At 66.3% G+C, this 55676-nt stretch carries 52 protein-coding genes, 2 tRNA genes and 2 pseudogenes (1 of these 56 running past the window's edge); 16 read left to right on the forward strand and 40 right to left on the reverse strand.

Annotated features, from left to right (window positions below):
• Positions 1 to 112 precede the first annotated feature (112 nt).
• The 5 genes from ACFPMG_RS01980 to ACFPMG_RS02000 form a co-directional block, all read right to left on the reverse strand.
• On the reverse strand, positions 113 to 1261 hold the full coding sequence (locus ACFPMG_RS01980; protein WP_376993572.1) for a hypothetical protein: 1149 nt from the start codon (positions 1259 to 1261) through the stop codon (positions 113 to 115).
• 2 nt (positions 1262 to 1263) lie between these two features.
• Positions 1264 to 1776 (reverse strand): DUF4365 domain-containing protein, encoded by a 513-nt coding sequence (locus tag ACFPMG_RS01985; RefSeq protein WP_376993573.1) that lies wholly within the window; start codon positions 1774 to 1776, stop codon positions 1264 to 1266.
• Between the two features lie 213 nt (positions 1777 to 1989).
• Positions 1990 to 2652: a hypothetical protein gene (locus ACFPMG_RS01990; RefSeq protein ID WP_376993574.1), complete on the reverse strand. Its 663-nt coding sequence runs from the start codon at positions 2650 to 2652 to the stop codon at positions 1990 to 1992.
• A gap of 1091 nt (positions 2653 to 3743) precedes the next feature.
• Positions 3744 to 4430: a DCL family protein gene (locus ACFPMG_RS01995; protein ID WP_376993575.1), complete on the reverse strand. Its 687-nt coding sequence runs from the start codon at positions 4428 to 4430 to the stop codon at positions 3744 to 3746.
• A gap of 5 nt (positions 4431 to 4435) precedes the next feature.
• Positions 4436 to 5932 carry a hypothetical protein gene (locus ACFPMG_RS02000; RefSeq protein WP_376993576.1) on the reverse strand — a complete coding sequence of 499 codons (1497 nt, stop codon included), beginning with the start codon at positions 5930 to 5932 and terminating at the stop codon, positions 4436 to 4438.
• 445 nt (positions 5933 to 6377) lie between these two features.
• Between ACFPMG_RS02000 and ACFPMG_RS02005 the strand changes: the two genes are divergently transcribed.
• From ACFPMG_RS02005 to ACFPMG_RS02015, 3 genes are read left to right on the forward strand one after another with little or no spacing between them, the layout of a single operon-like run.
• Complete coding sequence (locus ACFPMG_RS02005) at positions 6378 to 7394, forward strand: hypothetical protein (protein WP_376993577.1); 1017 nt, start codon at positions 6378 to 6380, stop codon at positions 7392 to 7394.
• Positions 7395 to 7426: 32 nt separating this feature from the next.
• Positions 7427 to 7945, forward strand: coding sequence for a phospholipase D-like domain-containing protein (locus tag ACFPMG_RS02010; protein ID WP_376993578.1), 519 nt, complete (start codon positions 7427 to 7429; stop codon positions 7943 to 7945).
• A 54-nt stretch (positions 7946 to 7999) separates the two neighbouring features.
• The gene (locus tag ACFPMG_RS02015; protein WP_376993579.1) at positions 8000 to 8602 is read left to right on the forward strand and encodes a hypothetical protein; all 603 of its coding nucleotides are present in this window, start codon (positions 8000 to 8002) and stop codon (positions 8600 to 8602) included.
• Positions 8603 to 8610: 8 nt separating this feature from the next.
• Here the strand turns inward: ACFPMG_RS02015 and ACFPMG_RS02020 are convergent, their stop codons facing one another.
• A complete protein-coding gene (locus ACFPMG_RS02020) occupies positions 8611 to 9615 on the reverse strand; it encodes an MYG1 family protein (RefSeq protein WP_376993580.1) in 1005 nt (334 codons plus the stop codon).
• An 88-nt stretch (positions 9616 to 9703) separates the two neighbouring features.
• Here ACFPMG_RS02020 and ACFPMG_RS02025 point away from each other — a divergent pair, with 88 nt between their 5' ends.
• The gene (locus tag ACFPMG_RS02025) at positions 9704 to 10213 is read left to right on the forward strand and encodes an isocitrate lyase/phosphoenolpyruvate mutase family protein (protein ID WP_376993822.1); all 510 of its coding nucleotides are present in this window, start codon (positions 9704 to 9706) and stop codon (positions 10211 to 10213) included.
• Positions 10214 to 10406: 193 nt separating this feature from the next.
• The gene (locus tag ACFPMG_RS02030) at positions 10407 to 11540 is read left to right on the forward strand and encodes a hypothetical protein (protein WP_376993581.1); all 1134 of its coding nucleotides are present in this window, start codon (positions 10407 to 10409) and stop codon (positions 11538 to 11540) included.
• Between the two features lie 369 nt (positions 11541 to 11909).
• Here ACFPMG_RS02030 and ACFPMG_RS02035 read toward each other — a convergent pair whose 3' ends face one another.
• From ACFPMG_RS02035 to ACFPMG_RS02070, 8 genes are all read right to left on the reverse strand, one after another.
• Positions 11910 to 12200, reverse strand: a complete 291-nt coding sequence (locus ACFPMG_RS02035; RefSeq protein ID WP_376993582.1) for a hypothetical protein — start codon at positions 12198 to 12200, stop codon at positions 11910 to 11912.
• A gap of 618 nt (positions 12201 to 12818) precedes the next feature.
• Positions 12819 to 13427 (reverse strand): hypothetical protein, encoded by a 609-nt coding sequence (locus tag ACFPMG_RS02040; RefSeq protein WP_376993583.1) that lies wholly within the window; start codon positions 13425 to 13427, stop codon positions 12819 to 12821.
• A 429-nt stretch (positions 13428 to 13856) separates the two neighbouring features.
• Positions 13857 to 14210: a hypothetical protein gene (locus tag ACFPMG_RS02045; RefSeq protein ID WP_376993584.1), complete on the reverse strand. Its 354-nt coding sequence runs from the start codon at positions 14208 to 14210 to the stop codon at positions 13857 to 13859.
• 139 nt (positions 14211 to 14349) lie between these two features.
• The gene (locus ACFPMG_RS02050) at positions 14350 to 16083 is read right to left on the reverse strand and encodes a DEAD/DEAH box helicase (protein WP_376993585.1); all 1734 of its coding nucleotides are present in this window, start codon (positions 16081 to 16083) and stop codon (positions 14350 to 14352) included.
• A 75-nt stretch (positions 16084 to 16158) separates the two neighbouring features.
• Complete coding sequence (locus ACFPMG_RS02055; RefSeq protein ID WP_376993586.1) at positions 16159 to 16389, reverse strand: hypothetical protein; 231 nt, start codon at positions 16387 to 16389, stop codon at positions 16159 to 16161.
• A complete protein-coding gene (locus tag ACFPMG_RS02060; RefSeq protein WP_376993587.1) occupies positions 16386 to 16904 on the reverse strand; it encodes a hypothetical protein in 519 nt (172 codons plus the stop codon). The genes ACFPMG_RS02055 and ACFPMG_RS02060 overlap by 4 nt, the downstream gene beginning before the upstream one ends.
• Before the next feature lie 242 nt (positions 16905 to 17146).
• Complete coding sequence (locus ACFPMG_RS02065; protein ID WP_376993588.1) at positions 17147 to 17479, reverse strand: hypothetical protein; 333 nt, start codon at positions 17477 to 17479, stop codon at positions 17147 to 17149.
• A complete protein-coding gene (locus ACFPMG_RS02070) occupies positions 17479 to 17805 on the reverse strand; it encodes a hypothetical protein (protein WP_376993589.1) in 327 nt (108 codons plus the stop codon). Before ACFPMG_RS02070 ends, ACFPMG_RS02065 begins: the two co-directional genes overlap by 1 nt.
• A 611-nt stretch (positions 17806 to 18416) precedes the next feature.
• On the opposite strand from ACFPMG_RS02070, the gene ACFPMG_RS02075 reads away from it, so the two are divergent.
• Both ACFPMG_RS02075 and ACFPMG_RS02080 read left to right on the forward strand, forming a co-directional pair.
• Positions 18417 to 19319, forward strand: a complete 903-nt coding sequence (locus ACFPMG_RS02075; protein WP_376993590.1) for a hypothetical protein — start codon at positions 18417 to 18419, stop codon at positions 19317 to 19319.
• A 69-nt stretch (positions 19320 to 19388) separates the two neighbouring features.
• Positions 19389 to 19931 (forward strand): ribbon-helix-helix domain-containing protein, encoded by a 543-nt coding sequence (locus ACFPMG_RS02080; protein ID WP_376993591.1) that lies wholly within the window; start codon positions 19389 to 19391, stop codon positions 19929 to 19931.
• A 71-nt stretch (positions 19932 to 20002) separates the two neighbouring features.
• Here the strand turns inward: ACFPMG_RS02080 and ACFPMG_RS02085 are convergent, their stop codons facing one another.
• Both ACFPMG_RS02085 and ACFPMG_RS02090 read right to left on the reverse strand, forming a co-directional pair.
• Positions 20003 to 20212, reverse strand: a complete 210-nt coding sequence (locus ACFPMG_RS02085) for a hypothetical protein (protein WP_376993592.1) — start codon at positions 20210 to 20212, stop codon at positions 20003 to 20005.
• Between the two features lie 32 nt (positions 20213 to 20244).
• Positions 20245 to 20790, reverse strand: a complete 546-nt coding sequence (locus tag ACFPMG_RS02090) for a hypothetical protein (protein ID WP_376993593.1) — start codon at positions 20788 to 20790, stop codon at positions 20245 to 20247.
• A gap of 535 nt (positions 20791 to 21325) precedes the next feature.
• On the opposite strand from ACFPMG_RS02090, the gene ACFPMG_RS02095 reads away from it, so the two are divergent.
• Positions 21326 to 21399, forward strand: a tRNA-Gln gene (locus tag ACFPMG_RS02095).
• A 31-nt stretch (positions 21400 to 21430) separates the two neighbouring features.
• Here ACFPMG_RS02095 and ACFPMG_RS02100 read toward each other — a convergent pair.
• Positions 21431 to 22717: an MFS transporter gene (locus ACFPMG_RS02100; RefSeq protein WP_376993594.1), complete on the reverse strand. Its 1287-nt coding sequence runs from the start codon at positions 22715 to 22717 to the stop codon at positions 21431 to 21433.
• A 108-nt stretch (positions 22718 to 22825) separates the two neighbouring features.
• On the opposite strand from ACFPMG_RS02100, the gene ACFPMG_RS02105 reads away from it, so the two are divergent.
• Together ACFPMG_RS02105 and ACFPMG_RS02110 are read left to right on the forward strand one after the other, a co-directional pair.
• A complete protein-coding gene (locus tag ACFPMG_RS02105; protein WP_376993595.1) occupies positions 22826 to 23278 on the forward strand; it encodes a winged helix-turn-helix transcriptional regulator in 453 nt (150 codons plus the stop codon).
• Positions 23279 to 23626: 348 nt separating this feature from the next.
• Entirely contained in the window at positions 23627 to 24493 is an 867-nt protein-coding gene (locus ACFPMG_RS02110; protein ID WP_376993823.1) for a GGDEF domain-containing response regulator, read from the forward strand.
• A gap of 227 nt (positions 24494 to 24720) precedes the next feature.
• Here ACFPMG_RS02110 and ACFPMG_RS35345 read toward each other — a convergent pair.
• The 12 genes and pseudogenes from ACFPMG_RS35345 to urtA (ACFPMG_RS02170) form a co-directional block, all read right to left on the reverse strand.
• A pseudogene (locus ACFPMG_RS35345) lies at positions 24721 to 25284 on the reverse strand (hydantoinase/oxoprolinase family protein); the annotation flags it as partial.
• Between the two features lie 60 nt (positions 25285 to 25344).
• Positions 25345 to 25905 (reverse strand): hydantoinase/oxoprolinase family protein, encoded by a 561-nt coding sequence (locus tag ACFPMG_RS35350; protein WP_417281695.1) that lies wholly within the window; start codon positions 25903 to 25905, stop codon positions 25345 to 25347.
• Positions 25833 to 26354 carry an ABC transporter substrate-binding protein gene (locus ACFPMG_RS35355; RefSeq protein ID WP_417281693.1) on the reverse strand — a complete coding sequence of 174 codons (522 nt, stop codon included), beginning with the start codon at positions 26352 to 26354 and terminating at the stop codon, positions 25833 to 25835. Before ACFPMG_RS35355 ends, ACFPMG_RS35350 begins: the two co-directional genes overlap by 73 nt.
• A 142-nt stretch (positions 26355 to 26496) precedes the next feature.
• Positions 26497 to 27351 (reverse strand): GntR family transcriptional regulator, encoded by an 855-nt coding sequence (locus ACFPMG_RS02125; RefSeq protein WP_376993596.1) that lies wholly within the window; start codon positions 27349 to 27351, stop codon positions 26497 to 26499.
• Positions 27352 to 27559: 208 nt separating this feature from the next.
• On the reverse strand, positions 27560 to 27904 hold the full coding sequence (locus ACFPMG_RS02130) for an FmdB family zinc ribbon protein (protein WP_376993597.1): 345 nt from the start codon (positions 27902 to 27904) through the stop codon (positions 27560 to 27562).
• Between the two features lie 23 nt (positions 27905 to 27927).
• Positions 27928 to 29160, reverse strand: a complete 1233-nt coding sequence (fmdA, locus tag ACFPMG_RS02135) for a formamidase (protein WP_094302374.1) — start codon at positions 29158 to 29160, stop codon at positions 27928 to 27930.
• 54 nt (positions 29161 to 29214) lie between these two features.
• Positions 29215 to 31635: an urea ABC transporter substrate-binding protein gene (urtA, locus tag ACFPMG_RS35360; RefSeq protein WP_417281694.1), complete on the reverse strand. Its 2421-nt coding sequence runs from the start codon at positions 31633 to 31635 to the stop codon at positions 29215 to 29217.
• A 169-nt stretch (positions 31636 to 31804) separates the two neighbouring features.
• The gene (gene urtE / locus ACFPMG_RS02150; RefSeq protein WP_109070143.1) at positions 31805 to 32494 is read right to left on the reverse strand and encodes an urea ABC transporter ATP-binding subunit UrtE; all 690 of its coding nucleotides are present in this window, start codon (positions 32492 to 32494) and stop codon (positions 31805 to 31807) included.
• A gap of 33 nt (positions 32495 to 32527) precedes the next feature.
• A complete protein-coding gene (gene urtD, locus ACFPMG_RS02155; RefSeq protein WP_183178438.1) occupies positions 32528 to 33274 on the reverse strand; it encodes an urea ABC transporter ATP-binding protein UrtD in 747 nt (248 codons plus the stop codon).
• Between the two features lie 13 nt (positions 33275 to 33287).
• Positions 33288 to 34454 carry an urea ABC transporter permease subunit UrtC gene (urtC, locus tag ACFPMG_RS02160; protein WP_376993598.1) on the reverse strand — a complete coding sequence of 389 codons (1167 nt, stop codon included), beginning with the start codon at positions 34452 to 34454 and terminating at the stop codon, positions 33288 to 33290.
• A gap of 13 nt (positions 34455 to 34467) precedes the next feature.
• Positions 34468 to 35394: an urea ABC transporter permease subunit UrtB gene (gene urtB / locus ACFPMG_RS02165; protein ID WP_376993599.1), complete on the reverse strand. Its 927-nt coding sequence runs from the start codon at positions 35392 to 35394 to the stop codon at positions 34468 to 34470.
• A gap of 154 nt (positions 35395 to 35548) precedes the next feature.
• Complete coding sequence (gene urtA / locus ACFPMG_RS02170) at positions 35549 to 36823, reverse strand: urea ABC transporter substrate-binding protein (protein WP_376993600.1); 1275 nt, start codon at positions 36821 to 36823, stop codon at positions 35549 to 35551.
• Between the two features lie 406 nt (positions 36824 to 37229).
• Between urtA (ACFPMG_RS02170) and ACFPMG_RS02175 the strand changes: the two genes are divergently transcribed.
• Positions 37230 to 40682 carry a hybrid sensor histidine kinase/response regulator gene (locus ACFPMG_RS02175; RefSeq protein ID WP_376993601.1) on the forward strand — a complete coding sequence of 1151 codons (3453 nt, stop codon included), beginning with the start codon at positions 37230 to 37232 and terminating at the stop codon, positions 40680 to 40682.
• Positions 40651 to 41589: a response regulator transcription factor gene (locus tag ACFPMG_RS02180; protein WP_376993602.1), complete on the forward strand. Its 939-nt coding sequence runs from the start codon at positions 40651 to 40653 to the stop codon at positions 41587 to 41589. Before ACFPMG_RS02175 ends, ACFPMG_RS02180 begins: the two co-directional genes overlap by 32 nt.
• A 6-nt stretch (positions 41590 to 41595) precedes the next feature.
• Here the strand turns inward: ACFPMG_RS02180 and ACFPMG_RS02185 are convergent, their stop codons facing one another.
• The 9 genes and pseudogenes from ACFPMG_RS02185 to ACFPMG_RS02225 all read right to left on the reverse strand — a co-directional run.
• On the reverse strand, positions 41596 to 43254 hold the full coding sequence (locus ACFPMG_RS02185; protein WP_376993603.1) for a nitric oxide reductase activation protein NorD: 1659 nt from the start codon (positions 43252 to 43254) through the stop codon (positions 41596 to 41598).
• 6 nt (positions 43255 to 43260) lie between these two features.
• Entirely contained in the window at positions 43261 to 44058 is a 798-nt protein-coding gene (locus ACFPMG_RS02190; protein WP_376993604.1) for a CbbQ/NirQ/NorQ/GpvN family protein, read from the reverse strand.
• Positions 44059 to 44091: 33 nt separating this feature from the next.
• Positions 44092 to 45129 (reverse strand): aliphatic amidase, encoded by a 1038-nt coding sequence (locus tag ACFPMG_RS02195; RefSeq protein ID WP_376993605.1) that lies wholly within the window; start codon positions 45127 to 45129, stop codon positions 44092 to 44094.
• Between the two features lie 166 nt (positions 45130 to 45295).
• Positions 45296 to 46327 carry an ABC transporter ATP-binding protein gene (locus ACFPMG_RS02200; RefSeq protein WP_376993825.1) on the reverse strand — a complete coding sequence of 344 codons (1032 nt, stop codon included), beginning with the start codon at positions 46325 to 46327 and terminating at the stop codon, positions 45296 to 45298.
• Positions 46302 to 47309: an ABC transporter ATP-binding protein gene (locus tag ACFPMG_RS02205; RefSeq protein ID WP_376993606.1), complete on the reverse strand. Its 1008-nt coding sequence runs from the start codon at positions 47307 to 47309 to the stop codon at positions 46302 to 46304. The genes ACFPMG_RS02200 and ACFPMG_RS02205 overlap by 26 nt, the downstream gene beginning before the upstream one ends.
• The gene (locus ACFPMG_RS02210; protein WP_376993607.1) at positions 47306 to 48187 is read right to left on the reverse strand and encodes an ABC transporter permease; all 882 of its coding nucleotides are present in this window, start codon (positions 48185 to 48187) and stop codon (positions 47306 to 47308) included. The genes ACFPMG_RS02205 and ACFPMG_RS02210 overlap by 4 nt, the downstream gene beginning before the upstream one ends.
• A gap of 3 nt (positions 48188 to 48190) precedes the next feature.
• Positions 48191 to 49159, reverse strand: coding sequence for an ABC transporter permease (locus ACFPMG_RS02215; protein WP_376993608.1), 969 nt, complete (start codon positions 49157 to 49159; stop codon positions 48191 to 48193).
• Positions 49160 to 49165: 6 nt separating this feature from the next.
• Positions 49166 to 50821 carry an ABC transporter substrate-binding protein gene (locus tag ACFPMG_RS02220; protein WP_376993609.1) on the reverse strand — a complete coding sequence of 552 codons (1656 nt, stop codon included), beginning with the start codon at positions 50819 to 50821 and terminating at the stop codon, positions 49166 to 49168.
• Positions 50822 to 51131: 310 nt separating this feature from the next.
• Positions 51132 to 51596 (reverse strand): annotated as a pseudogene (locus ACFPMG_RS02225) (DDE-type integrase/transposase/recombinase); the annotation flags it as partial.
• A gap of 400 nt (positions 51597 to 51996) precedes the next feature.
• Here ACFPMG_RS02225 and ACFPMG_RS02230 point away from each other — a divergent pair.
• The 3 genes from ACFPMG_RS02230 to ACFPMG_RS02240 all read left to right on the forward strand — a co-directional run bounded on the left by ACFPMG_RS02230 (position 51997) and on the right by ACFPMG_RS02240 (position 53733).
• Positions 51997 to 52746, forward strand: coding sequence for a hypothetical protein (locus tag ACFPMG_RS02230; protein ID WP_376993610.1), 750 nt, complete (start codon positions 51997 to 51999; stop codon positions 52744 to 52746).
• 534 nt (positions 52747 to 53280) lie between these two features.
• Positions 53281 to 53466: a site-specific integrase gene (locus tag ACFPMG_RS02235; RefSeq protein WP_376993611.1), complete on the forward strand. Its 186-nt coding sequence runs from the start codon at positions 53281 to 53283 to the stop codon at positions 53464 to 53466.
• Positions 53467 to 53514: 48 nt separating this feature from the next.
• Positions 53515 to 53733, forward strand: coding sequence for a site-specific integrase (locus ACFPMG_RS02240; protein ID WP_376993612.1), 219 nt, complete (start codon positions 53515 to 53517; stop codon positions 53731 to 53733).
• A gap of 69 nt (positions 53734 to 53802) precedes the next feature.
• Here ACFPMG_RS02240 and ACFPMG_RS02245 read toward each other — a convergent pair.
• Positions 53803 to 53896, reverse strand: a tRNA-Ser gene (locus ACFPMG_RS02245).
• Between the two features lie 198 nt (positions 53897 to 54094).
• On the opposite strand from ACFPMG_RS02245, the gene ACFPMG_RS02250 reads away from it, so the two are divergent.
• Positions 54095 to 54328 carry a hypothetical protein gene (locus ACFPMG_RS02250; RefSeq protein ID WP_376993613.1) on the forward strand — a complete coding sequence of 78 codons (234 nt, stop codon included), beginning with the start codon at positions 54095 to 54097 and terminating at the stop codon, positions 54326 to 54328.
• A gap of 26 nt (positions 54329 to 54354) precedes the next feature.
• Here the strand turns inward: ACFPMG_RS02250 and ACFPMG_RS02255 are convergent, their stop codons facing one another.
• Positions 54355 to 55676: the 3' portion of a PAS domain S-box protein gene (locus tag ACFPMG_RS02255; protein ID WP_376993614.1), read on the reverse strand. It continues 790 nt past the right edge of the window; the window shows 1322 of its 2112 coding nt (coding positions 791-2112); its start codon lies beyond the right edge, outside the window; the stop codon is at positions 54355 to 54357.

The following is a 55676-nucleotide window of genomic DNA, read 5'->3' on the forward strand; positions in this document are numbered from 1 at the left end:
CGAAAAACGCTCCATTCCGACCAAAACGGGCGGCGAAAACGCCTTTTTCAAGCCTTAGCGGAGGCAAAGGCACTGCATCAGCCCGTTTTTCCGCGCCCTGCTAAACAGCTGCTCACTCACCTGGAAGAACTGAGAAATCCATGGGCGCCGCGAGCGTCCAGGTTCGGCCGCGGTGCTCCAGGATACCCCGGACGCTGATGAACCTCCCGGCCTTGTGAGCCTCGACGGCGCTCAGGTAGTCCTCTGGAGCCAGGTAGATGCGGACCCTGATTAGGCCGTGGTCCTGGCTGTCCCAGTTGACGATGATCTCACGGTCCGAGTTGTCCTGAAGGAGGTCCGCGGGATTCCCTTCGGTCTCCAGAGTCCTGATCCGACCCACGACATGGGCGGGGCGCTTAACCTCGTCGGCGCGCAGGGTCCTGGCTGCGGCTCGAAGTAGGTCCACGTGACGGATTTCAATGGAGAACTCCGACCGGTCCTGTAGTCCGTCAGGGGCCTGCCATTCCGGGGAGAGATCGATCCCGATCCTGAGCTTAGCGAGCCCGGTCCGCTCCACCAAGTCAACCAAGTCATCGCACATGTTCGCGCTGAGACCTGCCTGATACTCCTGGGTGATGGGTGACGGATCATCCTGCTTTGCAGCCCGTTGCACTGCGTCAAGGCCGCGCGCGAGCCTCTGCACGACCCGCCTGGCAAAAGGAACCTCCTGCGGGACACCCGCCATCGTCGGTTCGTCGTTCAGGCCTACGGGGGATTCGACGACGAAGCCGAAGCTGCCTCGGAAGGTGTGCCCGAAGCGGCATCGGCTCGCGTAATCGGATGCTTCTTTCCGGGTCCGGCCGAAATACTTGCCGGGAGCTAACTCCGTGGTGGCGGTGCTGCCGAGGAGCGCCCTCATGCTCTCGATGAACTCCGCGGCGAGCTTGAGCTCGATCGTGTCCTGGCGGACATATTCGTCGGGTACTCTGCTCCTGATGATGTCGAACGCGATGGAGCGGATGTCCATCGCAAGGTCGACGAGCGGGCGCTCCTCAAGCTGAGACAGTGTCTCTAGCGCTGCTCTGATGCTCGGCAACGCACGTTCCCGGTCCATCGCCGTGGGCACGACGATCTCGATCTCGTCGTCCCCGCCCTCCGCCGGGAGCGTGAAGAGGACAAGTTTGCGTTCAGTGAAGCTCCGCGCAGTCCAGCCGTGCATGGCCAAGTACCGTCTCAAGACGTCTGCGGATATGTCCCGGATGCCTTCGGTGTCCTGGGTCATCGTCACAACCCCAAGCGCCTGAACCGCTCATGGTCCAGTATGGCGTTCAGACTCTCCACGGTCAGCAGGTTCGTTCGCGGGATCCGAATGCGCTTCGTTTCCACGTTATCCGTAGGCGCTCCCACCAGTCGCTCCCAGTAGCAGCAGCGCCGAAGCTCCAGCCGATCCTCCTGGAATACAAGCCATTCAGCCTCGTCCTTGGGCAGGCAGAGGAGGATGAGAACGGCGCCTATCTCTGCCGGTTCACGCCCGACCAAGTCGTTGTAGGTCTTTGCCTCAAGATCGTAGACGACGAACCCGCCGTCATGTTCCCAGTCGGTCGTTGCCTTCAGCTGGAAATCGAGAGGGAATCCGGAATCGTTCCGGCGCCCGTTGCGGATCTTCACCGGCCGGAACTGCCCGTCGAAGCCGTAGTCGAACGCGCTGCCCAGGTTGAAGTTCACGCCCGCGCGCCCAGCGACGGCGTGGATGAAGGCCCGGCTAAGGCACTCCTGCGTATGCTGCTTCGTGATCACGGGAAATCGTCGAGCAAGGTGACCGTAGGCTTGTCATAACCCACCATGGGTCGCTCGACAAATGGAGAGTTCGCGTCATAGCTGTCCGCGCGTCGGGCCATCGGGATCCACGTCTCCATCACCCCCCGACCCGCCTCACGAGGCCACCGACTGTTTCACCGATCCGGCATCCTTTCCCAAGGCAGCCCAGCCGATCCATGATGGAGGAGTTACCTATGCGGGGACCGGCCGCCGGGCCAGCCTCAGGGCGTCGTAGAGAAGCGCGAAGATCGCGTCGGCCTGGGCGTGCGCGTTCTCGAGCAGAAGCCTCTCCACGTGCCCGGAGAAGGCGGTGACGTCGAATTTCGCCTTCGGCGACGAGGCCGCGTTCGCCCGGATGGCCCCGACGAGCCTGTCTACGAGCTTGCTTTCGTCATCGTCGCAAGCAACCCCGTCGAAGGCGGGGTTCACGGTGATCCAGTCCCAGTCCACGCGGGCATGCTGGCGGCCGGTCCTCACGTAGACGTAGGGAATGCCTCGCCGTTGGCACTCCCCGTGCCAAGCGTCGAGGGCCGGGCGGTCGCCGTCCTTGAACACCGCCCAGATCCGGTCCGGGAGATTGGGCGAGCGGGCGAGAGCATCAAGCGCCGGGAGCGTCGCGACCCGATGGCCGAGGTCGGCCAACCGCGCGGCGAAGGCGGCCTGATCGACGGTGGCGAGGGGTGGCATCTCAGCGCCGTTCTCCCGCGTGCGGGTGGCAAGCGTGATGCCCGTGCGGCTGCCAAGGGCAGCGGCCAGGGCCTCGGAGAGGTGCGAGGAGCCCACAGCGGGAAGGTCCGCCCGCAGGGAGCGCTTGAAAAAGGCGAGGTTGTCGTTCGTGAGGGCAAGCAGGGCCATCTCGGATCCTAACGCTCGGTCGATGTCCGCCGATTACGCATCGACCGCGTGGGGATCGCGGCGGCTCACGAACCGTCCTCTTTAACCCGGCGGCAGGTCTGGTGGGACAACCGTACGCACGGTAGCAACCAGCTCCGGCCCATGCAATCGCAATGGCTGATCGCCAACAACCGTTGCATGAATTCAATGGGCCGCATCATCCGGCGGAGCGCCGTGGACAGCAGGCTTTCACGAAGGCGCCCATAGGGAAGCCACAGACGATAACGCGGTGTCCCCAAAACCCAGGGCTTGTGAAGGACACCGTTCGACCGGGCCAGTTCAGGCGCTTAGAAGCTCCCGCTCTCGGATGTATGCGATGACGGGCAGGAGGCTCTTGGCCTGGGGATTGCCGTGGGGGCCGAGATGGTTGATCGAGAAAATCTCATCAGCCCGCAACCCGCGCCTCCCCACCTGCATCTGATGCTTCGACGGCGGGTGGGCACCGGCGCAGAGCCGGAAGCTCGTTCACCGGGGCGAGAGACGACCGCGCTCGGAAGCATTATTCAACAGCTTTTCATTCAAAACAATGGCTTAACGGACTTTCAAGCGCCAGAATAAAAGAGAGATAACGGAACCCCGGGGCGCCGCACGGGCAGGCTTCGCCTACGCCCATCCCGGTCTGCGATGTTCCCTGCCAAGCCGAGCCAGTGGCTCACTCCCGTTCCCGGCTGATCGCCCTCCGGATTGGCGGAAGCTGGAGTCCCACGTCGGCGCGGGAGGCAGGCACTGCCGAACAGTCTTTTATTCTGGCGCTTTTTTTTCCGGCAATCCATTGATAAATATGGATTCGTCCGAAAATCTATTCCTCCGGCCCAGCCTGAGAGCGGCGGCCTGCCGACCTGCACCAGCAGGCTGCCGGACGCCTCCGGGCGGCCGACCGTCTCGCACGCGGCTTGGCTTCGCGCCTGCCACGGCGGAGACACCGATCCACCGGCCGAGCCGCAGCCCAGCCTGCGGGGGCGCCGACGCGCGAGCATTTCCCTGGCCGAACCGGTTGCGCTTCATGCCGCCGTTCACACCCACCGCGCGCCTGGCAACCGCGTAGCCGCCGGTTACCGTTCCCTCCCGCCCCTCCCCTGGCGCAGGTGGGCGTCCCTCTCGACGACGCGCAGCTTCGCCCTGGCGCGGTGGTACGCCTGCCAATCCGCTGCCAGTGCGGCGTCCACCAGCCTCGGCACGAACTGGTTGTCCGCCGGTGCCGTCACGTGGCTGCCGTCCGGGGAGATCCTGCGCTCGGCCAGGAAGGCCGTCGCCAGTGCCACGAAGGTGTGCGGCGGCGCATGGTCGACATGGCATTCGGAAGGCGACACTGGCACGCCGGTGAGCGCGCACGGCACCCGGCCATCAGTGTCGGCGTGCTCCTCGAAGAAGCGCCTCCTGAACGCCATGGCGTCCCCGTTGATCGCCTCCCTCATCGCCTGGCGCATCTCCATAAGTCTGCTCGGCCCCTTGCCGTCGATGGCCCACCCGAATGAGAAGTCGGTGGCCGACCCATCCACGCGATCAATCCAGAAGCAGGGGTGCTTCCCCTTAGGTGGCTTGTCGACACGGAACCGGGCAACGCCAGCCCCGCGCTTATCCGCGGCTTCGGGATGACGGTCGAGCAGCCAGAGCAGATGGCTGGCGTGCGGTTCCGGGATAACGGCGCCCACCGGGTACGCATGCAGGATGGCGCGGTAGTAAGCCTTCGCGGCCGCATTCGAGCGGAATGCGAGCGGGCCGATGTCGATGGCGGGCATATTCGTTACTCCTCCACGGTTTCGGTTTGCAGGGGAATGTCGACGTCGTCGAAGCAGCCGGTCCTCATCCGATCCGGCCCATCGCGGAAATCCTGGATTGCCTGCTGAGCGCGGTCGTCGGCCATCTCCATCTGGCGCGCCATGAACGCCTTGAAGGTGGCGAGGTGGTGGACGGCGCTGTCCTCGAGCGCACCTCGGACTGTGAACGCCTTCTCCGGTGGATGCGCGTACCCGAACACCAGGCCCGCCTCGACATGTGCGGCGGCCGTGCCCGGCGGGGCTTCGGTGAAGCCCGGCTCCGGGCGGTCGGCCCGATCGCCCCATGCCCCCATGACATGGAAGACCGAGCCGCCCAACGCGCGCTCGATGCCACTCAGGGACAGCCTCTCGACGAACCTGGCATCCTCGAAGCCGAAGGGGTCGTCCTCGGCGAAGCGGCCGTAGGGGCCTGTCGGCAGCGACTTCCCCGCCGGAACGCGAACGGTCACGCGAACCCACGGTCCGCCCTCACTGGCCTGAAAGTCGTCCATGATCTCGTCGTCCAGCACTGACGGGATGCCGTAACGGAGCAGGCATCTGGTGCCGTCGAGCGACCGGCCACGCTCGACGACGCCGTACCAGGGCGCGAGCATGAAGTAGCCGGTCGGCACCTGGTCACCCTTCAGCTTGGCGATGCCGAAATGGACGCGCTCCAGCATCACCAGATCCGCCTCGCGCCAGCCTCCGCTCTCTTCCCTGGCCTCACAGGCCATGCGGCCGATCTCGTTGAACAGCAGCGGCACCGAGGGAGCGTTGTCCAACTGGTCGGCGAAAGGATGCCCGAGGCACCAGCCATCGTCCTCAGGCCCACCGCCGCTCCGGTACGCTTCGCGCCGCCGGGTTTCGTCCAGATACCAGTCGAGCTTTGCCCGCTCCGAGATGGCAGCGACGGTCTCCCGCAACTGCTCGAGGAGGCGATGGTAGCCACCGGCCGTGTTCTCGTCGAATGACGCCATTCCCGCCTGGGACGGGCTCCAGGGCGTGTTCACGACCAGATCCAGAGCAGCCTGGTCGACCGAGAGGCCAGCCATCAGGGCGGCGGTCTCGGCCAGTCCCAGATACTGCTTCGGATCCCGGGCCAGCCGCTTCATCGCCGCCTCGTTGCCGTCCCTCGGCGGGCGGAACCGGCTCAGCCGCTTCTCATCCCCGTCCGCGCTCACCCCGGCCCTTCTGGTGAGGTCCTGGAGCGGCTTGAGTTGGCGCGGCCGCGCTTTCTTCAACGCCTCAATCAACGGCGCCAGATTTCTTGCCAGCTGCATCGCGGCCTTCGGCGCAATCGGTGTCGGCGCGCTCCTCAGCGCAGCCCTCGCCCTTCCCGCCTTCGAAGCCAGCTTTCTTGCCATGCGCTCCGGATCAGAACGGTCGCTTCGCGCTTTCCCGGCTGCATCATGGTCGGGAGCGGGCCGCCCGGTCCTCATGGCGTCTTCTTCGTCGATGCCTTCCGCCATCTCGTCCTCCGTCATGCCGCCACCGTCGGCGACATCGGAAATGCTGCCCGAACATGGACGAGCATACCTGTTGGATGGACAGATTATCGGTAAAAAATTGAACAGGTTACTTGGCTATAGTTGAACAGGTTCAAGGTGCAGGTTCCTTGCTGGCCGCCGCCAGGCAGTGGAAGGGAGGTCCCGCAAGGCCAAGCGGCCATCCTGGCCGGGAAGTTCAGGGACGCAGCCGGGCCAGTCGCTGGGTTCCCGTCACCAATGGATGAGCGCCGGGTACCCGTAGACCTCGAACGCCCCTGCGACGCGCTCTCCCGCCGCAGCCATGTCCAAGGCGGACGGCTTCGCGCTCGCGTCAACCGACTAGGATCTGGCGCCCGACGACCTCGCGCAGCGCCGAGGACGGCAATTCGACGCCCTGGTCGAGGCGCTTCCGATTCTTCAGTCGCTGGGCGACGACGCGGTCATGGCCATCGTCGTGGCGGTGAGGCCCTCGGCGGCCGCACCGCCGCGCTCCGTGCTCGAGGCGGCCGATCGGCGCGAGCTTGCCCCCGACGCGATCGTCGAGGGGTTCGAGAGCCTCGGCTCCATGGGTCCGGCTTCCGACCTCGCCTCCGTCGCGCACGAAATACTCGGCCGCGACCCGTTCAGGGCCGAGCGGCTGGCCCGCGCCGCCCTGGCCATCGACCCGGACTGCATCGACGCTCACGAGCTCCTGGGCCTGGTTGCCGATGCCCCCGCCGACGCGGTCGCGCGCCATCGGCATTCGTCCGGGCGCGCCAAGGTCGTCTACGCCGGGGCCCATCGCAGGTGGTGCGCCCGGAACCCCTCGGACGATCCGAAACTCTTCTGGGAGTTCATCGGAGCCTGGCCCTACATCCGCGCCCACATGAACCTTGGCCGGGCGCTGGTCTGGGCTGCGGATTGCGGCGCGTTGGAGCGCGGGGCGGCGCTGAAGGAGGCCGAGGCCGTGTTCGGGCATCTCCTGAAGGTGCTGCCGCCGAGGATGTCCCAGGACGCCCTCAATCGCCGCATGTTGGTCCGCATGCAGCGCGGGAACACGCCGGGTGCCGCCAGGGATGCCGAAGCGCAGAAGCGCAGCTGCCAGCGCCATGGCGCCGACGTGGATTGCTGGACGGCCTGGACGCTCGCCTGGACGGCACTCGCCGAGCGTAAGCCGGGCACGGTCGCCATCGCCGAGGCGATCGAGGCGTGCCCCTTCGCCCTCCCGCTGCTGCTCGACGGGGGCGAGGAGGTCCATCGGGATGGACACGACAGAACGGGGCCGAGGGCGGCGGCCTGCTATGTGGCGGAGGCCCGGCACGCCTGGCTTGTGCCCCCGGGCGCGCTCACCGCGCTGGAGCCGTTTCGCGCGGTCGCCATCAGCGCGACCATCGAAGCCAAACGCCAGTTCGCCGCGAACTGCGGAGCCGCCCGCCCGCCGGACCAACGGCGGCCAATTCCCCCGGAGTGGCGGATGTAGCCCGAAGCCCCTTGGAAACGGCGACGCCTGACATGATGACGGGCTGGCCGTTGACTGCATGGATGGGGTGCCGGGTGGCGATCTCCTCACCCTACTTGACGGAACGCGCGATTCAGGACGGCCGATGCGACGTCCTGGCCCTCATCCGGCAGGCGATGGCGCGCAGGGTTGAAGTCGTCATCTACGTGTACGTGGCCCCGGAACAGAACATAGAGGACGGCCAGGGTAGGAACCGCCGCCTGAAGGCGACCTGTCTGCGCGCGGCCGACCTGCTGGCCGCCGCCGGGACCGAGGTGGTCCCCGTGATGCGGGTGCACGCCGAGACGCTGTGCGTGGATGACGCGGAGATCGTCGAAGGGTCGTTCAACTGGCTGAGCGCCGCCCGTGACGAGGCCAGCGCCTACCAGCGCTTCGAGGCGTCCTTCCGCTACCCTGGGCAATACGTCGTTAAGGTTTGGAACGAATGGAGGCCCGGCGGAAGCCGAGTGCGGCTTTGGGGAAACTTGCGGCTTGTGCTTCTTGTGGCACCAGTGCGTCTGATCATCGGGTAGGATTAATGGTCATCGGTTCCGAACGCATGTCTTGCTGAGAGCCTGGCAGGTAAAATGAAAATTCGTGTGCTGTCATGGGCGGCCGTCGAGCGCGGGGAGGCTGAAGGCGCCGACGGCATCATCTCGATCAGGCCGTCGGCCGAGCATGATGCCGAAAACCTGGATCTCGCCTTGGCGCAGGCCACCGGCGGCGAGGTGGGCGCCGTGCTGGTGCAGCGGTTCGACGACATTGCCATCCCGGCCTTTGGCCCTTACTGCGGCCCTGTCATCGAGCATGTCGCCGAAGCGCTAGAGTTCGGGCGCAGGATCGCCGTGCAGACTCCGGAAGGTTCGCTGGTGGTCCATTGCCAGATGGGTGTCAGCCGCTCCGCCGCTGTGGCGCTCGCCCTGCTGGCCCAAGAACTCGGACCAGGCGCAGAGGCGGCGGCGGTGGCTGCCCTGCTGAGGGGAGATCCAGAAGGACGCATGCACCCGAATTCCCTGCTCGTCAGCATGGCCGACAGTTGTCTGTTCCGGTATGGGCGACTGGAGGCCGCGCTTGCGGATGCCTGCCCCAGGTACGTCAAATGGCGTGACCATTGGCGGGAGGTGGCATTGGATCCGGAGCGCCACTGGCGACAGGCAAGGCGGATAAGGACGAGGCGGCGATCGGAGTGAGCGACCACTCAATGCTCGCCTCCTTCGCGGCCGGTTCGGTGGGCGAAGCTGAGGGCGATGCGGGCCATTTCCAGCGCGCCCTCGCGCGAGCGGGCGGCGGCGATGAAGCGGTTCAGGTGGCAGAACACGGCGTCCGCCACCCCAGACACGCGGGCGAGCTCGGCATCGCGCAGGCCCGCCCACGCCTCGGGCAGCGGCAGCTTCTGGGCGAAGCTGCCCGGCTCGGGCGGCATGCAGCCAACCATCCAGGCCTCGCCTCCCTTGTCGGGGTAGACGGCGAACAGCACCGGCAGGTGGGCGTCGTGCGCCGGTCCCTGCCACGGCATGCCACGGTCAAGTTCCAGCACGCGCGGGTCGGTCGAGCGGCCGTGCGCCTCCAGGACGGCATCGTAGGCGGCAATGCGAGCTCGTATTTGCTCGATGCGGCCGTCGAGGAAGGTGCCCGCGATCTCGGCTGCGCGGAGGAAGCGCTCGTCCTCGGCCCGCGCTCGGTCCGCGGGGTCAGCATCCCACGGTAGGTTCAGGGCGTCGACGAGGTACGGCAGGGCCATCCCGTCGGCGATCCGCGCCGCCCGGTCGAGGCCCTCGTCGCCGAAGTCGGGGACCGGGCGCTGGCCGTTGTCGGCGAGATCAACGAGGCGGACGACCTGCTCGTCCATATCCGCCCAGACCTGCTCGACGATATCCTCGCCGCCGCGCCCGGCCAGGACGGCGCGCACCGCGTCCCGGCCGTAGGCGGCCCAGAGCAAGCCCGCCGATGAGTAGGGCGTCCCGTCGGGACGCACCGGAGCACCGCGCTGGTGGTGGTCGTAGCGACCCCGCAAGGGATCGAAGACACCGCCGACGTCCCAAACGATGTCGGCGGCCTCCATCGCGCGCGGGTCGCGGGTACGCGCTAGCGTGGAGGCAGCAAGCACACCGGGCGGCAGGGCGCGGCGCAGGATAGCGTAGGCGAACGCCTCATCGCAGTGGAATGAGCCACCGTGGGTGACAAGAAGAAGGCTCTCCGCCATGGTCTTTCCTCGCCATTATATTCTGGGACAGCCATCGGGAATCCGCGTCTTACTGCCCTCTTTTAGGAGATGAACCGTAGCTCGCACCATCGCAGAAAAGCGCAACGCTTTCCGTGCGCTTCATCGGGAGGATTGCTTCATCCTGCCGAACCCCCGGGATGTCGGCAGTGCCCGGATGATGGAGCATATGGGCTCCAGCGCCCTGGCCTCGACGAGTCCAGGCTATTCCTGGTCGCGGGGCGGCCCAGAAAATGGTGTCGGACGCGACGATGTCCTGGCGCATCTCGAGAGCCTCGTCCTCGCCACGGACCTCCCGGTGAACGCCGATTCCGAGTCCGGCTTCGCCCATGATCTCGAGGAGGTGGCTGCAAACGTTCGGCGCGCAGTCAATGTCGGCCTCGCGGGCTTGTCGAGCGAGGACGTCTGGGCCGATAATGGGTCCGGCTTCTACGATACCGCCACCTCCGTCGAACGCATCCGGACCGCGCCGTGCCGCCCACCAACAACGCCTCCAAGCAGGTGCTACGCCCGAGCGTCACCTTCCCTAAGGTGGCGAACGGTTTCCGGTCGCTTTGAGGTGTCGATGTCCGTGCCCTGATCCGCTCCTCCATCGACGCGGGGCACCTCAACGGCCTGTCCGCCCATCAGGCCATCCTACGCGCCCTCGCCGGTCAGCCGATCTGCGCCGTCTGACCAGCCCCCTGAGCAACTCCCCTCCCACGAACCGCTTCCGGAACATGACGCGACGATTCATACGTCAGGAACTCTACAACTTGGTCTGGGACCAGCCCATGAGGGCGCTCGCGGCTGAGGTCGGCGTATCCGACGTAGCCTTGGCAAAGGCCTGCCGGAAGGCCGACATCCCTGTTCCCGAGCGCGGCTATTGGGCCAGGAAGCAGGCGGGCAAGCCGACCAGCAAGCGCCCGCTCCCACCACGGTTCCCAGGAGCCTCCGACACGATCGAGATCGGCGGCGGCTCATACCGCGGCTACTACCGGTCGGAGATCGGCCTCGATACGCCGCTGCCTCCGCCGCCGACCTTCGAAGAGGACATGGCTGCGCTGACCGAGCGCGTCCGGAGGATGGTGGGCAAGGTGACCTGCCCAAAGCTCACGACCAGTCCACATCGGCTGATCGCCACGCTACTGGAGAAGGACGAGGTGCGCCGCCAGGAGTATGCCAGAACCCGCTTCAGCATGTATGCCCCACGCTATGACACGCCTAACGCAAAGCGGCGGCTCCGCATCCTGAACGGCATCTTCCTGGCTGCCGCGCGGGCGGGCTGCAACGCCTCGATCGACACCACAAAGTGGCCGCGGAACCCGAATGACGCAGGCATCCACGTCGGTGATCAGCACATCACCTTCACCCTTGAGCCGGTCCCGACAAAGGGAAAGCCCGCGTCAGCGGTCCGCCAGCAGGAACATCTACGGCTGTCGATTCACTCCCGGTCCCATAATGGCACAGCCCATAAGTCCTGGCAGGACAGCGATGAGGCATCGCTTGAGGATCTCGTCTGCACCATCGTTGTCGAGATAATCGTCGCGGCCGAGACCTTCCACCGCCAGAATGCCGTCTGCCATCATGAGTGGCTAGTGAAACGAAAAGCCGAACTGGTGGAAGCGGAGCACCAACGGAAAATCGAGCAAATAAGGAAGGAACGCGAACAACAGGAGAAGGAGGAGAGGGAACGGATCGAACGTCTCGTTGGGCAGGCAATGTCTCTTCACCAAGCAGAGACGATCCGCACCTATGTTCAGGCCGTCCTGACCCGCGCAGCTGAAATGCCCGTGACGCCTGAGAACCTCGACCGCTGGGCGACATGGGCTATGATGGAGGCTGACCGAATTGATCCGGTGAAGAACGGGAGCGCGGTTGGCGGCATCTTGTCAGTGATCGGTGCCCCGCCCCTGGTCCCCAAATGACATCAACACAACGAAGGGAAGCACGGTCTTCTCAAGGGGGGAGTGGCCCGGGTCCGCACACCTAAAGCACAATCGGGTCCTCGTTTCCGGAGCTCCGGCAGCCGCCGAGGCGACGGCGCGCCGACATGTTGAGGTCACCAGATCGGCGCCTCACCATGCGTTATTCCCGGCAGGTCAGCAGACGGTGACCAGCCGGACTGATGACCTCAACATGATTTGCCGACAAGCTCGAGGTTCATCGGCATCCGCCGCGGTCAGGAAAGCCGTTCAGAGTACGGCGGCGCGGTACGTCTCGCGCAGCAGGTCGGACGGCCGCAGCCCTCGCTTACGCGCCTCGTTGAGCCACAGGTCACGGGCCAGCACCGGCGTCTACAGCGTCCACGCCTCGGCGCGGTCGAGTTCGCCAACAGCCGGATCACGCGCAACCCAGGCGTCCGGCGCCGCCGAAGCGTTCGCGTCGTCGCTGGTGTCCGCATCCACCAGCCGATGGATGAGCTCTTCGACAAGCAGCAGCAAGGCCCTGCGGTGCCCAAGCGACGCGGCGCACCACAGCCAGCCCAGCGCCAACTCGCGGTCACCGCCTTCCTCTTCGGCGTGGGCCACCTGCACGTCGCCGACCTCGAAGGCGGCGAAGCGTTTCCCCGTCGCCGCCTCGGCCAAGTCCTCTGAAGGGGAACCTGGCGCATCCAGGTCATGCAGCGCCCGCAGCGCGGCCAGGACCTCGCCCCGCTCGTCAGCAAGACACTTTCATAGAGCTCGACATCGTCGTTCCCCTCCCCTGTATTCCCCACTTGCGACCAGGACCCGGCGCGACGGCACGGACGTCCGAAATCCCACAGCGCTGACCGCCATTGCCTGAGCTGACCGCCATTGCCTGAAAGGATGCTGGGTCACGGCGGTCAGGATAGTAGGCGGTCAAGCCTCTGCTGCAACCGCTTGCGATCAGCTCTGAAGGCGCGCAGCATTGTGAGGACCCGTAGCGCGTGCCGCGCATACATGGCGAAGGCCGCGCCCGCGACGATGAGCACCGCTCCTGCGACCAAGCGAACAGCATCCGGGGAAAACTCCATCGCACCCTCCGCTCGTGCCCCTGTGGGTTAGGAACAGTCCAATCAGTTGATCGAAACCAGGAGCAGGAGGACCTGACAGCCATCGCTGGAGCGCACTTCAGCCGTGACGACGTTGTCAGCATCCTCGAAACGCCCGACATTGATGGCGTTCACGTCCATGCTGTTCTCCCGCTTGGTACCCGGCCCCCGGCTCCGAACTTCCGCCCTGTCAGACCTCACGCCTCCTTGGCCGCAAACGTACCCGACGCGCTTGCTCCCAATACGCGCAGGGGTCGAGGGCGATATCTCGCCAATGGTCTCGCCACACCACGTACCGTGGGCACGCGGCGGCGAGAGCGGCGTCCACGCGGCCATAGCGGAACAGAGCAGCGTCGGCCAACGAGACGATAAGGAGATTCGGCTGCATCCGGGCATCATCGTCCTGACGAAGGAGTGCGGCGACGGCATCCGCTTCTGCACCTGGCCCAGCCTCGTCGGCGATGATGGCCAACACGACCGCGGCCGACCGGGAGACGCCGTGCTGGCAGTGCACGGCAAGCACGCCCTCAGGAACCCGATCCCGAACAGCCCGCGCAAAGTCCAGGGCGGTCGCCAAGTCGTCCATGGTTGGACCTCGGTAGGGTCCGTAGGCTGGGATGCCAATGTCGTCGAAGCGCTGCACCAGCGCAGCCGCCGCATCACCCATGACGGCCTGCTGGACAGCCAAGTCGAGATCCTTGCACGGTTCCAGCGCCGTCGACCGGATCGAGATGATCGCATCGACACCTTCCGCAGCCCCACCTTCGACCGCCGCCCGCGACAGCACTCGAACTCTCATCGGCTCATCTCCCTAAGCGCCATCTCACCGCGTCCTCCGTGAGGTATCCCCGGCCCAATGAAACCAACCCAGTTATCCCGGCGCACGCCGAGGCGACGGCACGCCGACCTGTTGAGGTCACCATGTGAGCACGTCACCATGCGCTGCCCACGGCGGGTCAACAGGTTATGATCCGCCGTCCCGGTGACCTCAACAACTCTGCTCCCGCTGAGTTGATGACTTCGACGACAGCTATGGGGGCCGAAGGGAAGCCTGCGTTTTTAGGGCTTCCCAACGAACTCAAGGGTCTCAGTCGCCCGCTGGGAACGACATCCGACGACACGATGACTTCAACACGTCGGCGCCTCACCACCCGCCGACACCAGCGAGCCAATGGACGCCGGTGCGCCGACATGGTGAGGTCACCATGTCGGCTGGCGTCGGGATGTGTCAGGAGCGACGGCCCATTACCGAAGCTCCACTGTCCTCGGCCGGGGTGGCAACACCGCTCTCCACCTGCGCCTTCTCCCAGGCGGCTCGGTAGTGCGCCACCAGCGCCTCGGTTTCCTTGGTCTGACCGCGCAACTCGTCACCTACAGACTCGAAGCTGGAGGCCATGATTTCGAGTTCTTCCAGGAACAAACGCCAGCATTCATCGACATCAGAGGGATCGGCGTGATCCGGGTCACGTCCGAACTGCCGCTTGAACTCGCTCTCTGACCGGAAATGAGCGATGTCGATAGTCTCCAGTTGGGATCTCGAGAAGCCGCCGACAGGCTCCGCGACCTGAGTAAAGTGACGCATATTCGGCCCCTTGCACTTGGTTGTGAAGAATTGGCTGAGAGTTCGCGACAATAACCGGCGGCAATCTTGATGAAGGTCTTCGGCAGGCCAGCCAGAAGGGCTGAGGATGGCCTGGGTTGGCCTACCGAAGGGGTACGCGCTACGCCGCGATCGACGGGCACATCCGTTCCGGATCGACATCCATGCCGCCTGAAACGGAAGGGTCGTCCGCGTCATCGGTGACCTCGTCCAAGGCGGCGTCGATGACATCACCCTTCATCGCGACCTTCTTCGTCATCGTGGCGTCGAAGCTGCCGTCCAGGACGAGGTGCTGCACGAGCACGGCGTTGCGCTGCCCGATGCGGTGTGCACGGTCCTCCGCCTGCTTCATGATGCCGGGAGTCCAATCCTGCTCGCCGAAGATGACCGTCGACGCCGCCGTCAACGTGATCGCCACGCCGCAGGCCCGCATGCTGCCAACGAAGACCCGCCTCCGGCCGCCCTGAATGTCGTCTTGGGCGCGCTGCCGTTCGGCGTCCGAAGTAGCGCCGGTGATCACCGCGGGCTCGTATCCCGCCTCGCGCAGACCGGCCACGATCCGCTCGATCACGTCGGCATGGTGGGCGAAGACCAGCACCGCGTCCGGCACCGAACCGAGGACGTCGGCGACGTGCTCGACGACCTGGGGCACCTTCGCCAGGGCGGTGTCGTGACGTAGGCGCGACATCTCGGTGAATGCCGCACTGCGACCGGCTTTCAGGTTGGCCACAGCCGCCCGGTACGCAGCCTCGTTCCCGCCCTTCTTGGCCAGCGTGACAGCGGCGCGCAGGCGCGTCTCCTCCTGCTCAGCGCGCTCGAGCGCCTCACGCTCCGCGGCGACGACGTTGCCGAGAGCCGGGCTGTCGCAGGGAAGCTCGACGACGGAGAATCGCTTCTCCGGCAGATCGGTCAGGACGTCGGCCTTGAGGCGGCGCACCATCACCGACTGACGCAAGACCTCCTGCAATTCATTCAGATTGCTGGCACCGCTGGCGTCGAACCCGAACCTGGTGCGGCGCCCATCGCAGTACCGGCTGGCGAAGCGGAAATAGTTGCTCGCCTCCGGTAGCCCCATCGCGTGCAGCATCGGGTAAAGTTCGATGGGCCGATTCAAAATCGGCGTGCCGGTCAGGAACAACCGACGCTTGGCCGGGATCGGCGACTGCCCCTTGCCGCCCAAGGCGGCTTTGGTCCGAGCCGTTTTTTCGTCCTTGAGCGCGTGCGACTCATCGTAGATAACAATATCCCACTCTACGGCACGAAGCCGCCCAGCGAGCTTGGACAGGATGTCGTAGTTCACGACAACGACATCCGTATCCGGCCACACCTTCGTCGTCGCGATGCCGACGGGGAGTGGCTTGATCAGCCACTTGGTGAGTTCTCCGCGCCAGTTGATCAGCGCGATCTTCGGACCGACAACGAGCGCACGCACCCGGTCACGAGCGGCAAGCTTAGTGTTGATGATGCCGATGGCCTGGATCGTCTTCCCCAAGCCCATCTCATCCGCGATCAGGACGTCCTTGCGCGCCATCGCGTAGGCGATACCAGCCTTCTGGTACGGCAGATAGGACAGCCCGGCCGGAACGGGGATCTCGACGTTGGCATCCGTCGCCCGCGACGCAGCCGCCGAAGCCTGCTGAAGAGCCGTTGCAGCAGCGACCGCCGCTCGCAGTCCGGTGGCCGTCTTCGGGTCAGTATGGTCCGCGAGCTTGACCGCGATCAGCGGATCCGCCGTCCACCAGTGCTTCAGGGGCGCGGGCGCCCAGCGGAAGCCTGCATTCTTCGGCAGGTGGCGCTCGGAAAACTCGGTTTCGCACTCCCAGCGGCCCGTGCCCGCGTTGTAGTTCAGGTTCATGATGTCACCGTGCGATGCAAGGGTTGAGGGGAAGCGGCTGACCTGTGGCGGGATGGCAAAGATGCTCGTGAGGGCTCATTGCACGCCCCCCTCTGTTGCGACCCGTCGCGCAGTGGACTCGCTCCCCGCACAGCCGTTGCGCAGCACGGCGCCATCCGGCAGGGAGCGCACGGTCCAGAGCCAGCAGTACGTAGCCTCTACGAGTTCGACAGCGACCAGACGCGCCCCTGTGCGACCGATGACAATTCCGGTCTCGATGATGATGCGGCGGTTGGTAACCGCGTTCCGGAATTCGCGGCGGTTCATTCGGCTCCTCCCTCGGATTGGACAGCAGCGCGGCCCTTGTCGGTCAGGCTCCATTCGTACATGCGGCTGTTCGCCCCGCTCGGCTTGCCCGTGACCATGCCGATCCGCGACAGCTGATTGAGGCAGTTCCCGATACGGTCCTTGTTCGCCACGGTCGGCGGGATGTGTTCGTGTACGGCCTCCACGACATCAGCCGTGGTCAGCGCGCCGAGGGAGGCGTACTCAGCGAGCACACGGCGGATGGCGGCAGGCAGGTCGCCACGGCGACGGCCGACAGCTCTGACACGAGCCGGTGGCGAAGCAGAAGGCGGAAGTGCCTGGGACACCACAGCGGGCATCGCCGCGCGACTACGCTGCCCACCGATGACCTGCATTGCCTGTTCAAGCGCATCCAGATCGTGGGCGACCGTTTGCTGCGTCCGTTCCAGCCGAGCCAACTGCTCGGCCAACTCATCGCGGCGCTGGCGCAGTCCTGCGATGAGGGTATCGGCCGGGACGTTGATGACATGGCTCACGGGTCACCCCCTCGGCTTCATCGTGGTCGCAGTACGGTCAACGTCCGTCGCATAGGTGTGCGCGGCGCGGTCTAGTACGCCGCGCAGGCGGGTAACGGCACGATGGGAGCCGCTAAGCGGCCCACGGTAGCGCCCCTCACGGCGAATGACCGTGCCGCCAACGTTAGGGCCATACACCCGACTGGCGAATCGCCTGATTAGGCGGTTTCGCCTGCACGCGGGGCAAAGAGGATTTTGGCGGCTCATGCGGCACCTCCCGCATACAGGGCCACAATCTTGTTCGCCTGCGAGCGCAACAGGGCCACTGCAAGTTCATTGGCACCGTTACCGACCGGCATGGGCTGCCCACTCGGTTGGAGGGCGTCGATCGCCTGGAAGATGGCGCGGGCAGCCAGAAGCAGCGTACCGTCAGCCACGTCTTCCGCATCGAGTGCACGGACGGCAACATCAAGGATTCTGTGCGCTTCCAGCAAGATTGGGTCCGGCCCAGGAGGATCCATGCGGGCGGGAAGCGTCTCCAAGATTACAAGGGCCGCATATGCAGCCGTGATCGCGGTTTCGAGCGGGGTATCCATCACAGACCCTCCCCTTCCCGGAACTCGACATGCAAAGGCAGAGGCGGCGCGATGTTCCCGATCTGGGCAGTGATGGCGATACGCTCCTCCTCCGAGATCCACTCGACATCCTCGGCCGAGCAGTAGACCTCCCCGTCCTTGTGTTCGAAGGGGAAGTTAAGCTCCGTGAGGACGTCGCCGTCCGGCTTTACGACAAGCCAGTCTTCGTCTTCGAATTCGTCCAGGTGCCAGAGCACCGCGTAGACCGCCGTGCAAGCATCCAAAGTCGGCAAGCTGTCAGCTCGAAATTTGTCGCGCCAAGTACGTAGCGAATAGCTGCTTTCCATCTCTTTATTTCCTCGACTTAGCTGAATGGTTTATGTGCCTTGGCGCGCATGGACTTGAGTAATGCCTGAATGCCCTCGATTAAATAGATCACCGACGCGGTTGACGGTTACCTAACTGTTCCCGCCAAGCCCGCATCACCGGGGTCTCAGCGAGCGCGGCGATCCGCGCCTTCAGCGTGCGACGGCCGCAACGAGCGTTTGCCCGTCGTGCCCGGCTCCTCAGCAGGTACGGCAACCTGCCGAATGGCTGCCCACCTTGAGAGCATCTGTCAGAGCTGATGTCCGGTGCCTTCACGGTGGGGCCGCCCGCCCCGTTCCCAAGCCATCAGAAACGGCAACGATTAAAAATGTAACCGCTCAACACAACCCGCGCAACTCAGATCGAATTGTAACGTTACATTTCACTTGACAAACAGAACGCATCAAAAAATTAAGTTATTGTATTAGCTCTATGATTGTCCCGCAAAATTTTTTCGGGGCATCATTCATGAACGAAGAGGATTTCCGCCCAACGGAATCATTTCCACAATTGCTGATCCCGGCCATATACTGTGCACTTGACTTTTGTCCGACAAAATTTTGGCACTATGGCGTGATTCCAGGAGGGCGGCATGGAGATGGTCGAGAGCGGGACGCAGGCCGATGCGATCGTGGCAGCCTTGGTGGCGCGCGGCATCACGGAGACCGCGGCGGATCCGTCCTACAACCTCGTGTGGGTCAAGGTAAACGGCGTCGTTGCGGGCATCATCTCCGGGTACGACGGGTGCGAAGCGGACACCTTCGCCATCATCGACCGCTTCGGTGACAACTACGGGGGCGACGACTACGGCTACACGCTCGACGAGGCTATGGTCGCCGTCGCCGCCTACATCCAGGATGGCAAGACGTACGACACCCGAGCTTCGACCAACGTCCTGGTCGACGACGGGAAAACCGAGGACCTGAATTGGAACACCGTCGACCTGAGCGATGGCATCGACGGTGTCCTGGAAGCCGAGGCCGGGGAACTGCGTGACGACGCCTTCCGAGGTGACCTTGACACCATGGATTGGGAGGACGCAGAGCTCTACGTCCGCATCTTCCCTGAGGGCTATAACGTGGAGCTTGCCCGCGTTCCGGTCTTCACAGATGCCGAGGGCCCGGAATCCTACGAGGCCAAGCGTAAGGACGGGCTGGAGGCCGATCTGGAAGCCGAGGTCGTCCTGTCCCCTACCGCCATCCGGACCGACGCTGGCCTTGGTGACGATGAAGACATCGAAGCCTTCGTAGACGCGATCGAGAAGGCCATCGGCACTTGGTCGAACGGCGAGAACTGCCTGGGGCTGAACATCTTCAGCTGTCAGGTCGGAACGGCCGACGAGGACGACGATGGTGAGGTCCAGGTTTCGGTGTCTTGCGACCGCGAGATCTTCCAGGACGACGCGGCCAAGCTCCAGGATGAGTTGGAGGAGTTCGTGCGCGACACCATCGCGGGGGTCATCGCCGACCGGGACTGGGAGAACGAAAGCGAGTAAGGGGGTGGAAGGGTGCACATGGTGCTCAGCTGGCGCACCCGCGATGAACGGATACCGGATAAATAGCGGATGACCGCGCAACAGGTGAAAAAGAAGATGGGTCGTCCTCGCAAGCTGGCGGAGGACCAAGCCAAGCTGGGGGTGCGCCTGGAGCAACGCGACCTGGCCATCATCGACATGCGCAGCCGTGGGCAGAAAGGCCGCTCGGAGGCGCTGCGTGACCTACTGCGCCGCTACTCGGCTATCATCGAGAGCGCGACACCGCACCTGTCGAGCCGCGCTTGGTCGTTCGCCATCTATGCCTTGCAAGGGATGCTGGACGAGGAGGCCGATGACACCCCGGAGCTCGCCCTAACGTTCGATATGGCGCCCAGTACGGTCCGAACGACGCTGCGCGATGAACTCGAGGCGTCGGTACAGCCCGAGCAGATCGAGCAGGCCTGGACCGAATACGCGGACCTGTCCGATGTGGAACTGCTGGCCATGGTCGATGTCGCTCAGCGCCTATGGTCCTTGCCCGACGGCGAGCGCACACTCGATCGCGTCTTGGACTGGCTGCACGTGAGCGACTGGGCCGCGCCTGACAACCATGATGATCTGGCCTCTGACTGACTGGGCAGGCCCGCCACTCAATGTTGTTGGTGGCGCGAAGCTGTAAAGGCCTGCACTGAAGTAGGCCAAAGCTAACGCTCCACAGCAGCTTCCGCCTTCTCGGCTTTGACCCTGGCTCCGTTTACGATCACGTCAAAGATTGGTAGATCATCCACTAGGGTATCCAGCGTCCGCTTCAGCGCCGCCAGTGCCTCTACCCAGTCCTTGTTCTCCTTGGCTGAGGCCAACTTGTCGACGGGTGACACCACCGGGCGGAAGAAGACACCCTTGCCTTCGTGCACCCATGTACGAACTCGTTTCAACTCCGTGCGGCCTACAGCTTCGAGGCTTCCACCGTATCGATTCCCGAGTAGGTGACCGTGAATTGCCCTTTGAGCTCCTTCTTCGCGCCGGGCAGCAGCATGCAGGTGAGCTCGATGCGTGTGGGACCAAGCACCCAGAGGCGAGAGAACGAAGAAGAGACGGTGTTCCGCTCCTCCTTCGAGGACGCGGGCGCTCCGTACCGGGACATCAGCATGTCCGTGAAATTGTAGTAGGCCTCCAGACAGCCGCGGCCGTCGCTCGACTTATCGAGCATACCGAGCGAGTACAACCCACCGCCTTTGTCGAACCAAAACTTCATGAGAAAGTCGTGCTGGGCGACCGTGTAGCTGTCGAGTACCAGCAAAAGGCTGTTGCCGTAGCCGTCCTTATCCGGCTTCACCATCCGCTTCGAGCCCGGCACCGCCCCGAGCACATCATCCGCGGACATTCCCCACCGCGTCCCCTGCCATCCTGACACGGCATCACCGGCGGCAGCCGAAACAGTTACCCAAAGGGTGGTGATAAGAGCACAAACGATGAGCAGCGAGCGGAGCATGGCCTACCCTCCCGACGATCGACACGGCCGAGCCTAAGGTACATGCAGCGCGGTCGGGTTGTCGTGGCTCTATTCTGCGGTCGCGCTAGCCGTAACAGCGCCCTGGGGCGGTAAGACCACAGTCAAGGACCTGCGCTTCCGCAGCTCGTGCTGCGACGACAGGAGCGTCCACGTCGAGCCGGAGCCCGCGTGCCGCTGAAGCAGACTGACACGGTTCGCCACCACTGCTGATCCAACACGCTTCCCACCAATGGCTGAACCGGCGCCACGGCATCGTCCGCTGGCGGCGAACAGCATCGCGTCCAGCGATCCGCCTGATGAGCAGGGCGCAGACCACTTGGTCCGGCGCCATTGCATCGAGCCAAGCGCCCGCTCTCTGAATCCACGGTCCCTGAATCGTCGCGGAAAGCATGCCTTGACGACCGCTGCCGATCTACGTCACAACGTGCCCCACACCAGCGAAGGTGGCGGTTTCAGTAGGTTTGCGGTCCTGTTTACGGTCAATGGGAAACCATTGATGGATCAGGGCTGCCTCTGGGGGATCGTCTAGCGGTAGGACAGCGGACTCTGACTCCGCCAGCCTAGGTTCGAATCCTAGTCCCCCAACCAACCTCTCCAAACGATCAGAATTCTCAAGCTCTTACGGGCCGCGCACACCCTGCGACACCGGGTGTTTGCGAAACTGACTCGCAACGCCGTCGCACATCGCGCAGCCCGCCTGCTTTATGCTGACTGGCCAATGGCGTGTGAAAGCCCACGTCACCGATGCCGCCACGCTGATCGCAGTTCCCAATGTCGAAACTCCGGCCCAGCCGGCATGGGCATAGGCCATCGTTGCGCCGATGGCGCCAATGGCGCTGCCGAGGGAGTAGAACGCCATGTAGCCGCCAACGAGGCGGCTGCGCGCCTGTGGATGTCGGTCGAAGATGATGCTCTGGTTGCTGACGTGGACCGCCTGCACCGCGAGATCGAGCAACACGACGCCAACGAGAAGCGCGGGAATGGACCACGGCAACAACGCGATCAGCCCCCATGACGCCAGCAACAGTGCGAGTGAGACGCCTGTGGTCCATTGACCGAGACCACGGTCCGCAAGTCGGCCGGCACCGGCCGCCGCGACCGCACCCGCCATGCCGACCAGTCCGAACAGGCCGATTTGGGTATGGGAAAAGCCGAAGGGTCCGGTGCTGAGCGGCAGCACCAGCGCGGTCCAGAACGCGCTGAACGCTGCGAAGATCAGCAGGGCGAGGATGCCGCGAACCAGCAGGACACGGTCGGTCAGGAACAGGACGGGGATCGAACGCAGCGTCGCGGTGTAGCTGTCTGTGCTGTCCGGCGGCACGTTGCGCGGCAGAACCCGCCATAGCAGACTGACCATCGTCAGCGTGAGAGCCGCCGATGTCAGATAGACCAAGCGCCAATCTCCGAGATCGGCGAGCACCCCAGAAACGAAGCGCGCGGCGAGTATGCCGATCACAACGCCGCTCGTGACCATGCCGACGGCCTTGCCGCGCTCAGTGGGCGTCGCGAGCGTCGCCGCGAAGGACACCAACACCTGAACGACCACTGCGAGCAGTCCAACCGCCGCCATGCCGGCAAACAGGATCGCCTCCGTTCTTGCCATGGCAACAACCGCCAGCGCGACAACCGACAAGACGCCCTGGCCGACGACAAGGTGGCGACGGTCGACGAGATCCCCGAGTGGGACAATGAAGATCAGGCCCAGCCCATAGCCAAGCTGCGTCAGTGTCACCACGAGACCGATTGCGGCGGGTGGAATTCCGAAGTCCCGCGCCATCGAGCCGAGCAGAGGCTGGGCGAAATAGACGTTGGCGACGCTGAGACCGGCGGCGGCGGCGAAGATCAGCGTGGTGACCTTGGATAATCCACCATCCGCCCGGTGCTGCGAGTTGCTTTCGTTCTGCATGGTCGTTCCGCTTTCAAAGCCCAAACTGGTACTATTTTGAGACCACTTGCGCCGCCGGAAATCAAGTTCTATTTTAGGACCAGAATATGGCTCTGGAGGTTCCTGGTCATGGTTAAGCGGGTCAGCCTTTGGGATGCTGGTTGCCCGGTCGCACGCTCGCTTGATGTCATTGGCGACTGGTGGTCGTTGCTCATCATCCGTGACGCCTTCGACGGGGTGCGGCGGTTCAACGAGTTTCAGACCAGCCTCGGCATCGCCAAGGGCATGCTGGCAACGCGGCTGCGCGACCTGACACAGCGCGGCATTTTGGAAACCGCACCGGCCTCCGATGGCACCGCCTATCGTGAATATGTCCTGACCGAGAAAGGGCGTGGCCTTTTCCTCGTCATCGTCGCACTGCGCCAATGGGGTGAAGACCATCTCTATCGCCCTGGCGAAGCACGATCCTCGCTGGTCGACACCGAAACCGGCGCGCCGGTCGCGCGGCTGGAATTGCACGCGGAGAACGGGCGGCCCCTCGGATGGAGCGATACGCGGGTGCAGAAATCCGGCAATGGCTGATCCAACGATAACACCGGAAACTCATTATATTCGGGCACGAACCTCTGTCTTTTCGGCCTCCAGCCCCCTTGCGCCCTTTGCGTTTTACGGGCGTTGCGGGCTATGCCAACCAACCGTCCTTTGCTCTGTGAAGCCAACGATGACGCCGCCTTATCGCTGAAAACACCAAAATCTCTACGCACGCCGATTGCATTGACGCTATTTTCGGCCGAACAGGGCCACGCCGACCGTTGATGCGGGTTCATTCGGAAATCCATACGGTTGTAATGTTTCCTTCAAGGCTTTGTGCTTCTCTGGGGCAATGGTCGTGGAGGCCGCATGCGGATTTTGGTGGTGGACGATTCGCGCATGGCGCGCACGGTGCTGTGCCAGCAGCTTGAAGGCTTCGGCCATCAGACGGCCTTTGCCGAAAGCGGCCAAGCGGCCTTGGCCCGCTGCCGCGACGAGCCCATCGACATAGCGCTCGTCGACTTCCGTGTCGGCGAGACGGAAGGGGTTGAGGTGTGCTGGCACCTGCGCGCGGCGCAGCGGGAGCGGCACCTCTACCTGATGCTGATGATCCCCGGCAGCATCACGAACCAGTTCTTCGAGGTCGTGGAGAACGGGGCCGACGAGTTCCTCCGCAAGCCGTTGGATCTGACATGGTTGCGCGCCAGGCTGCTCGCCGCCTCCCGCGTGGTCGACATGCAGCGCCAGTTGGAGCGGCTCGCCACCACCGATTCCCTGACCGGAGCGCTCAATCGCGGCCGCTTCATGGCGCGCGCCGCCGACGAGGTGGCGCGGGCGCAACGGAACGCCCAGCCGCTGTCGGCGATCATGCTGGACATCGACCACTTCAAGAAGGTCAACGACACCTACGGCCACGCCACCGGCGACGAGGCCATCCGCACGGTGGTCCGCGTCTGCCGTTCCATGGTGCGCGGCGCCGACGTCCTGGGCCGGCTGGGCGGCGAGGAATTCGCCATCCTGCTGCCCGAGACACCACCGCAGGGAGCGGCGCTGCTGGCGGAGCGGCTGCGCCGCGCGCTGGCGGAAACCGACGTGCGGATCGCCAACGGCGCCGGGTCCGTCCTCTCCTTCACCGTCAGCATCGGGGTCAGCGCGCTGCGGCCGGGCGAAAGCAGCGTCGCCGCGGCGCTGGCACGGGCGGACGAAGCGCTGTACTGCGCGAAGAATGGCGGCCGCAACCGGGTGGTGTGCGACGCCGCGCCATGATCCGGCGCAAAAGCCGTCAGGCTCCCGGCACCAGCCAGGGCCGGGTCGGCCAACGGCTTCACCCGCTCCGGCAAGATCAGGCTTTCCGGCGCCGTCTGGCCGGCGCGGCCATAGGCCCCCTCCGGGTGGAGGAAATCGTTCTGCAGGTCGCAGACCAGCAGCGCGGTGCGCTCGATCGGAATGACGGCGGCGCTCCATTCCACGATGACGTTGCCGTACCCGTCGACGCGGGCGCTGAGGTCGGGATCGATGACGGTGGTGGCGTCCGGCTGCTCCAGGATCGCCGGACCCTGGATGTGGGCGCCGGCCGGCAGGTCGAGTCGGTTGTAGACCGCCGTCTCGTGCCACGCCCCGTCGAACCAGACAGGCCGAGCGCCGGCGTAGGCGCCCTCCACCGTCGTTCCGGCCGCCGGGGCCAGCGCCGCGAGGTCGAAATGCGGGCGGCGGCCGATGGCGGCGGTGCGCGGGTTGACGATCTTGGCGCCCACCCCCGGCAGAAGCCGGCTGAAGGACGCCTGATAGGCGCGCTCGAAGGCGGCGCGGATGGTCGCCTCGTCGACACCGGTGGTGCCGTTCGCCACCGACACCGGCAGCGGCACGGCGACCGTGTGGATCTGGCCGATGTAGTGCATGTCGAGTTCGAAGACGAGGTCGGTGCGCTCGACGCTGAGGCCGGCAGACTCCACCACGGCGCGGGCGGCCGCGGCCTCCTCCACCATGCGGCGGTCGAGCGACGCGGCGTCGATGCCGGCCAGCGGCAGGTTCACCGTCTGCACCTGATCGTGGCGCATGTCGGCGATGACGCAGCCGAGCGCCGAGGTCACGCCTGGGAAGCGCGGCACCAGCGCCGCCTACAGCCCGACCTCCTTGATCAGCGCGCCGACATGCAGCGCCCCGCCGCCGCCGAAGGGCACCGCGGCGAACTTGGCCGGGTCGTGGCCGCGCTCGATGGAGACGAGGCGGATGGCGCCGGCCATCTTGCTGTTGGCGATGCACACCACCGCCTCCGCCGCCGCCATGACGTCGAGGCCCAGCGGTTCGGCGACATGGGTGGCAATGGCGGTGCGGGCGGCGTCGACGCCCAGCCGGGCGAGCTTGCCGCCGATCGGACGCTCCGCGTTGATGCGGCCGAGCAGCACGTTGGCGTCGGTCAGCGTCGGGCGGGCGTTGCCCTGGCCGTCGCGGATCCTCACGTCGGTGACCTTAGAGGCGAGCGGCGGCGACTTTTCGCCCTCGTCGCTCTGCCAGACGAAGCGGTTCAGCGCGGCGGGCGTGCCGCCGGCCACCCCGAAGGGGGCGAAGACGCCGCGTTCGCCCAGCAGGAAGACGTCGGCGGCGGTCAGCGCCTCGATCTCGTAGACCGCGCCCAGCCCGCCGCGGTGCAGGCCGGCCCCGGCGGAATCCGGGCGCAGCGCCCATGGGTGAACATCACCGGATAGGCTGCCTCCAGGATTTCCACCGGCGGGATGGTGGCGGTGGAGATCGGGTTGTTGGCATGGTTCAGCCCATCGCTCTCCGGGTTGGTCAGGCCGCGCGCCATGATCTGGTCCGACACGCCGACGTCGACGAGATAAGGCAGATCGTTGCGCGCCGCCGCCTGCGAGGCGGCGAGGCAGATCGGGCTGGCGAAGCCGCCGACGATGGCGCACACGCCCTCGGCCTGCATGCGCTCGACCTCCTGGGTCCCGGCCTCCGGCGTGGAGCGGGCGTCGCCGAACACCATTTCAATCTTGGCCCCGCCCAACCCCTTGATGCCGCCCGCGGCGTTGATCTCGTTGATCGCCATCTCGGCGCCGAGCCGGCCGAGGTCACCGTCATGGGCGAGCGCACCGGTCACCGGCTGGAGGATGCCGATCTTCACGGCCGGGCTCTGCGCCCGCATAATCGACGGGGCGCGGCCACCGGCACCGTCGCGAAGGCGGTCGCCGCGGCGCCCGCCTTGAGCACGGTGCGGCGGGAAACGCCGGAAAGTGCGGAGTCCTGAACCGAACGTCCCATAACGCTCAACTCCTCTGCTTGATGGCCCGCGAGCCACGGGTGGGCTTTTCGCCCGCTTTGTTCTTGTCGGTCTTGGCGGTGTCGGATGCGCGCGGCCGGCCCAGGGCCGGGCTCCAGCGCCGCTCCCCGTCGTCGCCGATGCGCACGAGATCCATGTGGAAGGCGTAGCGGTCGGGCCGGTACAGCGCGTGCAGATGCTCCACCCCGCGGCCGGACGGGTCGTGCACGATGCGGGTCAGCGTCAGCAGCGGCGAGCCGATCTCCAGATCGAGCGCCGCCGCCGGCTCAGGCCCGGCGAGCGTGGCGTTGATCGCCTGGGTCGCCCGTTCGGTCTTCACACCCGACCGTTCGATCAGCTCCAGCAGCGGGCGCGCCGCCAGCTCCGCCTCCGAATAGGTCAGGCCGAGCCACTCCGGCACATGGGTGGTCAGGTAGGAGAAGGGCTCCCCGTCGATCAGGCGGACGCGCACCGACCGCTGGACCCGCTCGCCCGGCTTCAGGCCCAGGCTTTCGGCGATGGCCTCCGGCGGCGCGACGTAGCTGAAGGAGAGCAGCTTCACGTCAGTGCTGCGCCCCATGTCGATCAGGTGCGACAGCACGTTGGGCAGGTCGGCGACGATGGGGCGGACCGCGCGGCTGTCATGGACGAAGGTTCCGGAGCCGGGCTTGCGCTGCACCAGCCCTTCCTTCTCCAGCAGGTCGAGCGCCCGGCGCACGGTCACCCGCGACACCGCGTGCTCGGCGGCCAGCGCCGGTTCGCCCGGCAGGCGCCCGCCCGGCGGCAGGTCGCCGGCGACGATGCGGTCGCGCAGCAGCAGATAGATCCTGCGCGCCTTCAGCGGTTCGACCGACGACTTCACTGTGCCCCCTCCCTCTCGCTGGAAACCGGCGTCTGTCTCTGGATAAGACAGGAACCTGTTTTTTAAATAATACAGATTTGGCCAACAGCGATGTTGGGGAAGCGGACGATTGGCGCTGGGACCCTTGTCGGATTTCGCGGGGACGGGAAAAGAAAACGGCCCGCCTCGGGGGGAGGCGGGCCGTTCGGTAATGGTCGTTTTCAACGCGTCAGTGGCTGATCATCCACGGCCTTGCCGTCGGGAAGCCCTTCGCCCCGTCGGGTGTGCGGAGCACCGAGCGTCCCTTCTTGCCGCTACCGCAGCCGCAGCCCGGCCCGTGCTTGTGCTTCGACCCGACCTCCGACAGCAGCTTGGGCCGGTCGGCGCTGCGCTCGTTGGTAGCGTGCGCCGTCCGGGTGGCGGCCGACAGCGCGGAGAAGGCCGGCGCCATGCGGATCACCCGCGGCGACGGCGTTCCGCAATCGGGGCACGGCTGCGGCAGGCCGCTCTCCGCCATCGGCCGCATTCCCGTGAAATCACCGCAGCTCGGGCACTCGTAATCGTACATAGGCATGGCGCGGCCTCCCCTCTCTCTCTTTACACGCGGTCCTGAGCGATCGGCATGTCGACGTCGCCCTTGATGAACTTCGTCGGGCCGTCGGCGTTCGGGGTGATGTCGAAGTCGAAGATCTGTGTCGGCAGGAACAGGGTGGCGCAGGCGTTCGGCACATCGACCACGCCGCTGATGTGGCCCTGCACCGGTGCCGTGCCGAGGATCGAGTAGGCCTGGGCGCCGGAGTAGCCGAACTTCTTCAGATACTCGATGGCGTTCAGGCAGGCCTGCCGGTAGGCGACATGGACGTCCAGGTAATGCTGTTCGCCAGCCTCGTCGACCGAGATGCCCTCGAAGATCAGGTAGTCATTGTAGGTCGGGACGATCGGGCTCGGCTTGAAGATCGGGTTCTTGATGCCGTACTTCGCCATGCCGTCCTTGATCAGGTTGACCTTGAGATGCGCCCAGCCGGCCATCTCGATGGCGCCGCAGAAGGTGATCTCGCCGTCGCCCTGGCTGAAATGCAGGTCGCCCATCGACAGGCCGGCGCCCTTCACATAGACCGGGAAGTAGATGCGCGAGCCGCGCGACAGGTCCTTGATGTCGCAATTGCCGCCATGCTCGCGCGGCGGCACGGTGCGCGCGCCCTCCGCCGCCGCCTTGTCGCGGGCCTCGCCCTTCAGCCGGCCCATGTGCGCGGTCGGCGCGTAGGGCGGGTTGGCGAGGCCGGGGACGCGGGTCGGGTTGGTGTCGATCAGCGCCTGCTCGCGCTTGTTCCACTTGGCCAGCAGGTCGTGCGACGGCAGGCAGCCGATCAGGCCGGGATGGATCAGCCCGGCGAAGCGCACGCCGGGGATGTGGCGCGACTTGGTGAACATGCCCTCGAAGTCCCAGATCGACTTCTGGGCCAGCGGGAAATGCTCGGTCAGGAAGCCGCCGCCGTTCTGCTTGGAGAAGAAGCCGTTGAAGCCCCATTGCTGCTGCGGGAAAGCGCCGATGTCCAGCAGGTCGACGACCAGCAGGTCGCCCGGCTCCGCCCCCTCGACCCCGACCGGGCCGGACAGGAAATGCACTTGGCTGAGGTCGACGTCGCGCACGTCGGCGGCATCGTCGTCGTTTTTGATCTGGCCGCCGGTCCAGTCGTAGCATTCCAGGATGAAGTCGTCGCCCGGCTTCACCGTCACCGCCATCGGGATGTCCGGATGCCAGCGGTTGTGGATCATGTCGTTCTCGTAGGGAGACTGCGACAGGTCGGCCTTGATCAGGGTGTCAGCCATGGTTTGCTCTTCCTTATTGGTGGACTGATTGGGTGACGATGGAGTGGTGGGGCCTCAGGCCGCCAGTTCCCGGAAGCCGTCCGGGAAGGGGTTGGGCTCGATCAGGTCCCGGGTCTCGAAGACCACGTCGAACTGGCCGTCGCGCCGGGCGCGGCCGATGCGGGTCCGGGTCCACAGGTGATGGTTCTCGTGGATGCGCAGCGGCCCGGCCGGCGCCCCGGCGAACTCGATGCCGGGCGAGGCGGCGATGACCCGCGCCACGTCGAAGCTGCCGGCCTTCTCGACCGCCAGCTTCCACAGCCAGGGGCCGAGATAGGCGTTGTGTGTGACGTCGCCGATGACGCTGTCCGCCCCCCACATCGCCTTGAAGGCGGCGACGAAGGCGCGGTTGGCCGGCAGCTCCAGGCTCTGGAAATACTTGGCGCAGGTGAAGGCCCCGGCGATGTAGTCGCCGCCGATGCCCATCATCTCGTCCTCGGTGACGCTGTTGGTCATCAGGATCTGGCGGTCCAGCTCGATCCCGGCGGCCTTGAGCTGCTTGTAGAAGGCGACGTTCGAGCCGCCGACGACGATGGCGTAGATCACGTCGGGCTTGGCCGCCTTGATCCGCGCGACGATGCTCTCGAAGCGGGTGTCGCCGAGTTCGGCGTAGTCCTCGCCGACGACGCGGCAGCCCTTGGCCTCGATATGGCGACGCGCGATGGCGTTCGACGCACGCGGCCAGATGTAGTCCGACCCGACGAGGAAGAAACTCTTCGCCCCCTTCTCGCGCATCACCCAGTCCAGCCCGGCGAGGATCTGCTGGGTCGCCTCCTGCCCGGTGTAGATGACGTGGCGGGACTGCTCCAGCCCCTCGTAGAAGGTCGGGTAGTAGAGCAGGCCGTCGCGCCTCTCCAGCACCGGCAGCACCTCCTTGCGCGAGGCCGAGGTCCAGCAGCCGAAGATCGCCGCCACCTTGTCCTGCGCCAGCAGCTTGTCGGCGCGGGCGGCGAAGGTCGGCCAATCGCTGGCGCCGTCCTCCTGCGCGATCTCGATGCGGCGGCCCAGAACGCCGCCGGCCTCGTTGATCTGCTGGATCGCCAGCATCTCCGCCTGGATCGACCCGCCCTCGCTCAGGGCCATGGTGCCGGTGGCGGAATGGAGGATGCCGACCTTCACCGCCTCGTCGGTGACGGCGATGCCGCTCCTGTTCACCGCCGCGGTCGCCGGCGCGCCCGGCGCCAGGCCCTGGACGCGCCGCGCCGTGCCCGCCGTCATCATGCGCCCGGCCACGGACGCGCGGCGGCGCAACGCCGATTGCAGGCTGACCTCCGCCAGGAAGTTGTTGACCTCGCGGCTCAGCTCGTCGGCGTGGCCGGCGACCTGGGAGGCAACGCCGAGCACCTGCCCGGCCGCCATGCCGGTGTCGGACGCGGCGTCCGACACGCCGACGATGTTGGAGGCCACGCTCTCGGTGCCGCGGGCCGCCTCCTGCACGTTGCGGGCGATCTCGCGGGTGGCCGCTCCCTGCTGCTCGACGGCGGCGGCGATGGCCGAGGCGATCTCGTTGATCTCGGCAATGGTGCCGGCGATGGCGCGGATGGCCTCCACCGCTTCGCCCGTCGCCGACTGGATGGCGCCGACCTGGGTGGCGATGTCCTCGGTCGCCTTGGCGGTCTGGTTGGCCAAGGTCTTGACCTCGCTGGCGACGACGGCGAAGCCCTTGCCGGCCTCCCCCGCTCGCGCCGCCTCGATGGTCGCGTTCAGTGCCAGCAGGTTGGTCTGCCCGGCAATGCCCTGGATCAGCCCGATCACCTGCCCGATCCGCGCGGCGCTGTCGGCGAGGCTCTGCACCACCGCGTCGGTGCGGCGGGTGTCGGCGACCGCCTTCCCAGCGATGGCCGCCGACGAGGCGACCTGCCGGCCGATTTCCTGGATCGAGGCCGACAGCTCCTCGGTCGCCGTCGCCACGGTCTGGACGTTCATCGACGCCTGGGCCGAGGACTCCGACATCGCCGCCGACAGCCGGTTGCTGCGCTCGGCGGTGCCGCTCATCGCGGTGGCGGTGTCCGTCATCTCGCCGGCGGCCGAGGAGACGGTCTGCACCAGCCGGCCGACCTTGCCTTCGAAGTCGCGGGTCAGCGCCTCCAGCCGGGCGGCGCGCTCCTCCGTCGCCTTGCGCTCGGCCTCGCGCTGCGCCTCATGGGCGGCGCGGGCCTCGGCGGCGGCGGCGATGCGGTCGAGGGCGGCGGCGAGGTCGCGTTGCGGATCGTTTCCCGCGCCCACCGCATCACCGGCCAGCGCGGCGGCCCGCTCGCCGAGCCGCCGCAGCCCGGCGCCCTGGCGGTAGGCCAGCGCGGCGGCGGCAGCGGCCAGCGCCGCCGAGAGCACGAGGCCGGCGGTCGGCACCGCGGGCGACCCGGTCAGCGGCGTTGCCACGGCGGTCAGCAGGGCGACCACGGCGCAGGCGGTGGACGCGGACTTGGCGGACGTCATGGCGCATCCTTCTGTGGAGGGAGGTGGGGTGCGGGGAGCGCGTGCCCCCACCCCGGCCCTCCCCCGCTTCGCAGGGGAGGGAGAACCAAGTCCTCTCCCTTGCGAAGCGGGGGAGGGTTAGGGAGGGGGCAATCCCCGCTTAGGGAGGGGGCCAATCCTTGGCCGCGCCCTAAACCGACAGCAGCCGCGCCACCTTCGCCTCGTCGACCTGGTCGCGGCTGTCCTCATGGACGATCTCGCCGTTCTCGATCACCAGCACGCGGTCGGCGATGTCGAGCGCGAAGCTCAGCACCTGCTCCGACACGATGATGCTGAGGCCCTTCTCGTCGCGGATGCGGCGCAGGGTGCGGGCCATCTCGCGGATGATCGAGGGCTGGATGCCCTCCGTCGGCTCGTCCAGCAGCAGCACCTTCGGCTTGGTGGCAAGCGCGCGGGCGATGGCGAGCTGCTGCTGCTGCCCGCCCGACAGGTTGCCGCCGCGCCGGCCCTTCATCTCCAGCAGCACCGGGAACAGCTCGTAGAGGTCGCCCGGCACGCTGCGCCCGCCATGGACGCTGAGGCCCGTCTCGATGTTCTCCTGAACCGTCATGGTCGGGAAGATCATGCGGCCCTGCGGGACATAGGCGACGCCCTTCGCCACCCGCTCATAGCTCTTCAGCCCGGTGATCTCGTCGCCGCCGATGCGGATGGCGCCGGAGCGCGCCGGCACGATCCCCATCAGCGACTTCATCAGCGTCGTCTTGCCCATGCCGTTGCGGCCCATGATGGCGACGATCTCGTTGGGCGCCACGGTGAAGTCCAGACCGTGCAGGACCTCGCTCTCGCCGTAGGACACGCGGAGTTGATTGACGGACAGCATCTCTTGATCCCCCGCTGAATGGCCTGGATAGACTCAGTGGCCCAGATAGACTTCGACGACCTTGGGATCGTTCTTCACCCGCTCCATGCTGCCTTCCGACAGGATCCTGCCCTGGTGCAGGACGGTGACGCGGTGGGCGATGTCCTCGACGAACTTCATGTCGTGCTCGATCACCAGCACCGAGCGGTTCTGGATGATGCGGTTCAGCAGCTCGGCGGTCTTCTTGCGCTCGTTCACGCTCATGCCGGCGACCGGCTCGTCGAGCATCAGCAGTTCGGGGTCCTGGATCAGCAGCATGCCGATCTCCAGCCACTGCTTCTGCCCGTGGCTGAGATACTCGGCGCGCTGGTCGAGATGGTCGGAGAGGAAGATCATCTCGGCGATCTCGGCCACCCGCTCGCGCACCGCGGCGTCGCGCTTGAAGGCGAGCGCGCCGAACACGCTGCGCCCGCGGGGGTAGGAGATTTCCAGATTTTCGAACACCGTCAGGTCGTCGTAGATCGACGGGTTCTGGAACTTGCGCCCGACGCCGGCCGTGACGATCTGGTGCTCCTTCATCGCGGTCAGTTCCCTGTTGCGGAACTTGATGGAGCCGCCGGACGCCTTGGTCCGCCCGCAGATGAGGTCGAGCACCGTGGTCTTGCCGGCGCCGTTGGGGCCGATGATGACGTGGATCTCGTTGCTGTCGACGTAGAAGGACAGGTCGTTGACCGCCTTGAACCCGTCGAAGGACACGGTCAGCCCTTCGACCGCCAGCAGATAATCGGTGTTGTTGGCCATGCTCCGTCCCTCCTCAGTCGGCGGCGGTGTGGGGCGGGATGATCGGCGCCGCGGCGGCCGGCATCTTGGCGCGGCCGACGAACGGGCGGCGCAGCCGCGGGGCGATGTATTGCTGGTAGAGCCCGGCCAGCCCGTTCGGGAACACCATCACCACGCCGATGAACAGGGCGCCCATGGCGAACAGCCACAGCTCCGGGAAGCTCTCCGACAGCATCGTCTTGGCCCAGTTGACCAGCAGCGTGCCGTACACCGCGCCGAGCAGCGACAGCCGGCCGCCGACCGCGCAGTAGATGACCATCTCGATCGACGGCACGATGCCGACGAAGGACGGCGACATGAAGCCGACCTGCAGCGTGAACATCGCCCCACCCACCGCCGACAGCGCCGCGGCGAAGCAGAAGACGAAGATCTTGAAGTTGGCGACGTCGTAGCCGGAGAAGCGGACCCGGTCCTCCTTGTCGCGCAGCGCCACCAGGATGCGCCCGAGCTTGGAGCGGCGGACGTAGAGGCAGAGCAGGATGCAGCCGATCAGCAGGGCGGCGTTGACGAAGTAGAGCACCAGCTTCGCCTCGTCGGTGCGGATGTCCCACCCCTTCAGCGTGCGCAGGTCGGTGATGCCGTTGATGCCGCCGGTGTAGCCCTGCTGCCCGACGATCAGGATGGTCAGGATGGCGGCGAAGGCCTGGGTGATGATGGCGAAGTAGACGCCGCCGACCCGCCGCTTGAACATCGCCAGACCGACGATGAAGGCGAGCAGCGCCGGGACCGCCACCACCGCGACGATGGAGAAGGTCAGGCTGTGGAACGGCTCCCAGAACCAGGGCAGCGCCGTCAGCTGGTTCCAGTCCATGAAGTCGGGGATGCCGGGGGTGGACTGGATCTTGGTCGCCTCGGGGCTGGAGGCCTCCAGCTTCAGGAACATCGCCATGCAGTAGCCGCCGATGCCGAAGAAGATGCCCTGCCCCAGCGACAGGATGCCGGCGCTGCCCCAGCACAGCACGAGGCCGAGCGCCACGAAGGCGTAGGTCAGGTACTTGCCGACCATGTTCAGCCGGAAGATGTCGAGCCCCAGCGGCAGGACGATCACCAGGAGGGCGGCCAGCAGCAGGATGCCGGCGACGTCACCGTCGATGCGCCAGGGACTGCGCCCGAGAAGGCCGTTTTGAGGGTTGCGCGTCATGGTGATGGACTCCTCAGCGGCGGACTTTGAGGACGAACAGGCCCTGCGGGCGCAGCATCAGGATCACGACGACGGTCAGCAGCGTCAGCACCTTGGCGGTCGAGCCGCTGAGGAAGAACTCCATCGTCGACTGGGCCTGGCTGATGGTGAAGGCCGACGCGATGGTGCCGATCAGGCTCTGGGCACCGCCGAACACCACCACCAGGAAGGTGTCGACGATGTAGAGCTGGCCCGAGGTCGGGCCGGTCGAGCCAACCATGGTAAAGGCGCTTCCCGCCACCCCGGCGATGCCGCAGCCGAGCCCGAAGGTGTAGCGGTCGACCTTCTCGGTGTTGATGCCGACGGCGCCGGCCATCGTGCGGTTCTGCATCACCGCCCGCACGCCCTGGCCCCAGCGCGAGCGGAACATCACGGCGTAGATGACGACGGTGATGGCCATGGTCAGTGCCATGACGAACAGGCCGTTGATCGGCACCTCGATGGTATCGGTGACGGCGACCGAGCCCATCAGCCAGTCCGGCAGGACCACGCCGACCTCGCGCGCGCCGAAGACCGAGCGGAAGACCTGCTGAAGGATCAGGCTCAGCCCCCAGGTCGCCAGCAGCGTGTCGAGCGGGCGGCGGTAGAGGAAGCGGATCATCCCCCATTCCACCAGCATCCCCAGCGCCCCGCTGGCGAAGAAGGCCAGGATCATCGCAATGAAGAAATAGGCCGGAAACAGCGCCGGCACGGTGGTGGAGATGAAATTCGAGCAGAGATAGGTCACATAGGCGCCGAGGATCATGAACTCCCCGTGCGCCATGTTGATGACGCCCATCTGCCCGAAGATGATGGCGAGGCCCAGCGCCATCAGCACGAAAACGGAAAAGAGAATGAGCCCCGCGAATCCCTGCATGGCAAAGATCGACCCGAGCTCGGCCAGGCTGTAGCCCTCGAACATGATGGGAACTCCCGTCACACTTGCCCCCACCCCGGCCCTCCCCCGCTCTTGCAGGGGAGGGCGGCGGGAGCATCGTCGCCGCTCTGGCTGAATCCCCTCCCCTGCGCAGCGGGGGAGGGTTAGGGAGGGGGCACGTCCAACGACGCCCCGCCCCTTACTGGTAGCCCTTCGGGAACGGGTTCGGCTCGATGAGGTCCGCCGTCTCGTAGACGACGTCGAACTGGCCGTCCGGACGGGCGCGGCCAACGCGGGTCTTGCTCCACAGGTGATGGTTCCCGTGGACGCGGACATAACCTTCCGGCGCGCCGTTGAACTCGATGCCTTCCGACGCGACGGCAATCTTGTCGATGTCGAAGCTCTTGGCCTTCTCCACCGTCAGCTTCCACAGCCAGGGGCCGAGATAGCCGGCCTGGGTCACGTCGCCGATGACGCTGTTGGCGCCCCACATCGCCTTGAAGGCGGCGACGAACTTCTCGTTGTTGGGATTCTGCAGCGACTGGAAGTACTTCATGCAGGCGTAGGCGCCGGCGATGTTCTCGCCGCCGATGCCGAGCATCTCGTCCTCGGTGACCGAGATGGTCATCAGCACCTGCTTGTTCAGGTCGATGCCCGCCGCCTTCATCTGCTTGTAGAAGGCGACGTTTGAGCCGCCGACCACCGAGGCATAGATGACGTCCGGCTTGGTCAGCTTGATCTTGTTGATGACCGAGTTGAACTGGGTGTGGCCGAGCGGGAAATACTCCTCGCCCACCACCTTCTGGCCCTTCATCTCGATGTGCTTGCGGGCGATCTTGTTGGAGGTGCGCGGCCAGATGTAGTCGGAACCGATCAGGAAGAAGCTCTTGGCGCCCTTCTCCTTGGTCACCCAGTCCAGCCCGGCGAGGATCTGCTGCGTCGCCTCCTGCCCGGTGTAGATGACGTTCTTCGACTGCTCCAGCCCTTCGTAGAAGGTCGGGTAGTAGAGCATGCCGTTGTACTGCTCGAACACGGGCAGCACCGCCTTGCGCGAGGCCGAGGTCCAGCAGCCGAACACCGCCGCCACCTTGTCCTCGACCAGCAGCTTGCGCGCCTTCTCGGCAAAGGTCGGCCAGTCGCTGGCGCCGTCCTCCTGGATCACCTCGATCTTGCGGCCGAGCACGCCGCCCATCTCGTTGATCTGGGCGATGGCCAGCTTCTCGGCCTGCACCGAGCCGGTCTCCGAGATCGCCATGGTGCCGGTGGTGGAATGCAGGATGCCGACCTTCACCGTGCTGTCGGTGACCGCCAGCTTCGTCGTGTTGACGGCGTCGGTCGGCAGCGCCTGGGCCAGCGCGCCGCGCGGCAGCAACCCGACGGCCGGCAGCACCGCCATGCCGAGGAGGAGCTTGCGGCGGAGCGGCGACGGCAGCCCGCCAACGGGCTTGCCCGCATCGATCTTATCCGAGGACATGAAACCTCCTGCTGTTCGCCGTTGTCGCCTTGCAACGACGGCGTGCAACCGGGCGCGGCCGTCGGACAGGCGGTGTTTTTTTGGGGGGTGGGCGGAACGTTCCGCGTTAGGACAGCCCGATGTTTGGCCGAACAGTGCATCGCAGCAATACGTGGATTTGCGTATAGGGGCGCCGGTCGGCAAATCGTTATAAAATCACGGGAGACTGGAACCGCCCGAACACCCGCAACCACCCGGAAGCGAGTGGAACAGTTGCCTCCACCCGCAAGAAACGACGCGATTGAACTCTGTTGTCTGGCCGATCTGTTCCTGACAGACTGGCGGGGGCTCAGGCTTTATTAGCGAAAATGCCCGGAAACAGGGCTAATGAATAATCAGTAATACGAACATATCCTCAGGAGGGTGAATGGGGCCGATGGCGGGGCGCCAGAGGGTGGTTGCGATCCGGCGGACCTACAACCGGTGGGTCGCCAACCAGACGCTGGAGGATTACGCGCTGCGCTTCACCGCGCGGAAGGCGCGGCGGTGGTCGCCGTTGCGCGTCGCCAACACGGCGCTCGGCTCGATCTCCTTCCTGGCGCTGGAGGCCATTGGCGGGGCGATCACGCTGAGCTACGGATTCACCAACGCGGCCCTCGCCATCCTGGCCGCCGCGATCCTGATCTTCGCCAGCGCGCTGCCGATCAGCTACTACGCCAGCCGCTACGGCGTGGACATGGATTTGCTGACGCGCGGCGCCGGCTTCGGCTACATCGGCTCCACCATCACGTCGCTGATCTACGCCTCCTTCACCTTCATCTTCTTCGCCATCGAGGCGGCGATCATGGCGACGGCGCTGGAGATGGTCTTCGACCTGCCGCTCGCCGCCGGCTACGTCGTCAGCTCGCTTCTGGTCATCCCGCTGGTCGCCTACGGCTTCACCGTCATCAGCCGCCTCCAACTGTGGACCCAGCCGCTGTGGCTGGCGCTGCACGCACTGCCCTTCCTGTTCATCGCCGTCCAGGACAGCGAGGCCTTCACCGCCTGGACCAGCTTCACCGGCCAGGCGGCGGACGCGGGCGGCGGCGCCTTCGACCTGATGCTGTTCGGTGCTGCGGCGTCGGTGGTGTTCTCGCTGCTGGCGCAGATCGGCGAGCAGGTCGATTTCATCCGCTTCCTGCCCTACGACCCCGACGCCACCGGCGCCAAGCGGCTACGCTGGTGGGCGGCGCTGGTGGCCGCCGGGCCGGGCTGGATCGTCATCGGCACGATCAAGCTCCTGCTCGGCTCCTTCCTGGTGGTGCTGGCGCTGCAGAATGCCGTGCCGCTGGAGATGGCGGCGGAGCCGACGCAAATGTACCTCGTCGCCTTCCAGTATGTGACGCCGTCGCCGCAGCTCGCCCTCGGCCTGACCGGCCTGTTCGTCGTGCTGTCGCAACTCAAGATCAACGTCACCAACACCTACGCCGGCTCCATCGCCTGGTCGAACTTCTTCTCGCGTCTGACCCACAGCCATCCCGGCCGGGTGGTCTGGGTGGTGTTCAACGTCGTCATCGGCCTGATGCTGATGGAACTGGGCATCTACAAGACGCTGGAGCCGGTGCTCGGCCTCTATTCCAGCGTCGCCGCCTCCTGGATCGGCGCGCTGGTCGCCGATCTGGTGGTGAACAAGCCGCTGGGCCTCAGCCCGCGCCACGTCGAGTTCAAGCGCGCCCACCTCTACGACATCAACCCGGTGGGCGTCGGCGCCATGCTGCTGGCGACGGTGCTGTCGATGCTGGCCTTCCTCGACGCGCTGGGGCCGACGCTGAAGGTTTGCGCGCCCTTCCTCGCCTTCGGCACCGCTTTCGCCGCCGCCCCCGCCATCGCCTGGGCGACGCGCGGCGGCTATTACATCGCGCGCCGCCCCTTCGACGACTGGAACGGCGCGGAGGCGATCCGCTGCTGCATCTGCCAGCACGCCTTCGAGACGGAGGACATGGCCCACTGCCCGGTCTATGCCGGGGCGATCTGCTCGCTCTGCTGCTCGCTGGACGCCCGCTGCGGCGACGGCTGCAAGAGCGACGCCCGGCTGGGCGTGCAGTTGCGCCGCGCGCTTGACGCCGTGTTGCCGCCGCGGGCGGCGACGGCGCTGAAGGCGCGGCTCGGCCATTATCTGGGCGTCCTGCTGATGCTGGCGCTGGCGGTCGGCGCGGTGCTGGCGCTGGTCTATGTCGAGGTCGCCTCGGTCAACGCCGAGGCGCAGGCGCTGATCGGCAGCACGCTGTGGAAGGTCTACTTCATCCTGATGATCGTCGCCGGCGTCGCCACCTGGCTGTTCGTGCTGGCGCGCGAGAGCCGCAAGGTGGCGCAGGAGGAGACGCAGAAGCAGACCGCCCTGCTGATCCAGGAGATCGAGGCCCACGAGCGCACCGACGCCCAGCTCCAGAAGGCCAAGGAAGCGGCGGAGGCGGCCAACCTCGCGAAGAGCCGCTATCTCGTCGGCATCGGCCACGAGTTCCGCACGCCGCTGAGCGCCATCTTCGGCTATGCACAGATCCTGGAGCGCGATGCGGCCATGCCACCGCACCGGGTCGACGCCGTCCGCGTCATCCGGCGCAGCGCCGAGCATCTGGCCGGCCTGCTCGACGGGCTGCTCGACGTGTCGAAGATCGAAAGCGGCCGGCTGCAGCTGAACCGCGGGGAGGTGCGCTTCGGCGACCTGCTCGACCAGCTCGTCGGCATGTTCCATCTGCAGGCGGAGGCCAAGGGCATCGCCTTCCGCTTCGACGCGCCGGAGGACCTGCCGCCCGTCGTCTTCACCGATGAGGGGCGCATCCGCCAGATCCTCATCAACCTGCTGTCCAACGCCATCAAGTTCACCGATTCCGGCTCGGTCTGCCTGCGCGTGCGCCACCGCAGCCAGATCGCCGAGTTCGAGGTGGAGGACACCGGCCCCGGCATCGCCGAGGCCGACCGCGAGCGCATCTTCGAACCGTTCGAGCGCGGGTCGGCCGCCAACCCGATGGTGCCCGGCATGGGCCTCGGCCTGACCATCACCAAGTTGCTGACCGAGGTGATGGGCGGCGAGATCACCGTGACCAGCACCCCCGGCAAGGGCAGCCTGTTCCGGGTGCGGATGATGATGTCGGCGGCGATGCTGTCCAACGCCGCCAGCCAGCCCGACCATCCGATCCGCGGCTATCGCGGCCCGCGCCTGACCGTGCTGGTCACCGACGACGACCTCGCCCACCGCAGCCTGCTGTCCGACCTGCTGGCGGAGCTGGGCTTCACGGTGTTCAAGGCGACCGACGGGCCGACCTGCCTCGCCATGGCGGAGTTGCACCGGCCGGACATCCTGCTGCTCGACATCTCCATGCCCGGCATGAACGGGCTGGAGGTGGCGCGGCGCCTGCGCGCCGCCGGCCACAGCGACACCACCATCATTCTGGTGTCCGCCGACACGCGGGAGGACCGCTCCGGCGCCGACGGCGATCAGCCCCACGACGGCTTCGCCGCAAAGCCGGTGTCCATCCCGAAGCTGCTGGCCTGCATCGGCCGCCTGCGCGACATCGCATGGGAGTACGAGGCGCCGGCCGACACCGACGCCGGGCCGCCGGCCTTCGCCGCGGCGGAGCTGCCGCCGCAGCACCACATCGCGGAGCTGATCCATCTCGGCCGCATCGGCTATGTCCGCGGCATGCAGGCCAAGCTCGCCGAGATCGCCGCCGCCCATCCGGAGCTGGAGCGCTTCGTCGGCCGCATGCGCACGCTCGTCAGCAATTACGACCTCAACCAGTATATGGCCGCGCTGGAGGCGGTGTACCGCGATGACAGCCATGACAAACTCCGCCATGACGAATCCAGCCATGACGATGAAGCCCGTAACCAAACCGCGTGACGTCGTCCTGGTCGTCGACGATTCACCCGAAGCCCTCAGCTTCCTGACCGACGCGCTGGAGGAGGCCGGAGTGACCGTGCTGGTGGCGCTGGACGGCCGCAAGGCGCTGGCCCTGCTGGAGCAGGTGACCCCCGACGTCATCCTGATGGACGCCATCATGCCGGGGCTGGACGGCTTCGAAACCTGCCGGCAGTTGAAGCGCAGCAGTCAGGTCGCCCATGTCCCGGTGATCTTCATGACCGGGCTGACCGAGACGGAGCATATCCTGAAGGGCTTCGCCGCCGGCGGGGTCGATTACGTCACCAAGCCCATCGTCGCCGAGACCCTGATCGCCCGCATGTACGCCCACCTCGCCAACGCCCGCGTCGCCCAGAGCACGCGGGCGGCGCTGGACGTCACCGGCCGCACCCTGCTGGCCGCCAACCACCGGGGCGAGGTGCTGTGGTGCACGCCGCAGACCACCCGCATGCTGGAGGCCGCCTTCGGAACCGCCGGAGGGGACGGCGTCTCCTTGCCGGAGGAGGCGCGGCGCTGGCTGGCTGGCCGTCAGGCCGGTGGCCCTGGGCGCAAGCCCGACAGCGTGGTGATCGCCACCGGCGCGGACGGCCGCCGCCTGCGCCTGAGCCCGGTCGGCCAAACCGGTCCCGACGAAATCCTTCTTCAACTGGCCGAGGAGTCGGGCGCCGGCGAGGACACGCAGCTCAAGGACAAGCTGTCCCTGACGCCGCGCGAGGCGGAGGTTCTGATGTGGGTCGCCAACGGCAAGCCCAACCGCGACATCGCCGAAATCCTCGGCCTCAGTCCGCGCACGGTCGACAAGCATCTGGAGCAGATCTACGCAAAGCTCGGCGTCGAGAACCGCGCCGCCGCCGCCGCGATGGCGGTGCGGGCGCTGAACGGCCGGTAGGGAGCCTCAGCCGGTCAGCCGGACATAGACGGCCGGGAGGATCTCGGGCAGCCGCTCCACCCGGTCGACCGGCAGCACGTTGCGCCGGCCGAAGATGCGGTGATGCGTGTGAGGATCGCCGCCCAGCGCCACGCAGACCACATCGATGCCCCGCCCGGCCAGCTCGCGCACCGCCTTGCGGGCGTCCTCCCCCAGATGGCGGGGATCGGGGCAGTCGATGTCGGACGGCTCGCCGTCGGTGACCAGCAGCAGCAGGCGGCGCAGCGTCGGCTGGGCGGCCAGCGTCGCGCCGGCGTGGCGGATCGCCGCCCCCAGGCGCGTCGACCAGCGCCCGTCCAGCCCCGCGAGGCGCCCGCGCGCCGCCGCGTCGTAGGGCTCGGCGAAGCGCTTGACCGGCAGCCAATGCACCGCCTCCCGCCCGTCGGAACGGAAGGCCGCCAGGGCGAAGCGGTCGCCGGCCGCGGCCAGCGCGCCGGCCAGCAGGTCGGCCGAGCGGCGTTCGAGGTCCAGCACCGTGCCGTCTCCCGCCGGGTCGTTGGTGGAATGCGACGCGTCGAGCAGCAGCAGGACCGACAGGTCGCGACCCCGCCGCCGCACCCGCCGGTAGACCCGCATGTCCGGAGCATGGCTATGCCGCCGGGCCGCGCTCGCGGCGATGCAGGCGTCGAGGTCGAGAGCGTCGCCCTCCCGCTGCCGCCGCACCCGCTCCGGCCGCGCCACCACCGCGTGGCGGACCAGCGCGCGGACCCGCTGGACGAGGCGGGGATCGGCGGGCGCGTCCAGCGGCGGTCCATGCTCAGGGATGGCCTCGATTACCTGGACGAAGTCGGGCCGGTGCAGGCCGATGCGGTGGTCCCATTCCGGGTAGCGCGCCACCGGCCGCAGCGCGGTGGTTTCGGCGACGGCGAGAGGGGCCGGCGACGCCTGCGACGGCCCGTTTTGGCGATGGTTCTCTCCCTCCGCAGACTCCGGCCGAACCGCCTCCAACGGGTCGTCGGCGTCGCGCGGCAGCTCCGGCGGGGTGTCGTACAGCCAGAGGCCGCTGTTGTCGTCGCGGTAGGCGGGGTCGACACGGTGCCCTCTGGCGTTGATCTGGACCCGCGTCTTTCCCAGGTCGCCGGCGAGTTCGCCGCCCAGCCGCAGGCTGAACTCTGGCTCGTCCCAGCGGTCCGGCCGCTCGAAGAACAGGCGCTGCCCTTTGTCGACCCAGGCGCTGCCGTCCCGGTAACCGGGGTCGAACAGGGCGCGAGCCAGCCGCTCCAGCAGGTCAGCCGCCATCAGCGACGGCGAGGGTTCGACGCGATGGAACGGCGCCCACAGCCGCCGCAGGCCGGGAAGACGCCGCATCGCCAGATGCTCCACCCGCGCGTCCTCGACGAGCGAGACCACGATGGTCAGCAGCGGCTTCAGCCCCTTGGCCGGCCACGGGCGCGAGAACATGCGGTGCGCCCCGACATGCGCCAGCGCCGCCCGGTAAAGCTCCAGGGAGGGCCAGACCGCGGGCAGCCGGACGAGGTCGGCGTCGAAGCAGGGGCGCAGCGCCGCCGGATCACCCTCCCCGACCAGAGGCCGCAAGGGTGGATCGGTTCCCCACAGCGCCATCCCGTAGGCCCTCAGCCGGCGTTCGACATCGGCCAGGGCGATGTCTCCACCAACGCTGTCCATCGCCGGTCAGAAGCAGGCGCCGACCGCCGCCGCCAGCGCGTCGCGCAGGTCGGAATCGTCGGTCAAGGGCAGGATGATGGCCATCCGGCAGGCGGCCTCGGGCGCCACGCCGCGGCCGATCAGCCGGCCGGCGTGGATCAGCATGCGGGTCGAGGCGCCCTCCTCCAGCCCGCGGCCGCGCAAGTTGCGGCTGCGCTCCGCCACCGCGACGACGCGCCGGGCCATCGCCGGTTCGATCCCGGCCTCGTGCGCGACGATCCCGGCTTCGACGGCCGCCGCCGGATAGCCGAACTCCAGTGCGGCGAAGCGCTGCTTGGTGGATTCCTTCAAATCCTTCGCCACGCTCTGGTAACCGGGATTGTAGGCGACGACGAGCTGGAAGTCGGGGTGGGCGGTCAGCAGCTCGTTCCGCTTGTCGAGCGGCAGCGCCCGCCGGTCGTCGGTCAGCGGATGGATGACGACCGTGGTGTCGGCCCGCGCCTCCACGATTTCATCAAGGTAGCAGATGGCGCCGTGGCGCACCGCCAGGGTCAGCGGCCCGTCCTGCCACACCGTCCCCTCCGCCTCCAGCAGGTAACGGCCGAGGAGGTCGGAGGCGGTCAGGTCCTCGTTGCAGGCCACGGTGACGAGCGGCAGGCCGAGCCGCCACGCCATATGCTCGACGAAGCGGGTCTTGCCGCAGCCGGTCGGCCCCTTCAACATCACCGGCAGGCGGTCGGCGTGCGCCGCCTCGAACAGGGCGACCTCGTCACCAGCCGGGCAGTAGTAAGGTTCCCGTGCGATCCGGTAGGTCTGGAGCGCCATGCCGTCCGCCTTTCGCGATGCGATTGCCGGCGGTCAGCGGTGCGCCGGCTCGTCCGACGGGATGCCGTCGATCGGGCATTCGGGCGTGCCGACCGTCGGGCGGGTGAAGGATTCCACCATGGCCCGCGTGCCCTCGGGGTCGGTCACCCACTGCCGGTAGAAGTCGTAGGGGCAGGCCGCCTCCCCCTTCACCCCGTCGTGGCTGTTGATCATGCCGGTGTAGCCGCGGTGGACCAGCTTGAAGAGGTGGTTCTCCGACTGCCCGTGCTTGCGGAAGTCGCGGATCAGCGACTTGGAGAGCTGGGCGTACTGGATGCCGTACTCCTCCTCGCCGCATTCGCCCAGCGTGCGGCCGTCGAAGCCGACGATGGCGGAATGGCCGAAATAGGAATAGACGCCGTCGAAGCCGGCGGCGTTGGCCACTGCGACATAGGTGTTGTTGGCCCAGGCCATCGCCTTGGCCATCAGCACCTGCTGGTCCTTGGCCGGGTACATGTAGCCTTGGCAGCGGACGATCAGCTCCGCCCCCTTCATGGCACAGTCGCGCCAGATCTCGGGATAATTGCCGTCGTCGCAGATGATCAGGCTGACCTTCAGCCCCTTCGGCCCCTCCGACACGTAGGTGCAGGTACCGGGGTACCAGCCCTCGATCGGCACCCAGGGCATGATCTTGCGGTATTTCTGCACGATCTCGCCCTGATCGTTCATCAGGATCAGCGTGTTGTAGGGCGCCTTGTGGGGATGTTCCTCGTGCCGCTCCCCAGTCAGGGAAAACACGCCCCACACCTTCGCCTTGCGGCAGGCGGCGGCGAAGATCGCCGTCTCGTCGCCGGGGATGGTCGCGGCGGTCTCGTACATCTCCTTGGAATCATACATGATTCCGTGGGTGGAGTATTCGGGGAAGATCACGAGGTCGAGGCCGGGCAGGCCCGTCTTCATGCCGATCAGCATGTCGGCGATCTTCTGCGCGTTCTCCAGCACCTCCGCCTTGGTGTGAAGGCGCGGCATCTTGTAATTGACGACGGCGACGCCGACGGTGTCGTTGCTGCTGGTGATATCGCCGTGGATCATCTCGATCTCCCTTGCGTGACAGGGGCACGGGGCGGCGCGCGCGGGAAGCGGGCTGGGCATCCGGCTTCCGCATTGTTTTCGCACGCTTCTTCGTCCCGACCGATCATCGGGGAGTGATCGTTTGGCGGGAATACGCGATTCCCCGTATGGCCGGTCAGCCCCCGGGTCACCCCGACGACGGCGTCCCACCCTCCGCGAAATGGCAGGCGACGAGGTGGCCCGGCGACAGCGCCCGCGTCGCCGGCGCCTCGCGCCGGCACCGATCGGCGGCGATCGGGCAGCGCGTGTGGAAGCGGCAGCCCGACGGCAGGTCGTAGGGGCTGGGCGTGTCGCCGGTCAGTCCCGGTCCGGCGGGAGCGGAGGGGCCGTCGATGCGTGGCGCCGCGTCGAGCAGGGCGCGGGTGTAGGGATGGGCCGGCCGGCGCCACAAGCTGTCGCGGCCACCCAGCTCGACGATCCGCCCGAGATACATCACCGCCACCCGGTCGGAGACATACTCCACCACCGACAGGTCGTGGCCGATGAACAGGAAGCTGACGCCCAGCGTGCGCTGGAGGTCGGTCAGCAGATTGAGGATCTGCGCCTGGACCGAGACGTCGAGCGCCGAGACGGGCTCGTCCAGAACCACGACCTTCGGTTCCAGCGCCAGCGCGCGGGCGATGCCGATGCGCTGGCGCTGGCCGCCGGAGAATTCGTGCGGCCGCCGCTGCGCCGCCTCGGCCGGCAGCCCCACCTTGCGCAACAGGTCGGCGACGCGCGCGCGCCGCTCGGCCCGGCTGCCGATGCCGTGGATCTCCAGCGGCTCGGCCAGCAGGTCGCCGACCGTCCAGCGCGGGTCGAGCGAGGCCGCCGGGTCCTGCAACACCATCTGGAGGTCGCGCCGCGCCGCGCGCATCCGACGCCGCGACGCATGGGTGATGTCCATGTCCCCAAGCCGGATGGTCCCGGCGCTGGGGTCGAGCAGCCGGACCACCGCCCGCGCCAACGTCGATTTTCCACAGCCGGATTCACCAACGATACCCAGCGTCTCACCCGGCGCCAGTTCGAAGGAAACGTCGTCCAGCGCGTGGACAACGCCGCGCGCCGTCCGGTATTCGACGGACAGCCCGCTCACCCGCAGCACCGGGACGGCCGGCATGGGGGTGGCGTTGGCCTCGGCGGCGAGCATGACGTCAGATGGCACGGGTCTCTCCCGCATGATGGCAGGCGACAAGGCCGCTTCCGACCCGGCGCGACGGCGGAACAGCCTGGACGCAACGCACGTCGGCCAGCGGGCAGCGCGGAGCAAAGGCGCAGCCGGACGGCATCGCCGCCAGCGCCGGAACGGTGCCGGGAATCTCGGCCAGACGCTCCCGCACCGCGCCGGCCGCTCCGGCCCCCGCTCGCGGCTGCGCGGCGATCAGGCCCTGGGTGTAGGGATGGAGGGGATCGGCGAAGAGGTCTCGGGTGTCGCGCTCCTCCACCTTGCGGCCGGCATACATCACCAGCACGCGGTCGACGTAGCGCGACACCACGCCAAGGTCATGGGTGATGAAGACCACGGCGGTGCCCTGCTCGCGCCGCAGCTCGTCGATCAGGCCGAGGATCTGCGCCTGGATGGTGACGTCGAGCGCGGTGGTCGGCTCGTCGGCGACCAGAACGGCCGGGGCGCCGGCGAGCGCCATGGCGATCATCACCCGCTGGCGCATGCCGCCCGACAGGCGGTGCGGATACTCGGCGAAGCGGCGCTCCGGATCGGGGATGCGCACCCGCTCCAGCAAGGCCAGCGTCCGCTCGCGCGCCGCCTTGCGGCTGACCGGCTCATGCTCGAGGATCGCCTCCATGATCTGCTCGCCCACGGTCAGCACCGGGTTGAGCGCGGTCATCGGCTCCTGGAAGATCATCGCGATGCGGATGCCGCGCACACGCCGCAGGGCCGCTTCGTCAAGCGCCAGCAGGTCACGGCCCTCCAACCGCACCGTACCGCCGGTCACCCGGCCGGGCGGCGGGATGAGCCCGAGCAGCGCCAGCGCGGTCAGCGACTTGCCGCAGCCGCTCTCGCCGACGATGGCCAGCATCTCGCCGCTCTTGACCGAAAAGGAAAGCTCGCGCACCGCCGGCAGCAGGCCGCGGCGCGTCTGGAAGCCGATCGACAGGCCGTCGACGGCCAGGACCGGTTCCCTCGGCACGGCGTCGCTCATCGCCGCTCTCCCTTGCTGCTCAGCACGTCGTTCAGGCCGTCGCCCAGAAGGTTCAGCGCCAGCACGGCGATGACGATGGCAACGCCGGGGATGGCGGCGACGTGCGGATCGGTGCGGATCGTCTCGCGTCCCGCCCCGACCATGCCGCCCCAGCTGACGACGTTGGGATCGCCGAGACCGAGGAAGGACAGCGAGGATTCGGTGAGGATGGCCGTCGCCACCAGGATGGAGGCCGATACGATCACCGGCGCCAGCGCGTTCGGCAGGATGTGCCGGAAGATGATCCGGGCGTCGGACGCGCCCAGGATGATCGACGCCTGCGCCAGTTCGCTGTTGCGCAGGCGAAGCACCTCCGCCCGCACCAGCCGCGCCAGCCCCGACCAGGAGGTGATGCCGATGGCTGCGGTGATGGTGGCGATGGACGGCTGCAGGATGGCGACCAGCGCCAGCGTGAACAGGAAGGGCGGGATGGTCTGGAACAGCTCGGTCACCCGCATCAGCGCCCGGTCGATCCGCCCGCCGTAATAACCGGACAGCGCGCCGATGCCGATGCCGATCACCAGCGACACCAGCGCCGCCACCCCGCCGATCAGCAGCGAGACGCGGGCGCCGTGGAAGATGCCCGACGCCAGGTCGCGGCCCATCATGTCGGTGCCGAGCGGGAACGCGGCGTCCTCGCCGGGGCGCAGCAGCGGCATCCCCGCCATGTCCAGCGGGTCGCCGGTGAAGGCGATGTCGGCGAAGGCCGCCATGGCCAGGATGCCGGCCAGCAGGATCAGCCCCAGCAGCGCCGACGGGCGGCGCAGCAGCCGTCCGACGGTGGTGTCGCGGAAATCCGTCCGAGCCGGCGGGAGGGAAACAGTCTCGGGAAGCGCCATCGGTCAGTTGAGTTCAATGCGCGGGTCGAGCAGCGTGTAGACGAGATCGACCGCGATGTTGACGAGGACCACGACCACCGACGAGCAGAACAGGATGCCGAGCAGCAGGTTGAGGTCGCGCTGGAAGAGCGCCGCGAAGGCCAGCCGGCCCAGCCCCGGCCAGGAGAACACCGTCTCGACCAGAACCGCCCCGCCGAGGATGGAGCCGAGCTGCACGCCGAGCGTGGTGACGATCGGCAGCAGGGCGTTGCGCAGCACATGGCGCCAGGCGATGCGGCGGGGCCGCACCCCCTTGGCCCGCGCGGTGCGGACGAAGTCCTGACCATAGACCTCCAGCATCGCCGCCCGCATCAGCCGGGCGTAGATGGCGAGGTAGAACAGCCCCAGGGTCACCGCCGGCAGCACCAGATGCAGCGCCACGTCGCCGACCAGGGCGAGGCCGCTCAGGTTGGCCTCGACGCTGGTCATCCCGCCGACCGGCAGCCAGTCGAGCAGGACGGAGAAGACGACGATCAGCATGATGCCGACCCAGAAGACCGGGGTGGCGTAGAACAGCAGCGCCACGATGGAGATCACCGTGTCGGTCAGCTTCCCCGCCCGCCGCGCGGCGAGGAAGCCCAGCGAGCAGCCGGCGACCAGCGCGAAGCCGATGGCGGTCCCCATCAGCAGCAGAGTCGCCGGCAGGCGTTGCAGGATCAGCTCCGACACCGGCAGCGACTGGCGGAAGGAGTAGCCGAGGTCGAAGGTCACCAGATTGCCGAGATAGCGCAGGAACTGGACGTGGAGCGGCTGGTCCAGCCCGAACTGCCGGCGCAGCGCCTCCATGTATTCCGGCGTCGCCGCCCCGGACTCCCCCGCCAGCACCTGGGCCGCGTCGCCGGGCGCCAGATGCAGCAGGAAGAAGTTGATCAGCGCAATGCCCAGGAGGACGAAGACCACCTGGGCGGCGCTGCGCCTGAGATAGGTCAGCACGGCGCGTCAGTTCCCCTTCGGGGCGTTCACGAAGCGGGCGTTCTTCAGCGAGGAGTAGACCTGATCGCCCTGCTCGACGATGCCCTCGAGGTCGGACGAATAGACCGAGAAGAAATTCAACTCCAGCAGCGGCAGCGACGGCACGTCGCCCAGCACGATGTCCTGGAACTCGTTGAACTGGGCAACGCGCGTGGCCGGATCGCCCTCGAAGCCGGCGGCTTGGATCAGGGCGTCGGCCTTGGCGTTGCGGTAGCCCGAGCCGTTGGTCCAGGGCGTGCCGGTGCCGAGCCAGCCCGACCAGAAGGCGCGCACCACGCCGATCTGCGGATCGGGGAAGGCGTTGTTGTAGGAGATGGCGAAGTCGAAATCGCGGTCGACATAGACCCGCTTGATGAAGGCGGCGCTGTCCTGCGAGCGGATGGTCACCTCGATGCCGACGCGCTTCAGCGCCTGCTTGAGGAACTCGCCGGTGCGGCGGTAATCGTCGCCATAGGGCAGGAAGTCATGGGTCAGCGTGAAGCGCACGCCGTTGGCGTCACGCTTGAGGCCGGCCTCGTCCAGCAGCGCCTCGGCCTTCTTCACATCGAAGGGGTACTGCGGCAGCTTGGCGTTGTGGAAGGTGACGAGCGACGACGGCACCGGGCTGATCGCCGGCTTGGCGTAGCCGAACCACACGATCTTCGCCAGGGCGGCGCGGTCGATGGCGTGGGCGATGGCCCGGCGCACCCGGACGTCCTTCAGATACTGGTTCTCGACGTTGAAATCGAGATAGAGAAGCGGCGACAGCCATTCATAGCCGCGGGTGTCCACCTTCAGGCGCGGCAGCTTGGCCAGCCGCTCGGCGTCGCGGAAGGGCACCGGGTTGTAGGGGGCGTACTGGATCTCCCCCTTCTCGATGGCGGCGGCGCGGGCGGCGGCGTCGGGGATCATGCGGAACAGCAGCCGGTCGAGATGCGGCTTGCCGGCCTCCCAATAATCCGGGTTGCGGGTCAGCTCGACATACTCGCCGCGCTTCCACTCCTTGAAGACGAAGGGGCCGGTGCCGACCGGCTTGTTGTTGTAAGGGTTGTTGAGGACGTCGGTGCCATCGTAGAGGTGCTTGGGCAGGATCGGGGCGCCGACGCCGTTCAGCACCGACAGGATCGGCAGCGACGGCTTGGACAGGCGCAGGATGACGGTGGCGTCATCCGGGGTGTCGACCTGGGTGACGTTTTCGAACAGCGATTTGTTGCGCGGATGGATGGTCTTCCAGACATTCTCCAGCGACCATTTCACATCGGCGGCAGAGAAGGGCTTGCCGTCATGCCATTTCACACCGCTGCGCAGGTGGAACGTGATAGTCAGGCCGTCGGGCGCCACCTCCCAGCGTTCGGCCAGCGCGGGCTTCGGCTTCAATTCGAAGTCGTAGGTGACGAGGCCGTCGAAGATGTTGCCGGCGACCACCTGGGTCGGCTGCGCCATGTTGGTCGAGGGCGTGAGCGTCACGGGTTCCGGCTGCAGGATGATGCTGAGGGTGCCGCCCTGGCGCGCTTCCTGCGCCGCGGCGCCTCCCTGCGAGCCGGGAATCACGCCGACCACCACCGCAGCCGTCATCATCGCCGCGGCAGCCACCACCAACCTCCGGCGGACACCGCCTGCGACCCGCCAATCCCGTCCCATCATGCTGCTCTCCGGCGCGAACTGTGTAAGGCGGCCGATTAAGCCCAGCGACCGCCGGGAGGTCAATATGATTTCACACAAAAGCATCTCTGGTATGCCACAAAAAACAACTGTTATATTAGTAAATACTTAACCCGAAACTCCGCCTCGGATTGGAATTCGGCCGCAGCCATGGCCTCTGTGCGCTCGGCCCTCTCGGCCTCGGCATGGAAACGCTGGACACGCTGTCGGGAGGCCAGCGGCAGATGACGGCGCTGGCCCAGGGGAGTTGCACTTCGGCCCGGTTGGTCCGGCGCCGCTCGTACGGGCGGAACAGGTCGTCGAGGTTGCCGAACGTGCGGGCCAGGAAGAAGTCCTCGCGCACGTAGCGGAAGGGCCGCTCGACTTTGCCCTTGGTCTTGGCGCGGTAGGGTTTGCAGGCCTTGGGCAGGAAGCCGTAGTGGGCGACCAGGTCGAGGAGCTTGGCGTTGGAGGCGATGCCCCGGCCCGGCTGGTCCGGGTCCTCGGCCTCGCCGAGCACGGCGGTCTTCATGCGGTCGTAGAGGATCTGCCCGGGCACGCCGCGGAAGGCTTCGAAGGCGGCGATGTGGCAGCGCAGAACGGTCGGCAGGTCCTGGCGGGCGACGAAGCGGGCCCACATCATGCGGCTGTGGCCGACCACCATGGAGAAGAGGCAGACGACCCGTTCCGCCTCGGGCTCGTCGGTGAAGGTGGTCTCGAAGAAGGCGAAGTCGACCTGGGCCTGCTCGCCGGGCGGGGTTTCGAAGCGGCGCTCGAAGGCCGGGGTAGCCTTCCCGGACTGGGGTGCCGGTTCTCAATCCGGTCGATGATGTCGGCCACCAGCTCTGCCGCCTGCGCTCGCATGTCCGCTCCCATGCCAAAGACATGGGAACCGGCAGGCGGTTACCCGATCGCGCTCGCAGCCAACTTCGGAGAGTTCCGGAAACCGGACCATATGGTGCTCAGCGAAACGAACGGTAGCAGACTTCGTCAGACTGATCATATCGTCAGCATGCACAACACCCCGACTATCTCCGTCGTTTGAAAACCGAAACTCGAAACAACAACGGCGCGCATATTCCTGTATGCATCAGAAAAAATGACGCATGCCAAGCTCATGGTTCGCATGCTAATAATTATAACAACGCTACACTCATTAACTAAGTTGGAAGAAGACGATGATGCGGTTGGTTAAACTTGCCATACCAGCAGTTACACTTGCCATGCTTTCGGGCTGTTTGGCAACAAACAAAGCTGAATTCCACGACCCGAACGAAACCGCCATCGATTTCACCAAGAGAATATCGGTTGAGTTCTCTAACAAGCTAGACAAAGTTATTAATAGCACCTTGTCCAGTTCGCCAGTTGACAAAGGTGATTATATAGAGAAAACTGGCTACTTTTTTGCCACATCCGCAGGACTTAGCGGAACCCAGCAAGCTTACGTTGATTTTTGCCAATCAAAGGGCAATACAATGAATGATAACTTCTGCCTTGATAAAGATAAGAATGTAATTTTTATGGCTATCCTTAGCTCAAAAGCCGGCAATGTACCGGATGGCGTCAACTATACAGTTGCTCAACCAAAAGACCCTAAAGGCTCGACCTCCTTGAATGCCATGGCTGAAAATGCGAGGAAGGAAATTGAATATGCGAGGCAAGCCCGTAGGGTTATGGTTGAATCAATCCAAAAAGATAAAGAAGATGAAGAGGCAAGAGGAATAGCTTTCTACTCAAAAGTCGGGAGAGGAGATCGAGTCTGCTCATCCCGCTCAGCTTTTAGCCAAGAATATTGGGGATTTATTGAGGATAAATCAAACGGAAAGTACAAGCTAATGGTGAAGGGGTCCAAAAACAGCTATAGAATGGCGCATTTCCGTCCCGACGAGCTTACCTGGGTAGATCCTCGCCAGTGGCTGCCCTGTTAAAAGCCATTGCTCTACCCCCCTCCGCGGGTGAACACCAGAGGGGGCATTGTGTTTTGGAAAACTTGTTCACCAGAGCGGCTTCAGCGTGTCGGCAACCAGCCACAGAGCCGTGCCCCGGTGAGGTTGTGGGCCAAGATCTGCTCAGCCGAGCCCTCGCTCAGCGCGTCGGCTCGGCTTATGTAGATCGGGCGCCAAGCGGCGCACCCGTCAGTCGCGGGACCAGCCGTCGCGCAGCCGCTCAGCAGCCTTATGTCGCCGACGTTCGGGATCTCGTCCTATATGAGCACCTGAAGGATCGTGGCGCGCTTGAGCATGGACATCGAGGCGCCATGGACGATGGCGGCGAGCCGATCGACAAGCACGCCGCGCCGCGAGGCTGACGCATGAGCGACCTTTCCACTACGGAATCACAGGAACGAAAACGTTTCGGGGCGTCCGAGGCGGCGCGCGTATCGGGCCGGTTCTTGCGGACCACACAGCATCACGCGGCGGAGATTTCCCGTGCTGCTAAGCTGTTCGGCCGCTGGACCTTCGATGCCAACCGGCTGCCGGCAGGAGGAATCCGCCGGCCTGACGTGGGGACAGGTGAACCTGAAGGCCGGAACGGTCACCTTCCTGAAGACGAAGACCAGCCGGCCGCGCGCGATCCGCCTGGAACCGGACACGCTGGCGATGCTGACAGCCATGCCCCACTTCCTGGGATCCGACACGGTGTTCTGACACGGGAAGGGCACGCGTCATCTCAAGGTGTCGTCACGGTTTCGGGAGATGGTGCGGTCGGCACAAAAGTCGGCACAGCGGGCGGGCACACCGTTCCGGCCCTTCCGGTGCCACGATCTGCGGCACGGCTTCGCCATCCGGGCCTTGCGGAACGGGTGGGACATCTACGCCCCGTCCAAGCACCTGGGGCACAGCAGCGTGAAAACGACGGAGATTTCTTGGGGTACGTCCCGGCCAGGGCCGGCACAAAAACCGGCACATCTATAACGGTTTCTCCTGGGTTGCATCCCCAGGAAACCGCCAAATCAGCCAGCTAAGTATTTGATTTGAAAGGAATGGCGGAGGGGATGGGATTCGAACCCACGATAGGGGTTTGAGCCCCTATAACGGTTTAGCAAACCGCCGCCTTCAGCCTCTCGGCCACCCCTCCTGCCGGGGCGGCGCTCTGTGGCGCCGCTGGCGTGGGTGCGTTCTAACGGTCCGAATGGGGCCTGTCAACGCTTACTCTCCAAAAATGTGATCAAACCAATAAAGAAAAAATCTGTATCAAATTTTATGTACTTTTTAGAAAATTGGAGGTAGCTTACCACCTGAACGCGATAGCAATTCTTGGTCGGGGGGGGACGCCATGAGCTTGTCACGCCGCTGCGCCGAAACGCTGATCGATCTGGTCGAGATCAAGCTGAGCTGTCTGGAGATCACCGATCGCGAGGATCTGCGCGAAAAGGAGCTGCTGCTGCGTTGCGTTCAGGAACTCAAGGCCGAAGTGCAGGGCGAAAGCGGCGCCACGGCCGCCTTCGCCGCGCCCAAGCGGCGCGGCCGCCGCCCCAAGCATCTGCAGGTCCGGGACCTCCACGCCTGAGACGATTCCTCGTCCAGGGCCTTCCGTCAGACCGGAACAACCGGGCCCGGTTCGGGCGACAGGGCCGTCGGTGGAACGGCCTCCCGCGCGATGCGGCGCGGCAATCGCAGAGTGAACCCGGTCCCTTGCCCGGCCACTGAACGCACCACCACCGTACCGCCCAGCACGCCCATAACCGTGCTGTGCACGATATGCAGCCCGAGCCCCGAGCCGCCCTCCCCACGCTTGGTCGTGAAGAAGGGTTCGAAGACCTTCGGCAGATGATCTTCGGGAATACCGGACCCGTCGTCGGAAAAGTCGATAACGACGTGATCGTCTCCATCGGCATGGATCACAATGCGGATGGTTCCCCGCTGGTCCTCACCGTAGGCATGGATCAGTGCGTTGATCACGAGGTTGGTCAGCACCTGACTCAGCGCGCCGGGGAAGCTGTCCATCTCCAGTCCGTCCGGACAGTCCACCTCGACCGTCACCAGCGTGCGCTTGAGCCGGGGCCGCAGGGAGAACAGCACCTCGTCGACGTAGGTGCGCAGATCGAAGGACCGCCGCTCGCCGGAGGTCTGGTCCACCGCCACCTGTTTGAAGCTCTGCACCAACGCCGCCGCCCGGTTCATGTTCGACACCAGCAGGCGCGCCGCCTCCGTCACCGAATCCAGATACTCGGCCAGGGTGGTTTTCTTGAGCGTCCCCGAATCGAATCGGGCGTGCAGGTCGCGGGCCTGTTCAGCGATGTGGCTGGCGGCGGTGAGGCCGATGCCGATGGGCGTGTTGATCTCGTGCGCCACCCCGGCGACCAATTGTCCCAGAGAGGCCATGGCTTCCGCCTGGATCAAACTTTCCTGGGCGGCGCGCAGTTCGGCCAAGGCGCGCTCCGCCTCGTCGCGGGATGCCGCCATGGCGGCCTCCACCGCCTTGCGGTCGTTGATGTCGTAGAGCCAGGTCAGAAGCGCCGGCTCCCCGTCCATCTCGATCTCGCCCCAGCTCGACAGCACCCAGATGATCGTCCCGTCCGGCTTGCGGAAACGCACTTCGGCGTCGCGAAAGGGACCTTCCCGTTCGAAACGGTCGATCAAAGCCTGACGATCCGCCGGATCGGCGTACAGCCGCTCGGCGGGCATCGGCAGCAGGTCGTCGCGCGACCGGCCCAGGATGATCTCCGACTGTGTGTTGCAGAACACCAGCAGGCCGTCGCGGCGCGTGATGTTCACGGCGATGGGACTGGCCTCCAGGATGCGCAGCAGCCGCTCCTTGCCGGCGCGGACCTCCTCCTCCTGGCGGCGGCGCTCGGTGATGTCGGTCATGATGCCGACGTAGCGCACCGCCTGACCGGAGGCGTCGCGAATCGCCC

It is taken from the genome of Azospirillum himalayense, assembly GCF_042657465.1.
GTDB lineage: Bacteria > Pseudomonadota > Alphaproteobacteria > Azospirillales > Azospirillaceae > Azospirillum > Azospirillum himalayense.

What these genes read in the sequence shown, in the direction of transcription:
- ACFPMG_RS01980 (WP_376993572.1), bottom strand. Translation starts at nt 1,261, where the DNA reads ATGACCCAGGACACCGAAGGCATCCGGGACATATCCGCAGACGTCTTG.
- ACFPMG_RS01990 (WP_376993574.1), bottom strand. Translation starts at nt 2,652, where the DNA reads ATGGCCCTGCTTGCCCTCACGAACGACAACCTCGCCTTTTTCAAGCGC.
- ACFPMG_RS01995 (WP_376993575.1), bottom strand. Translation starts at nt 4,430, where the DNA reads ATGCCCGCCATCGACATCGGCCCGCTCGCATTCCGCTCGAATGCGGCC.
- ACFPMG_RS02000 (WP_376993576.1), bottom strand. Translation starts at nt 5,932, where the DNA reads ATGACGGAGGACGAGATGGCGGAAGGCATCGACGAAGAAGACGCCATG.
- ACFPMG_RS02005 (WP_376993577.1), top strand. Translation starts at nt 6,378, where the DNA reads ATGGCCATCGTCGTGGCGGTGAGGCCCTCGGCGGCCGCACCGCCGCGC.
- ACFPMG_RS02010 (WP_376993578.1), top strand. Translation starts at nt 7,427, where the DNA reads ATGATGACGGGCTGGCCGTTGACTGCATGGATGGGGTGCCGGGTGGCG.
- ACFPMG_RS02015 (WP_376993579.1), top strand. Translation starts at nt 8,000, where the DNA reads ATGAAAATTCGTGTGCTGTCATGGGCGGCCGTCGAGCGCGGGGAGGCT.
- ACFPMG_RS02020 (WP_376993580.1), bottom strand. Translation starts at nt 9,615, where the DNA reads ATGGCGGAGAGCCTTCTTCTTGTCACCCACGGTGGCTCATTCCACTGC.
- ACFPMG_RS02030 (WP_376993581.1), top strand. Translation starts at nt 10,407, where the DNA reads ATGAGGGCGCTCGCGGCTGAGGTCGGCGTATCCGACGTAGCCTTGGCA.
- ACFPMG_RS02040 (WP_376993583.1), bottom strand. Translation starts at nt 13,427, where the DNA reads ATGAGAGTTCGAGTGCTGTCGCGGGCGGCGGTCGAAGGTGGGGCTGCG.
- ACFPMG_RS02045 (WP_376993584.1), bottom strand. Translation starts at nt 14,210, where the DNA reads ATGCGTCACTTTACTCAGGTCGCGGAGCCTGTCGGCGGCTTCTCGAGA.
- ACFPMG_RS02050 (WP_376993585.1), bottom strand. Translation starts at nt 16,083, where the DNA reads ATGAACCTGAACTACAACGCGGGCACGGGCCGCTGGGAGTGCGAAACC.
- ACFPMG_RS02055 (WP_376993586.1), bottom strand. Translation starts at nt 16,389, where the DNA reads ATGAACCGCCGCGAATTCCGGAACGCGGTTACCAACCGCCGCATCATC.
- ACFPMG_RS02065 (WP_376993588.1), bottom strand. Translation starts at nt 17,479, where the DNA reads ATGGATACCCCGCTCGAAACCGCGATCACGGCTGCATATGCGGCCCTT.
- ACFPMG_RS02070 (WP_376993589.1), bottom strand. Translation starts at nt 17,805, where the DNA reads ATGGAAAGCAGCTATTCGCTACGTACTTGGCGCGACAAATTTCGAGCT.
- ACFPMG_RS02075 (WP_376993590.1), top strand. Translation starts at nt 18,417, where the DNA reads ATGGAGATGGTCGAGAGCGGGACGCAGGCCGATGCGATCGTGGCAGCC.
- ACFPMG_RS02080 (WP_376993591.1), top strand. Translation starts at nt 19,389, where the DNA reads ATGACCGCGCAACAGGTGAAAAAGAAGATGGGTCGTCCTCGCAAGCTG.
- ACFPMG_RS02090 (WP_376993593.1), bottom strand. Translation starts at nt 20,790, where the DNA reads ATGCTCCGCTCGCTGCTCATCGTTTGTGCTCTTATCACCACCCTTTGG.
- ACFPMG_RS02100 (WP_376993594.1), bottom strand. Translation starts at nt 22,717, where the DNA reads ATGCAGAACGAAAGCAACTCGCAGCACCGGGCGGATGGTGGATTATCC.
- ACFPMG_RS02105 (WP_376993595.1), top strand. Translation starts at nt 22,826, where the DNA reads ATGGTTAAGCGGGTCAGCCTTTGGGATGCTGGTTGCCCGGTCGCACGC.
- ACFPMG_RS02110 (WP_376993823.1), top strand. Translation starts at nt 23,627, where the DNA reads ATGGCGCGCACGGTGCTGTGCCAGCAGCTTGAAGGCTTCGGCCATCAG.
- ACFPMG_RS02130 (WP_376993597.1), bottom strand. Translation starts at nt 27,904, where the DNA reads ATGCCTATGTACGATTACGAGTGCCCGAGCTGCGGTGATTTCACGGGA.
- fmdA (WP_094302374.1), bottom strand. Translation starts at nt 29,160, where the DNA reads ATGGCTGACACCCTGATCAAGGCCGACCTGTCGCAGTCTCCCTACGAG.
- urtA (WP_417281694.1), bottom strand. Translation starts at nt 31,635, where the DNA reads ATGACGTCCGCCAAGTCCGCGTCCACCGCCTGCGCCGTGGTCGCCCTG.
- urtE (WP_109070143.1), bottom strand. Translation starts at nt 32,494, where the DNA reads ATGCTGTCCGTCAATCAACTCCGCGTGTCCTACGGCGAGAGCGAGGTC.
- urtD (WP_183178438.1), bottom strand. Translation starts at nt 33,274, where the DNA reads ATGGCCAACAACACCGATTATCTGCTGGCGGTCGAAGGGCTGACCGTG.
- urtC (WP_376993598.1), bottom strand. Translation starts at nt 34,454, where the DNA reads ATGACGCGCAACCCTCAAAACGGCCTTCTCGGGCGCAGTCCCTGGCGC.
- urtB (WP_376993599.1), bottom strand. Translation starts at nt 35,394, where the DNA reads ATGTTCGAGGGCTACAGCCTGGCCGAGCTCGGGTCGATCTTTGCCATG.
- urtA (WP_376993600.1), bottom strand. Translation starts at nt 36,823, where the DNA reads ATGTCCTCGGATAAGATCGATGCGGGCAAGCCCGTTGGCGGGCTGCCG.
- ACFPMG_RS02175 (WP_376993601.1), top strand. Translation starts at nt 37,230, where the DNA reads ATGGGGCCGATGGCGGGGCGCCAGAGGGTGGTTGCGATCCGGCGGACC.
- ACFPMG_RS02180 (WP_376993602.1), top strand. Translation starts at nt 40,651, where the DNA reads ATGACGATGAAGCCCGTAACCAAACCGCGTGACGTCGTCCTGGTCGTC.
- ACFPMG_RS02185 (WP_376993603.1), bottom strand. Translation starts at nt 43,254, where the DNA reads ATGGACAGCGTTGGTGGAGACATCGCCCTGGCCGATGTCGAACGCCGG.
- ACFPMG_RS02190 (WP_376993604.1), bottom strand. Translation starts at nt 44,058, where the DNA reads ATGGCGCTCCAGACCTACCGGATCGCACGGGAACCTTACTACTGCCCG.
- ACFPMG_RS02195 (WP_376993605.1), bottom strand. Translation starts at nt 45,129, where the DNA reads ATGATCCACGGCGATATCACCAGCAGCAACGACACCGTCGGCGTCGCC.
- ACFPMG_RS02200 (WP_376993825.1), bottom strand. Translation starts at nt 46,327, where the DNA reads ATGCGGGAGAGACCCGTGCCATCTGACGTCATGCTCGCCGCCGAGGCC.
- ACFPMG_RS02205 (WP_376993606.1), bottom strand. Translation starts at nt 47,309, where the DNA reads ATGAGCGACGCCGTGCCGAGGGAACCGGTCCTGGCCGTCGACGGCCTG.
- ACFPMG_RS02210 (WP_376993607.1), bottom strand. Translation starts at nt 48,187, where the DNA reads ATGGCGCTTCCCGAGACTGTTTCCCTCCCGCCGGCTCGGACGGATTTC.
- ACFPMG_RS02220 (WP_376993609.1), bottom strand. Translation starts at nt 50,821, where the DNA reads ATGATGGGACGGGATTGGCGGGTCGCAGGCGGTGTCCGCCGGAGGTTG.
- ACFPMG_RS02230 (WP_376993610.1), top strand. Translation starts at nt 51,997, where the DNA reads ATGATGCGGTTGGTTAAACTTGCCATACCAGCAGTTACACTTGCCATG.
- ACFPMG_RS02235 (WP_376993611.1), top strand. Translation starts at nt 53,281, where the DNA reads ATGCCAACCGGCTGCCGGCAGGAGGAATCCGCCGGCCTGACGTGGGGA.
- ACFPMG_RS02240 (WP_376993612.1), top strand. Translation starts at nt 53,515, where the DNA reads ATGGTGCGGTCGGCACAAAAGTCGGCACAGCGGGCGGGCACACCGTTC.
- ACFPMG_RS02250 (WP_376993613.1), top strand. Translation starts at nt 54,095, where the DNA reads ATGAGCTTGTCACGCCGCTGCGCCGAAACGCTGATCGATCTGGTCGAG.